The following is a 44783-nucleotide window of genomic DNA, read 5'->3' as shown; positions in this document are numbered from 1 at the left end:
AATTTCTACAACACTGTTAGACCACATTCATCTTTAACCAAGAAAGATGAGATTACAGGAAAAACTTTAACTTTTACTCCTTATGAGTGGTTGGAGTTTTATTTTAAACAAAGTGTAAATAACGGGTGAGTTTCTTACACTTTATCAGTGGTAATCCGAGTACCTGCTGGGAAACAAGCTCCATCTTCTGTTACAGCTCGCATAAACTGTTTGGAAATTTCAGAATCTGGATCATCTTTTGCCATCTCAAACATCTGCTCTACGAAATTTTGATCGGCTAAATCAAAATGTATCGGCTCTTCAGCTTCTTTAATTACCTTCTTCATCTGAGCTTCAGGCAAACCCTCTTCATGCTTAATCAACGCATCCTTAATCGCCGTTAGCTCTGCCATTTGTTGAGCCAATGCGTAAGAAAATGCCTCTGGTTTATTCATTAAATCTTTAGACATATGAATCACAATCAGATCTGGTGTATTACCAAATACACTGTCATAGGTAAATAGTTTTTCTGCACCATTGGCTAAGTTACTTGGTAACTCAAGGCTAGATACAGCATCTGCATTCTCTTTACTCACAAGCATTTTATCCTCAATGATTAATAAAATATCTTTTTCAATGTATTGATCCTCAAACCCTGCACGAGTATCTTTGGTTTTGACTTTGATCACTCTTAGATAGTCTTGCATCTCCTTGATTATAAAAATCACCATTTAAAGATTAAAAACACCCAACCTTCTCGCCCTTCTCCGCTTTCACCAACTTCTCTTCCGCCAACGCCTTAGCCGAACGCACAGGCGGTGGGCAGTCTTCGCCATAGTATTGGCGGTCGGCAAAGTAGCTTGAACGTACCATAGGGTTCGCCCAGATATTAAAAAAGCCCAATTTTTTGCCGTATTCGGTATAGCGAGCAAACTCATCAGGATGGACGTATCTGTCCACAGGGGCGTGGTTTTTGCTTGGAGCTAGGTATTGCCCGATGGTGATGATGTCCACGTCATGAGCTTTTAGGTCGTCAAGCAGGGCATAGACTTCTTCTTCGCTCTCGCCAAGCCCCACCATAAAGCCACATTTGGTGGCAACATCGGGACGGCGTGCCTTGTATTCTTTTAGTAGGTTTAGGGAGTGCTGATAGTCCGAGCCGGGGCGAAATGCCTTATATAGGCGTGGCACGGTCTCGATGTTATGGTTAAAGACATCGGGGGCGGTCTCGGCAAGTAGGTCAATGGCGATTTTTTCACGTCCACGAAAATCAGGCACAAGAATTTCAATCAAGCAGTTGGGGCTTAAGGCTTTGGATTCTTGGATAACTTCCACAAAATGCCCTGCACCGCCGTCTTTTAAATCATCTCTGTCTACGCTGGTGATGACGGCATATTTTAGCCCAAGTCCAAGTATCGTCTCGGCGGTGTGGCGTGGCTCGTCCACATCAAGGGGGTTAGGACGACCGTGTGCTACTTCACAAAACGGACAACGACGTGTACAGATGTCGCCCATAATCATAAAGGTTGCCGTGCCATCGCCAAAGCATTGCGGTAGGTTTGGGCAAGCGGCTTCTTCGCAGACGGTGTAGAGCTTTTGTTTACGCAGTGTGCCTTTGATACGCTCCACTTCGGCAGGGCTGGATAATTTGACACGAATCCAGTCGGGCTTTTTGGGGGCTTCAACGGTGGGAATGACCTTAATGGGAATGCGAGCGACTTTATCATAGCCACGCAGTTTTTCGCCTTGGACGGCTTTTTTTGGGGCGGGGCGGGCTTCTGGGGTGAAGGTTTGGACAGTCATATGAGTTCCAATTTTTATAAAAATATGAAAATAAATTGGGATATTTTACCTTATTTCAAGGTAAAAAGCGATGACAAAAATCAAGGTGTTTGGGCGGGGTTATCGCCATAAACCCTTGTCGTTGATAGGGTTTTGTCATTTTTAAAGATGGTTTGGGCGTGGCATGGGCGTGGATTGGCAATGACGGATTGATTTGTTAAAATGGGTGTAAAAATTTGGGTGGGTTAAAGCTGTTTTTAAAAATAATCATTTGTCAAATTATGGTTGTTTTAAAATTATGGCTATTTTAAAATACTTGCAAATTGTAAATCATATTATAAAGGTTAACACATCCTAATTTAATTATTTAAAAGTAAAATAAAAAAGTAAGTTCATGGATTTATTTAATAGACTTCCTGCAAAACTAGGCTTTCCGTTCGCCCCGAGCTTGTTGAGGGGTGGCGGAAAACCGTTATGGTTCGACAAGCTCACCACGAACGGTTTTCCTTATTTTTGGGTTTTGCAGGAAGTCTAATGATATTTTTGACAATCAATCGCCAAATCAATTACCCATAGACCAATTAATAAAAAACGGTCAATTTATGAATACCGACTTTACCACTTATCTGCACGATGACGGCAAAGGTGTGGTTATTGTGGTACCATTTGGTAGATTGTATTATTCGCCATGTTACTTTGATAAAAAATTCTGTGATGACTATTTGGTTTATTTATTGGCGGATGGCAATATCAACTGGCAACAAGACACCATTTATATGTATGGTAAAACGCACCCAATTCCCCGCCTGTCGGCATGGTATGGCGATAAGGATTGCCCTTATGCGTATTCGGGTATTAGCCTTATGCCAAATACTTGGACGGACGAGCTACTTGCCATCAATCAGGCGTTATTTGATGTTTGTAAAAGGCGATTTAATAGCGTGCTGTTAAATCATTATCGCACGGGCGATGATTATATTAGCTGGCATGCCGATGATGAATCAGAGCTTGGGGCAAATCCTTTGATAGCGTCGGTAAGTTTTGGGCAGACCAGACGATTTTTATTAAGGCTTAAAGACAATCATGCGGTAAAACTAGAATTGCCTTTATATCATGGCAGTCTGCTTGTCATGGCAGGGCAGATTCAGCGCCAATGGCAACACAGCATACCCAAGCAAAAGCGAGTGCAGGGCAGTCGGGTGAATCTGACGTTTAGAAACATCAAAATACGCCAATAGCCCAATACTCCACGTGTCGCCTAAGCCCAAATCACACCCAATGCCAAACCCTGACAAATGGGTGGTATTTTTTAAAAAAATGTTGGCTATGGCAAATATTTTTTTGAAAATATGTCATTTTTCGGTTATCATACAAAGAGTAAATTTGGGCAAGATTGCCTTTAAAATCAACGTCTAGGCACTTGATAATTATTGTAATAATGAAAATCATTGTCAAGCACTTATGACCTACTATCATGGAGAATTGCTATGTCGCAAATGCTAACCGAATACAGAGCCCACGTTGCCGAGCGTGAAGCACTAGGCGTACCCCCACAGCCATTGACCGACGCACAGACAGCAGATCTGGTGGAACTTTTAAAAAACCCACCAGCAGGCGAAGAAGACTACTTGGTGGACTTGCTTGAAAACCGTGTACCAGCAGGGGTTGACCAAGCTGCCTATGTCAAAGCTGCCTTTTTAAACGCCATTGTCAAAGGCGAAGCCACTTCACCACTAATCGCCAAAGAGCGTGCGGTATATCTGCTAGGTACGATGCTTGGTGGTTATAACGTTGCGCCATTGGTTGACCTGCTAGACAATGCTGAGCTTGGCGGATTGGCTGCTGAAGCACTTAAGAAGACTCTGCTAGTATTCGATGCGTTCCATGACGTAGAAGAAAAAGCCAAAGCAGGCAACGCCAACGCCAAAGCGGTATTGCAGTCTTGGGCGGAAGGCGAGTGGTTCACAACTCGCCCAGAAGTACCCACCGAGATGACCATTACTGTATTTAAGGTAACAGGCGAGACCAACACAGACGACCTATCGCCTGCCCAAGATGCGTGGAGCCGTCCTGACATTCCACTACACGCCAACGCCATGCTAAAAAATGAGCGTGATGGCATTCGCCCAGAAAAAAATGGCGAAGTTGGTCCACTAAGCCAAATCAAAGAATTGATTGCTAAGGGCAATCCTGTTGCCTATGTGGGCGACGTTGTGGGTACAGGTTCTAGCCGTAAATCAGCGACCAACTCTGTGCTATGGTTCTTTGGCGATGACATTCCACACATTCCAAACAAGCGTGATGGTGGTGTGTGCCTAGGCGGTAAAATCGCACCGATTTTCTTTAACACCATGGAAGACGCTGGGGCGTTGCCTGTTGAGATTGACGTTGCCGACATGAACATGGGCGATGAAGTTACTCTAAAAATCGACCACGCCACCGCAACTGTTACTGCATTCAAAGACGGCAATCAAATTGCCGAATCCAAACTAAAAACCCCTGTGCTACTAGACGAAGTGCGTGCTGGCGGCCGTATTAACCTAATCATCGGTCGTAACCTAACAGGTAAGGCTCGTGAGTCGTTAGGTCTTGAACCATCCACCTTGTTCCGCACCCCAGAGCAACCTGCCGACACGGGCAAAGGCTTCACGCTAGCTCAAAAAATGGTCGGTCGTGCATGTGGTCTGCCAGAAGGTCAAGGCATTCGCCCCGGCACCTACTGCGAACCTAAGATGACAACCGTGGGCAGTCAGGACACCACAGGTCCGATGACTCGTGATGAACTAAAAGACTTGGCGTGCTTAGGGTTTAGCTCTGATCTTGTCATGCAGTCGTTCTGCCATACTGCTGCGTATCCTAAGCCAATTGACGTGGTAACTCATCATACGCTACCTGATTTCATCATGAACCGTGGCGGTGTATCTCTACGCCCAGGCGACGGTGTAATTCATTCATGGCTAAACCGCATGCTACTACCTGATACTGTGGGTACTGGTGGTGACTCGCACACTCGCTTCCCGATTGGTATTTCATTCCCAGCAGGGTCGGGTCTGGTGGCGTTCGCTGCTGCAACGGGTGTGATGCCACTGGATATGCCTGAGTCGGTGCTTGTCAAGTTCAAAGGCAAAATGCAACCTGGTATCACTTTGCGTGATTTGGTACACGCCATTCCTTACTATGCAATCCAAGCAGGCGACTTGACTGTTGAGAAGAAAGGTAAGAAAAATATCTTCTCTGGTCGTATCTTAGAGATTGACTTGACCGAAATGGAAAACGACCTAACTGTTGAGCAAGCGTTTGAATTGTCTGATGCGTCTGCTGAACGCTCGGCAGCAGGTTGTGCGATTACCGTATCAGAAGAGAAAGTGGCTGAATACCTACGCTCTAACATCGTCATGCTAAAATGGATGATTGCCGAAGGTTATGGTGATGCTCGTACACTTGCTCGCCGTGCCGAGAACATGCAAAAATGGCTAGACAACCCAAGTCTGCTAAAAGCCGATGCCGATGCCGAATACACCAAAGTGTATGAGATTGACCTTGCCGACATCAAAGAGCCAATCCTATGCTGTCCAAACGACCCTGATGATGCCAAATTGCTATCAGAAGTGGCGGGCGATAAGATTGATGAAGTATTCATCGGTTCGTGCATGACCAACATCGGGCATTTCCGTGCCGCTGGCAAACTCCTTGCCGAAGTGCCAGCAGGTAGCTTGACCACTCGTTTGTGGATTGCACCACCGACCAAAATGGACGAACGTCAGCTTATGGACGAAGGGTATTACAACACCTATGCCCAAGCAGGTGCACGTACCGAGATGCCAGGTTGCTCGCTGTGCATGGGCAACCAAGCTCGTATCGCTCCTAACTCTACAGCGGTATCCACCTCTACTCGTAACTTCCCGAACCGTCTAGGTCAAGGAGCGAACGTGTACCTAGCTTCTGCCGAGCTTGCATCAGTAGCGTCTGTACTTGGTAAACTGCCAAGCGTAGAAGAGTACATGGCGTATGCAGGTAAGCTTGAGTCTATGGAGGCCGAAGTGTACAACTACCTAAACTTCGACCAAATGGCTGAGTACACCGAAAAATCAGACAAAATCAGCGTGGCACAACTTGCCTAATCTGGTTTGACTTGATTAAAAAGACACCGTCAAGCGATTGGCGGTGTTTTATTTTTGGTCATTTTTTATCAAAAAACACACTTCTAATCCGCAAAAATGCCACGACCACCAAGACAAGCCCCACCACGACCGCCACGCCTTTACTAATGGGGGCGATAAACTCCGCCACTTGTTCATAGTTCGCCCCAAGTACATAGCCAGCATACGCCAACAGGGTCGTCCAAATGGCAGAGCCTAATGTCGTCAGCACCAAAAATGGCAACATCGGCATGTGGTTCATACCCGCAGGGATAGAGATGAGCGAGCGAATGGCAGGTATCATTCGCCCAAAAAATACCACCGCCTTTCCGTGTTTGTTAAACCAATGGGTCGCATTGGTGATGTCGGACGGCTTAATCAGCAGGTATTTGCCGTATTTTTCGGTCAGAGCGTACAGGCGTTTCTCATCAAACACCGTCCCCAGATAGTACAGTGGCAATGCCCCAAGCACCGACCCTGCTGTCCCTGCAATGATGACGGCAATGATGTTCATGTTACCCATGGCTGACCAAAATCCCGCCATAGGCATGATAAGCTCGCTCGGTATGGGCGGAAAGACGTTTTCCAAAAACATCATCAGCGTAACCCCTGCCAGTCCAAGCCTATCCATAATCGCCAAAATCCACGCACTCATGCTGTCCATGAACACCCCCAATCTTTAAAAAAGGTCTTATCATAACAGAAAAAATACTTTGTTGGCAAAGGTAAATTTGATATAATGAACAACCAACCTTTTATTTATGATGAGAGCCTTATGACCACATTTACCGAACAAAAAAATGCCGTAACCCACATTGACGGTGCCTTACATGACAATGCCAATCTGCGTATTGGGATTGCTGTGGGGCGGTTTAATGGTTTTTTGGTTGAAAGTTTGGTAGAAGGGGCGTTAGATGCTCTGCTACGTCATGGCGTGCTTGGCGAGAACATCACCGTGGTGCGTGTGCCGGGGGCGTTTGAGCTACCCTTGACCGCCAAACGCATGGCGGTAACGGGCAACTATGACGCCATTGTCGTGCTTGGGGCGATTATCCGTGGGGCGACACCGCATTTTGACATCGTGGCAAGCGAGTCCGCCAAAGGCTTATCGCACGTGGCGCTACATCACGACATTCCTGTGATTAATGGCATTTTGACCACCGAAAACATCGAGCAAACCATTGAGCGAGCTGGCACCAAGGCAGGTAACAAAGGCTATGAAGCAGGCATGACCGCCATTGAAATGGTGAGCGTGTTAAAAGCTCTGTAATCTTTAATAAATTTGGCGTTGTTTTTTTATTAAACTTATTTTAATTTTAAATTAAAAATGTAGGGGCGAATTGCAATTTGCCCTAAGATGGTTTATTAAAAATAAACACTGTCCATTTCCCATTTTCCCATTAAAAGATGATTTTAATGCAGTATTATTTTAAGGCTAAATATGACCATACCCAACCCCCAAAACGACCAATTTGACATCAATGAAACTGGCTATAAAACCAGCTATACCGCCATTCGCAAGGCTCGCCGTTTTGCCGTGCAAGGTCTTTATGAATGGCTGATGACGGATTATCGTTTTGCCAATGAAAGCCGTGATTTATTAGGCGGTAATGAGCCACACACCATTGTCGCTCGTACACGAGCTGATAACGCCATGCACACCGTGCATTTGGGCTATTATCACGAACTCATGCGTGAGATTCCGATGAAGGCAGGCGAGCTGATTGTGGACATCGCTCGCTATCTTGACCGCAGTTTTGAAAAGTTAGACACCATTGAAAAGGCGATTTTGCTGATTGGGGCGTACGAGCTAAAACACAGCTTGCATATCCCTTATAAAGTGGTGCTTGATGAAGCCATGCAATTAAACACCCATTTTGGGGCAACTGATGCTCATAAATTTATCAATGCCATTTTGGACAGATATGCCAAGCAGACACGAGAACTTGAATATCAAGCCAATAAAGCTGAGAAAAAAGCCAAAAAAGAAAGTGAGTAATTAAAAGGGCGGATAATTCTGCCCTTTTTTAAAATCATCAAATAAATAACCATGTCCGAATTTTCCCTAATCTACACCCATTTTAAACACGCCACTACACGCCATCCAAGTACCGTTTTGGGCATTGGCGACGATTGTGCGATAAGCCACATTCCGCCAAATAGCCAGCTTGTCAGCTGTGTGGATACGCTGGTGGCAGGACGGCATTTTGTCCATGAGACCGACTCGCACGCCATTGCCTATAAGGCGGTGGCGGTCAATCTGTCCGACCTTGCCAGCATGGGGGCGACACCTTACGCCATTTTGGTGGGGTTATCCTTGCCAAAAGCTATGGCGAATGATGGTTTTTGCAAGGCATTTGCACACGGTTTGGCGGATGCTTGCACGCCCTTTGGTGTGGAGCTGATTGGGGGTGATACCACAGGCTCGCCTGTTTTGACGATTTCGGTTACGGCTTTGGGTTTTGTTCCGTCAAATCAGGCAATCACACGGCAAGGGGCATGCGTGGGCGATGTGGTGTGCGTAAGTGGCACGGTGGGGCTTGCAAGCCTTGCCTTGCATGGGATTTTGGACGATTTGAACGGAGACGGACATGCCAACCGACCGCCAGACAGTCTGCCCCACGACTTACGCCAAGCCATGCAATACCCTGCCCCACAGGTGGCACTTGGTGGGCGACTCATCGGCTTTGCTAGTAGTATGATTGATATCTCGGACGGCTTGGGGCAGGATTTGGGGCATATTTTGAGGGCAAGTGGCGTGGGGGTGGTGATTGACCTTGATGCCATACCAAGCCATGCTCTGCTTGATGCCTTGCCCCACGCCCAAAAATGGCAACATCAAATCAATGGGGGCGATGATTATCAGTTGTGCTTTACCATGCCTTCTGCTAAACTTGATTTATTTAAAATCCAAAATCCTGATATGCCGATTTATCCGATTGGGCAAATTGTGGCGGATAAAGGGTTGGTGTTTTTACACAATAAAAAAGAAGTGGATTTATTGGTAAAAGGGTGGGAGCATTTTTGATAAATGCTTACCTATCAAAAGGCGTTAATCATGAATAAATTTATTTTGGCAATCTTATTATCTCTTAACCTGTTTAATATAAACGCTATCGCCCAAAACCCCCAAATGGCGATGACAGATGCTCAAAAAAGTGCTTATGTTGACTTTCAGACCAATGCTGATATTATTCGTTTAAATCATTTGGTTTATTGGGGTAAATTGATTGATGAATATCGTCAAAAAATGGGATATTATCCTTTTGCTAATCAATCAAAACACCCCATTTATGTGGAGATTGCCACGCCATTACAGCAAAGTTTCTTTAACGGTAATAAACCGCCTGCACCTGCAACAATAAAATCCATGAAAGATTTCGTACAAGAGTTGGAAAAAGGCTTGGGGCGAACCATTGATGAATATTATGACCCACAATATGCCCCAGACGGCAAACCAAATTTTTATATTTATATGATAGACGGACAAGACTATCATTTGGCGGTACATACTTTTTCGCCGTTTTCTTTTGCTTGTCATATTGATGTTAATTATCATAAGGTGGAAATTTCTAATATCAAAAATCGCACGCTTAATATCACAACTTTGCAAGAATTATTAAACAACAGTGCCTTTAAAGAAGCAATGAATAAGCCGATTGATAAGATTGGATTTTTTAATCAGCGAGAACAAAAAAATTTGCACAGCACCAAAGAGTAACTTAAATGCAAAACCACAAACCCGACATTCGTAAATCAAACCCTTGTCCGCCCTGTCCGCCTACCGCCACGCCCTTTGAAAAATGCGTATATTGGCTAGGGATTGGCTTGGGTTCTGGTCTGCCCAAAAAAGCTGCTGGCACTTGGGGGACGGTGGGTGGGCTTATTATCGCCTTGCCCATGCTTTTATTGGGGTTTTGGGGGTTTTTGGCGATTACCATTATTGGCTGTCTGATTGGCAGTTATGTTTGTGGTAAGACATCAGATTTGATGAATACTCACGATGACCCGCATATTGTTTTTGATGAATGGGTGGGAATGTGGATTGCGTTATTACCGATTGTATTTTTAATGGATTATAAAGCATTGGATGCATTTACCCCCATGAATATTCTACTTTATATCATCATGCCTTTTATCTTATTTCGCTTTTTTGATATTATTAAGCCCTTTCCGATTAAATGGGTGGATAAAAATGTCTCTGGCGGGTTTGGGATATTGATTGATGATATATTGGCAGGGATAATGTCGGCGACGGTGTTTTCGATTGTGATTTTATAAATTACCATCAAAATCAATTTGAATATATTATTGATAAATAATAGTTCAAGCGGTTGTATAAATTTATCTAATTTTATATTTTTCCAAATTCCATGTTATAATAATTTTACCTAATTTTAGTAAGGATTTACCATGTTAAACATCATCATTCTAGCAGGTGGCAAAGGCACTCGTATGAAGTCGGTTAAGCCAAAAGTATTACAAACCTTAGCGGGCAAACCACTACTTCGCCATGTATTAGATACTTGCCGTGCATTAAATGCTGATAATACCATTTTGATTTATGGTTATAACGGTCAAATGGTCAAAGATGAGATTACCGACAGCGATTTGATATGGGCGGAGCAAGCCGAACAGCTCGGTACAGGTCATGCGGTGCAAATGGCATTGCCCCATTTGCCAAAAGACGGCAAAAGCCTGATTTTGTATGGCGATGTGCCATTGACAAGATTGGATACCTTGCAAAATCTTATTGAACAAAACACGCATGGCATTAGCATGCTGACGATGAGTGTGGACAATCCTTTTGGGCTTGGGCGAATTGTCCGCCAAGATGATAAAGTCATCGCCATTGTCGAACAAAAAGACGCCACCGATGCCCAAAGACAAATTAAAGAAATTAATAGCGGTATTTATTGCGTGGATAATGCTCTATTGCATAAATATTTGCCAAAGCTCGACAATAACAACGCCCAAGGCGAATATTATCTGACCGATATTATCAAAATGGCGGTGGCGGATAATATTGAGATAAAAACGATTAGCCCAACGTTTGAATTTGAAATAGATGGCGTGAATGACCGTATTCAACTTGCCAATTTAGAACGCACTTATCAAGCTCATCTGATTCACGAGTTACAATTAAATGGCGTACAATTTGCCGACCCGTCTCGTGTGGATATTCGTGGTATATTAAAATGCGGTAGTGATGTGTTTATTGATATTAACACCGTATTTATGGGCGATGTGGTATTGGGCGATAATGTACAAATTGATGCAGGCAATGTCATCTCTAATTGCACAATTGGCAATAATGCCCACATCAAGCCAAATTGTGTGCTTGATGATAGCACCATTGGGGCGGATGTTGCCATCGGTCCTTTTGCCCATATTCGCCCAAAAGCGGATATTAAAGATAAAGTCAAAATTGGCAATTTTGTAGAAATCAAAAAATCTACCTTAAACCAAGGGGCGAAAGTTAGCCATTTAAGCTATATTGGCGATGCTGATGTGGGGCGTGATGTCAATGTGGGGGCAGGGGTAATTACCTGTAATTATGACGGTGTGAATAAATTTAAAACCTACATTGGCGATAATGCCTTTGTGGGCAGTAACAGCTCGCTTGTCGCCCCTGTCAAGATTGGGGCAAACGCCACGATTGGAGCGGGGTCGGTGATTACCAAAGATACGCCTGATGATAAATTGACGGTTGCTCGTAATAGACAGACGACCATTGACGGTTGGAAGCGTCCTGTTAAAAAAGGCTAAGTTTTAATCAAATATCGCATTCATTTATTTAGGGCGTGCCTACCCTTTATAACACAATTTAAAATTTAAAAATATTGTGAAAATGAAATCATGTTTTTGTATGAAAAATGGCTATCCGACCACTTAATTTAAAAATTAGGTTAAAATTCTTAAAAATTTACCCAATTAATTGCCCGGATTGTTTTTCTACATCAAAATCCTTGTTAATATTTCAACATCAACTGCGAACTTTTCCTTAAAAAACGGGCGATTTTTACCACATTTCATTGCAAATATTAACTTGCCACACTCTATAAAAACACGACCGAACAGCCGTGTTTTTATAGAGTGGATAAGGGCTATTGTCCTTCGGGAATGTTCTCGCCATCACCCTCAGGAATAACTTCATCACCTGAGCTTTCTGCCATCTCTGAGTCACCATCACCTAAAATCTCATTGGCAAGAGCTTCTTCGGCTTCTTCTCGGGCAATCTCCTCCATGGCTTCGGCTTCATTCTCATCGGTGATGTCGATGATCCTTTGCTCGGTTTTTTTGCTCTTGGCAAGATTACCATCATCAACCCATTTGGTGGGTTCGTCTTTGAGTTGATATTTCATATAATCCACCCAAACAGGCATAGCAAGCGTGCCACCATAGGCTTTTGCACCCAGTGAAGCGGGCTCGTCATAGCCAATCCACACCACAGCCACATGGCTGCGTTGCAAGCCGGCAAACCAAACATCTTTGGCTTGGTTGGTGGTGCCTGTTTTACCACCTAAGTCAGAGCGGAAATTACCCTTACGACCTGTACCGCCTGTCATCACACCTTTTAGCATACTTGCCATGTAGCGAGACGTGCGTACTGATAAGATGCGTGGTGCTTGCTCGGCTATACCAAATTGAATGGCTTGTTTGGGTTTTAGGCGGTCAAAGATGGGTGCGGCATCTAGCGTAGGATTCTCTTTGCGGTAGGCGACTTGTTGGGCGTCAAGTGCTTTATGAGCGTTGTGAATGCGTGCTACCAAGGCTTTGGCGTGGTCTATCTTTTTAGGTGGTTCTTGGTCTTTTTTGGTATTTTTCTCTTTATCCAAGGCATCATCAGTGGTTTGCTCTGATGTTTCTTCGTCTGCTGGTGTATGCCCAAAGCTGTCTAATAATTGGGTATTGACTTTACTAAGCTCTTTATTAAAGCAAACGGCACAAGCTTGTAAAGGATTGGCTTGGAAGATGGTTTGGTTGTCAAAGTTATAGATACGTTCAATAAAATAAGGCTGGATGCGGTGACCGCCATTGGCGAAAGTGGCATAGGCGGTTGCCATCTGTAAAGGAGTGGCATTAGTTGCCCCCAGTGCTAAGGTGAGAGACTGGGGCAGGCGGTCTTTTTCCAAACCAAACTGTGAGAGCATTTCTCGGGCGGGTTCAACACCTGCCTTTTGCATCATGCGAATCGACGGTAGGTTTAGTGAACGTGCCAAGGCGCTGGAAATGGAAACTGCACCACCACCACCACCACCTGCATTCTTGGGTTGCCAATTACCAATCCTGATGGGAGCATTTGAGATGACATCGCCAGGGCTTAGTTTGCTGTTTTCAAAAGTGGCGGCATAGATCAAGGGTTTGATGATAGAACCAGGCTGGCGATAGCCTTGGGTGGCACGGTTAAACTTGCTTTGGTTGAAATGAAAACCACCAGCGACAGCTTCTAATGCCCCATTTTGGGGGTTTATGGCGACAAGTGCCCCTTGGGTGCGTGGGGGCTGGGTTACGTACCAGCTATTACCTTGCTTGGTCACACGAATGATGTTACCCACTTCAATGGCAGGTTTTAGCTCTTTTCTGTTGCCAGCGACAAGGTTGGTGCCAAAGCCTCGTCTTTTACCCCCGACTTTGCTGTCAGCATAGCGCATGTTCATAAAGACACGCACTGTCTCGCCTGATTGGAGTTCGGCACGGATTTGACCATTCTTGACTTCGACCACTTTGGCAGGCAGCATGTCACGAAACCGCTCGCCGTCTCTAAAAGTAAAAGGTTTAAAATATGCCAAATCCCCCGTTAGAGCTTCAACACCACGATAAACACCATTGGTATAAGCGTTATGACTGTAAGTGCCGTTTAGCACGGCTTGCCTTGCTTTTAATTGGTCAGCACTGTCAATGGTCAGCTGTACTCGCCAGCCACTGTCCATGACTTGTGCCCCATAACGCTCGACCAGTGCCGAACGTGCCATTTCAGCGATATAAGACAAGTTTAGATCAAGCTGTTCTTGGTACATGTTAAGCCCGATGTCAGCGGATGACGCTTCATCGTGCTCGGCTTGGGTGATGTAGCCTTTGGCAAGCATCCGTTCAATAATCCAGTTGCGTCGTTCTAAGGCGCGTTTGGGATTGATGACTGGGTTAAAGTCGGACGGGGCTTTGGGTAGACCTGCCAACATTGCCATCTCTGCGATGGTAAGATTATTTAATGACTTACTATAATAACGTTTGGCGGCGGCACGGATACCATAAGCTCCTTGACCTAAGTAGATCTTATTGACATATAATGTCATGATTTCTTTTTTGGACAGCTCGTTTTCGATTTTACGGGCAATGAACAGCTCGTTTAGCTTACGCTCAAAAGTTTGCTCGGGGCTTAGAAAGTAGTTTTTGGCAACTTGTTGGGTAATGCTTGAACCGCCCGTTTGTCCATCTGTGGTTGAAATCATCTCAGTGATGGCGCGCCCAAGCCCTTTGACGCTAATGCCAGTATGTTCAAAAAAGGTATCATCCTCTGCCGCCAAAAACGCTTGAATCATGGTCTCGGGGATGTCTTCATAAGCCACAGGCAGTGAATACCTGTTGCCATACTGCCCGATGAGCTTATGGTCTGCGGTATAGATTTGCAAAGGCATCTCTAAGGGCATTTTTTTTAATTCTTTGATGTTTGGCAAACTGGGTTCAAGATACATTGCCATGCCATAAAACCCAATTGGAAAAGTTAGCACTAAGATTAAAATTAGAGCAAAAATTGCCAAAATTAGGTTTTTTAGATAAGAAATCAGACGAACGGCAGAATTTTTTTGAGACATAGCGTTTCTAGGTGGTTAAAATTGTTGTCAAAATGTTGTATCATATTCTCTGTGTAAAGAATGCGTTACAAAGCATGTTAATTTTGAAAAATTCATGTTAAAATTACAGCTAAGTATAGCAGATTTCCAACAAAACTGGTAAATAAAACTGTGAAGTTGGCATTTATTGGTGTAAAGCAGTAACGCACTGTACTTTCAAAAGCCATTATTATAACCGAAACGATGCTGTTTTTTTCGGTTGGCGTTAAAAAATATAAGGATAAAGTCTGTGGGACTATCTTTTTCTTCTAAGGGTCGGCATCTTCTCGGCTTAGATGTCAGTACTACTTCCGTTAAACTTGTTGAGCTAACAAAACAACAAGGAAGGCTTCATTTGAAGTCTTATGGCGTTGAGCCGCTTGAGCCGGGTTGGGTTGTTGACAAAAATATTGTCAATGGTGAAGAAGTGGGCGAGGCCATCGCTCGTTTGGTGCGTCGTTCTGGTGCTGGTGCTAAAGACGCAGCAACGGCAGTATCAGGCTCGGCGGTGATTACCAAGATTATTGACATGGAAACAAACATGTCTGATTCTGACCGCGAGGCCCAAATCAAGCTAGATGCTGAGCAGTATATCCCATATCCATTGGCGGAAGTCAATATGGATTTTGAGGTGTTAGGACCATCAACGACTGACCCGAACTTGGTGCGAGTTCTGCTTGCTGCTTCTCGTTCTGAGAACGTGGATCAGCGTGTCGAGACTCTCTTGATGGGTGGTTTGACAGCCAAAGTGATGGATATTGAGTCTCATGCCATTGAGCGTGCATTTAGTTTGATGGTGGATAATCTGCCTAATGACCCACAGGTGGTAGCACTCATTGATTTGGGGCATAAGCAGTCTACGCTGTATATCGCCAAAGATGGTGAATTTATCTATAACCGTGAGCAAGGTTTTGGTGGGGCTCAGTTAACCGAAGAGATTCAGTCGCGTTACAGTATTCCTTATCATGATGCTACCATCGGTAAGCATGAACATACACTGCCTGCTGATTATCATGAGAGTGTGCTCACACCTTTTATGGAAAATATCGTCCAACAAATCAGCCGTTCATTGCAATTTTATTTCTCATCTAGCGAATACAACAATGTTGACCATATTGTCTTGTGTGGTGGCACTTCTGCGCTGCCAGGACTGGCTCAAATGGTGCAACAACGTGTCGGGGGTATGGTATCAGTAGCAAATCCTTTTGAGGGTATGTCTATTGACTCACGCATTGATGCCGTTACGCTCCAAAAAGATGCACCAAGCCTGATGGCGGCGTGTGGATTGGCTTTAAGGGGGTTTGACTGATGGCACGCATTAACTTATTACCATGGCGTAAAGAACAGCGTGAGCGTAGAAATAAAGAGTTTAATCTCTTGGCAGGAGCGACAGCTGGACTTGCTATTTTGGCGACGATTTTGGTGTTGTCTATTTTAAATCGAGAATTGACCAACCAACAAAATGCCAATAAACACATTGAAGACGCCAACGCTCAGCTTGATGTTGCCCTAAAATCGATTGAAGAGCTAGAGGTTAAACGCGAGCAGATGCTGTCTCAGATGAAAGTTATTCAAGATTTGCAAGGTCGTCGTTCGGTGCCTGTGCGTGTATGGGATAACATCGCTCGAGCCATCCCAAGAGATACCATGTATCTAAACAATATCAAGCGTGAAGGCGATGTAATTACATTTACAGGCTTTGCTGCTAACCCCAATGTTGTGGCAAATTTGGTACGCAACTTAAATGCTAGTGAATGGTTGGATGGCTCAGCGGTGGTAAGCATTAAGACTAAACTAGAGGCCTATCAAAGTACGCCCTCTCAACAATTAGCCGATGCAGGTACTCGTTCTGTGTATCCTGAAGATGGTTATGTAGAATTTGTGGCAACCACCAAGATTCAATATCAAGAAGACAAAGAAGAAGCCACTGATTCAACCGGTGAGGACGTTGTATTACCACCCGTTACTGTAGACAGTCAAAGTGTGGGTGCTCAAACAATGCCTGAGGTTTCAGCGATTGGTGTTGATAACGCTCCAGCTCAAGCATCTTCAACTACAAGCGAGGCAATCCCAGCATCTGAACCCACCAATAATACTACATCGGATACAGAAGCGACTGATACTCCTAATACCCAAAATACGCAACCTACACCTACAGATGGTAGCACCCAAGTAGGAGGTCAACCATGAAATCACCTTTCAAAAAATCTAAACCAACCACCGATACAGCTGCTACTCCAGAGGAGAGCGGTAAGAAAAAAATTAAACTTGGCAAGCCAAATTTATCAAAGCCAAAAGGCTCGGGTGGCTTGGGCAAGCCCAAAACAAAAGCCAAAGGTAAAAAGGCGGGTTCTAAGCCTAAAAAACCTGCTTTTGATTCCAAAAAGTTTATGGCAGAGGTAAACTCCTTAAATGGTCAAAACTATGGCTCCGCCCCGCTCCCAGTTAAGATTTTCATCTTAGCGATGATGCTAGCGATTATTTTGGTTTTGGCTTGGCTTTTGTTAATCTCTAAAAAACTTGATGAAATTAAACAGGCTGAAAGTCAACAAGTTAGTTTGCTTGAAAGTTATAAAGAAAAAGAGTCCAAAGCCCGCCATCTGCAAGCCTATGAAGCACAAGTGGCACAAATGGAGACTGATTTTGCGGACCTATTGGCACAGCTACCTACCGATACTCGTGTGCCTGAATTGGTAGATGGTATCAACATGGTGGGTAGTGGTAGTGGTGTGCGTTTTCAGGACATTTCTGTGCAACCTGAGGTGGAGCAAGAGTTCTTTATTGAGCAACCCATTCAAATTATTGGTTTGGGGGATTATCATCAGTTTGGTTCGTTTGTGAGTGGCATTGCTGCTTTGCCAAGAATCATTACCATGCACGACTTTGAGATTAAGAATCCTCAGCCTTCGCTTGATAGAATGCCCGAATTACAACTGGTGTTGCAAACCAAAACTTATCGTGCAAAGGGGGATGTGGATCTAAATGCATCTGCCGAAGAAGTGAAGTCAACTGAAGGAGAGGGCAAGTGATTAATTTTTCTCTAAAAACCAATGTCGGTTTGGCGATACTTCTGTCTTTATTGGTGGGTTGCACCGATCGTGTTAGCCTTGCTGAATCAGAAATGCAAAAAATTCGCAGTCAAGGACCTCAAGCTATTGAGCCGCCACCAGAACCCCTTAAGATTGAAGACTTTGTTTATGCTGCTCAAGGTGAGTCCGACCCTTTTGTGCCAAAAAGCCTACGCGAACGTCAGCAAGTCAGGGAGCAGACGCCTTCTGTAAAACCAGATGAGAATCGAGTGAAAGAGCCACTTGAAGAATTTGAGTTGTTGCAACTAACATATCGTGGTAAAGTGGTTGCACCTAATGGTCAGGAATATGGATTGGTACAAACGCCTGATATGATGGTGCATGATGTTCAGGTTGGTAACTACCTAGGTAAAAACCATGGGCGTATTGTTGAGATTACTTCAACTCAAATCAATTTGATTGAGATTGTCAAAGATACTGATGAGCAATACGTTGAAAAAACCACTCCGTTGGTGTCACCAAATTAACAGAGCTAACTAGATTTATTCTGAGGATGAAATAATGAATTTTTTAAACAAAAAGTCTGCCTTTGCTTATTCTGCGTTGGCAATCAGTTTTATGGCGGTTGAAGCACATGCTTTAGCTATTCAAGGTCTATCAGCCAACCAAATCAGTGCTGATACTACGCAAATTAAAGTTGCTTTTGATGGTCAGCCTGTAACCCCTGTGGCTTATCAACAGGCAGGCGGTAAGCAATTGGCACTTGATTTTAACCAAGTAAGTAGTGGTGGATTGCCAAGAAGTATGCCCATCAACCGTGGCGTGGTTAATGAAGTGACTGCACTAAATAACGGCTCTATGACCCGCTTAATGATTAACTTAAAGGATAGTGCAAGCTACACCAGCACGGTACAAGGTAATCAGCTACTTATTAATATAAAACAGGGCGGTTCATCGACCACCCAATCTGTAGCAAATGAACCCGCCCCTGCGGTTGTTGCCACGCCAGCCCAACCAGAGGCACAGCCGATGACTGTAAAAGTAAACCCATTGTTAGCACCTACCTCGGGTTCTTTGGCAAGTAGTTATGACGGCGTCTCAACAGTCGATTACTCAGGTAATGCTAATGGTGGTAATGTTACCGTAAACCTAACCAATGAGTCCATTCCTGTAGATGTACAACGCCAAGGTAATAAACTGGTGATTCGCACCACTGGCACTACCATTCCACGTCATTTATTAAAACGTATTAATGGTAGTGGTTTGGTTGCGGATATTGATGCAAAAAATCAAGGTCAAAATGGTGTTATTACGGTTAACATGACAGGTGATTTTGAGTACCAAGCCTATCAATCAGGTGCAACACTTAACATCTCAGTATTGCCACCAAAAATACTCCGTGAACCGACCATTGAAGAGAAGGTTTATACTGGTGAACCGTTATCAATGGAATTTCAGGATGTATCAGTGCGTACTGTACTTGATGTATTGGGTCAATTCACCGAAAATAATATCGTTGCTGCTGATAATGTGCAGGGTAATATTACATTAAGACTTATTAATGTCCCATGGGATCAAGCATTGGATATTATCCTAAAAAGTAAAAATCTAGGTCAGCGCAAAAATGGTAACGTGATTTTGGTAGCACCTGCTGAAGAGTTGGCAGCACGCGAAATTAAAGAGTTGGAAGATGCTAAAAAGGTAGATGAATTAGAACCTATTCGTCAAGAGCATATCCGTCTTAACTATGCCAAGGCGGAAGACATTCATGGCCTATTAGATAGAGTTGGTGGTTCAAGTGGCTCTAATAATAGCCGTAACTCACTACTTAGCCCACGTGGTAATGCTACCTTTGATGGTCGTACCAACACCATCATCATCAATGATACGGCACGAAGCATTGCAAATGTACGTCAATTAATTGAAACTATTGACATTCCTGTTAAACAGGTAATGATTGAGGCTCGCATTGTTAATGCATCAGACTCTTTTTCTAAGCAGTTGGGTGTAAGATGGGGTTTTAATAGAAAGGGTAATGAATTTGACATTCGCGGAATGAATGGATTGTCTTCTTCAAACACCGAATCGCGTTTTGGTAACTTTGCTGTTGATTTAGGTATTGCAGCTACAAGTGGTATATCGCTAGGACTGTTGAATATTGATAATTATGCACTGGGCTTGGAATTGTCAGCAATGCAGGCTGATAATAAAGGAGAGATTATCTCTTCGCCAAAGGTCTTAACATCTGATAAACAACCAGCCAGAATCTCATCTGGGGTGGATATTCCTTATCAAGAGGCATCAGCCAGTGGTGCAACAACAGTCAGCTTTAAAGAAGCGGCTTTAGTGCTATCTGCCACACCAAACATCACCCCAGAGGGTAAGATAGGTCTAGATTTAGAAATTACCAACTCTGCGGACTCCGGCAGTAGGGTGTTGGGCGTACCAATTCTTAGCACTGATGAGATAAAAACCAATGTTATCTTAGAAGATGGTCAGACTGTGGTGCTGGGCGGTGTCTTTAAGAACACCATTGGTAACAACCAAAGTAAAGTACCTTTCTTAGGTGATTTACCAGGGGTGGGTCGTTTGTTTAGAAATAATGTTAGGCTTAACAGCAAAGAAGAGCTCCTTATCTTTGTCACACCACGCATCGTCAACGACGGCGTTAGTCGCTACTAATTTTACAGTTCAAACAAAAAGCAGGCTAATGGTCTGCTTTTTGTTTTGTATTCACAAAAAAGCACTAGCCATAATTGACCAAAACTTGTATCATAGGACATTTATTTTTAGTGATGTTATTATGAGTATAGAAGAATCGGCGGTGATTGAAGAGGTGTTTGTCCAAAAACCCATTCATCACTATGCCCATTTATTGCCGTCTATTTTTTTGGTGGGACCGATGGGGGCGGGCAAGACAACCGTTGGTAAACTGCTTGCCAAACATTTAAAACGTCCTTTTTTGGATGCAGATTGGCACATCAGTGAAAAAGCAGGGGCGGACATCCCGTGGATTTTTCAAAAAGAGGGTGAGTCAGGCTTTCGTGAGCGTGAGAGCCGTGCCATGGATGAGCTGTCTGCCATGTCAAGCATTGTACTGGCTACAGGTGGCGGCGTGGTTGAGCGTGAATGCAATCGAGAATATCTAAAACGTGGATTGGTTATTTTTTTGGATGCGAGCGTGGACACCCAAATCCATCGCACCAAAAAAGACAAAAATCGTCCCCTACTCCAAACAGATAACCCCAAAGCGGTATTAGAAACGCTTTATCAAAGACGGTTACCGTTATATCAAGAGGTGGCAGACATTACTGTCGCCACAGGAAGGGCTTACCCCAAGCAAATGATGGCAGAGATACTTGATGTTCTTATCGCTTATGCCAAAAATATTGAGAATCAGCAAACATCTTAATTTTTAAACCATTAAAATATTTACAGCAAATTTCAAAGTAGCATCATGACACACATTACCAATACACTCACTGTCCAAACCCAGAGTCACGATTATCCCATTTTTATTGGTGCCAGCACCGCAGTTCAGATAGATTTGGCAAGTCCTATTTTGCCATTCATCAAAGGCAAGCAGGTGCTTATCGTTACTAATACGACCATTGCCCCTTTGTATTTGACCGATTTAACTAAACATTTGGTAGCACAGGGCTTGATGGTGGAGAGCTGTGTCTTGCCTGATGGTGAGCAGTATAAAAACCAAGAGTATATCAATACCATTTATGATGTACTCATGAAAAACCACTTTGCTCGGGATTGTACGCTCATCGCCTTAGGTGGTGGGGTGATTGGCGATATGACCGGCTTTGCGGCGGCAAGCTTTATGCGTGGGGTAAATTTCATTCAAGTGCCGACCACGCTACTGGCACAAGTGGACTCGTCAGTGGGTGGCAAGACAGGCATTAACCACCCCCTTGGCAAGAACATGATTGGGGCATTTTGGCAACCTGTGTGCGTGTTGGCGGACATGACGACATTTGATACATTGCCCAAAAGAGAATTTGCGGCAGGACTGGCGGAAGTGGTAAAATATGCACTCATTTTTGATAAGACTTTTTTGGATTGGCTTGAAGTCAATGCTGCAAAAATCACCGCCAGAGATGGTGCGATACTAAGCGAGTTGGTGTATCGCTGCTGTGACTATAAAGCCAAAATCGTTGCCAGCGATGAACGTGAGTCGGGTGTGCGTGCTTTGCTAAACTTCGGGCATACCTTTGGACATGTCATTGAGACGCACATGGGCTATGGCAATTGGCTTCATGGCGAGGCAGTAGCGGTGGGTATGGTGCAAGCGATGATGATGTCACAAAAACTCGGGCTGATTGGTGAAGACGAAGTTGCTCGTGTTGTTGATTTATTGCAAATCTTTGATTTGCCCGTCAAACCACCCTATATAGAACCATCGGTGGCACTGGATTTGATGGGACATGACAAAAAAGTGCAAAACGGCAGTATTCGATTGGTGTTATTAAAAGAGCTTGGCAAGGCGTTTGTTACCAAAGATTTTGATATGGCAATGTTAACAGAAGTGCTCAACGCCAACCATTGATTTTTTTGGCTCTGGTTCAAAAAGTATGCTACAAGGAAAACCGTTCGTGGCGAGCTTGGGAAACCTAACGGCTTTCCTATCCATAGGCAGGCTCAGGGTGAACGGAAAATCTAGTTTGGCATACTTTTTAGACCACTACCTAAAAATATTGTATTAATTAAAGGCAAGACCATGACTCAAAGTGTAGCGATGATTAATAAAAAATCCAGAAGACAGGCGATGATATGGCTTATCATGGCAGGCGTCATGCTGATGCTGTGGTTCTTAATGTCGCTTTCTCACGCCACACCAGAGATTGCCAAAGAACGTCAAAAAACCAAAGCGGTGGCAGAAGACTTTGCCTTGCCAGTAACCATTGACAATCTTAGTGAGCTCTCCAAAGAAGTGCCGCCCATTGACTTTGCGACGGTGGTACGAGACCTGCGTAACTATCCTGCCGAGTTTAAGGGTAAAAAATTTTTTGAAGACAATCACAAACGCTGGACAGTGCAAGTCATGGATGTGGCACAAAATGAGATTATCACCGAATATCTCAAAGGACGCAGAGACCGTGATAAGTTTGCTTATTTTCGCTATCATAATGCCAATAACGAACAGCGTTATATCCTAACCTATGGCATCATGGGTAGTACCCAGGAGGCATTGGGTGCGATAAAGACGGTGGATTTTGGACTGCCCAAAAGTGTCACACCTATGCCTGAGGAAATGAAGCGTTATGTTGGTATGATAGATAATTACGAACGTTCAGCGGAAGTGGTGATTGATTCTTCGGAATCATCACCTCGTGCAGTTCGTTTAAAACCAACCAAAAAAGAAATCCCTGCCGAGGCACCTAAGCCAAAAGAGGAAGTAAAAGAGACGCCCAAAAAAGCAGTGGCAGAAGACGTGATTGCCGACTTAAATGAGCAGGAGAGTGAGCCGACCAAACAACTCAAAGCTCCGCCTACCATCAAACCCAAAGAGACGGCAGAAAAACCAAAAGCTGATACCAAGAGTAGTAATAAAGCAGAAAGTCAGGTCGAGCCAAAACCTAAAACAAGACCCGAGCCAATCCCTGAATCCAAAAATGAACCAAAGTCTGAACCTAAAAGTGAAAAGCCTGCACCCACCAAGGGGGCGAATGTGGCGGACTTAGAGCCTGCCCCACCCATGACCATGCCGTGATGATTGATAGTATTTGAATGGTCGGTCACGTATTAAATTAAATAACTTCAACAGGAAGTGCCATGAAAAACTTAAATGCCCAAGCGGTGCTAAAACAGTTAAAAGCAGGTAATTTGCGTTATGTTGAAAAAATCAAAAATGCCAAAGAACATCATCAGCCTCCGCCGATACTGGTGGAAGAGCAGTTGCCATCAGCCATTATTTTGGGGTGTTCGGACGCTCGTGTGCCTGTGGAGCTCATCTTTGACCAAAAATTGGGCGAGCTGTTTGTCATCCGAGTGGCGGGCAATGTCGTTGCCCCATCGCAGATTGGTTCGGTAGAGTTCGCTGCCGAGAAATTCGGTACCGAACTTGTGGTTGTGCTAGGGCATAGCCACTGTGGGGCGGTAACGGCATGTGTCGAGACACTCATCAATCCTGAGCAGTATTATTCGCCCAATTTGCAATCCATCGTTGATAGAATTCGCCCCAGCGTGTACAACCTACATGAGATACTCACCGCAGGCGATGGTGAGATAGACATGGACGAGTTCATTGACCGTGCCGTGCGCGCCAATGTGCGACTGTCGGTAAGCCAATTAAAATCAGGCTCACGCAGTTTAGAAGATATGGTTAATAGTGGGAGACTGACCATTGTCGGAGCGGAATATGACGTGGCAACTGGCAAAGTGAATTTTTTTGAATAAGTTTATTATTGCAAAAGTTTTTTAAAAGTATGTTAAACCAAAAAGAGGAGTCGTTATGACGACCATTACCCAACCCGCCCAAGCCTTGACTGCCAATGGCGTTAAAGACATTCCGACAGCGTCCGAAGGTTTTACCTTTAACCACACCATGCTACGCATCAAAGACCCTGTTAAGTCGCTAGAATTTTATACAGGCGTACTTGGTATGACTTTGTTACGCCATAGTCAATTCCCTGATGCCAAATTTGACTTGTATTTTTTGGCAAAGCTGACTGCTGATGAGCGTGATAATTTGCCTGCCACAGAGAACCTGACCGCTTATGTTTCGCGCCAACGTGGGATTTTGGAGCTGACACACAACTATGGCACCGAAAATGACGCTGATTTTAGCTATCATGACGGCAACAGCGACCCCAGAGGCTTTGGGCATATCTGCTTTGCCGTGCCTGATTTGGCAAAAGCAGTGGCGTGGTTTGATCAAAATAATGTCGTGTTCCAAAAACGCCCCGAAGACGGTAGCATGAAAGACATCGCCTTTATCAAAGACCCAGATGGCTACTGGGTTGAGATTATTGAGCTAAAAGGTTAAAAACAAAAAAACACGCTTTTGGGCGTGTTTTTCATTTTATCAATGATGAATGGCGTGCCTGGCGGGAATTGAACCCACGACCTTTGGCTTCGGAGGCCAATACTCTATCCAACTGAGCTACAGGCACATTAAGGGCGATATTTTAGCAGATTTTTGCCAAAATTACCATGTTTTTGTAAAAATACCAAAAAATCTTGCTAATTCTTTACAAATTACATAAAAAACGTGGCATTTTATCCCTATTTTCCCTTATAATAGTAGGGTAAATTTCCCAAACCCAGAATAACAAGATTATTCAAGGCTAAACGAGATAAGACAATGAAAAAAATTGTAACTTTATCTTTTGCCACATTGTTGGCAATTTCTGGCGTGATGACCAGCCAAGCAAGTGAAGCACCTGCCAATGTAGAAGCAACGACCGAGACTCAGGCAGAGACCGCGATTGCAGAAGCATCCAAAGCAGAAGCCAAAAAAGAAGCCATCCCTGAGGACAGTGCTCAGGTCAAAAAGCTCATCGCCATGTACCCACAACTGGTGGCACGTATCGCCCCTGTGGGTAAAGTGTGCTTTGATGGCGAAGAGTGCGACATTAACATCACTGTGCTAGCCCCCGCGGTAGAAGGTGTGGCTCGCCCTGGTGACCAGCTTTATAATGCCATCTGTGCGACCTGTCATGATGCGGGCTTGGTGGGAGCGCCAAAAACAGGTACAGCCGATTGGGCTCCACGTATCGCCAAAGGTAAGGCAACTTTGTACGACCACGCCATCAATGGTTTTAACGCCATGCCTGCTCGTGGCGGTGCAGACATCTCTGATGATGAAGTAAAAAACGCGGTTGATTATATCATTTCCCAATCGCAATAATTCATTAAATGGTTCAAATGGCTTAGGCGGATAACTGCTTAGGCTGTTTGGCGTTTTTTGTCTTTTATATTTTGGATTAAAAGGTAAATCATGGCAAGAGTTTTCGCCATTGGCGACATTCACGGCAGTAAGGTTGCCCTAGCCACGCTGATAGACGGCATACAGCCAATCTTCGATGACACACTTATCTTTTTGGGTGATTATGTCAATCGTGGCGATGACAGCAAAGGCGTGCTGGATATATTGATGAATTTTCTGACATTTGTCAAACGGTCTTTATCATGGGTAATCACGAGCTGATTATGCTGGCAGGGTTAAAATACAAAGATGACTTTGAATTTTGGCTGAAAGTCGGTGGCGATAAAACCTTGCAATCTTTTAATCTAATGCCCATGCGGTCAGAGTGTTTGCATTTGCCATTTAATTATGTGGGTTTTTTAAATAAAACCGTGGATTATCATGAAACAGACGATTTTATCTTTTGTCATGCGTCCATTTATCCATATTTGCCAATGGATAAACAAAATGATTATGCCCTACGCTGGCGTAAATTAGAAAACAACCATGTCGGTCATGTCTCAGGCAAAACCGTGATTTGTGGGCATACCGAACAGCGAGACGGACAGGTGTTATTTCAAAACGGCATTATCTGCATTGATACATGGGCGTATGGGGACGGTTGTCTTACGGCGATAGAAATAAATGGCAAAAAGCTCTATCAGGCGGATAATGACGGCGATTTCTATATTACAGACGTAAGCAATTTCTTTTAATTAACTTGTATTGATTTAAATAAATTAACTTATTTAAAAAGTGAATTTGTCTTTTTGTTATTTACCCTAATTTAGTTATCATGCTTTTTAAAATGCAGATGTGTAGGGGCAATTTATTCGCCTAAAAATCAAAATTTTATCACAGAGCAAATTGCAATTTGCTCCTACAACTCTACCCAAAATATCGTTAATTCACACTATCAAATAAATTTTTAAAAACTAAATCATGACCATACCAGCCTTAAAAATAACCAACCTTAAAAAAACCTATCCCAATGGCACTGCCGCCCTAAAAGGCGTGGATTTGACCGTGCCACAAGGCGAATTTTTTGCCCTGCTTGGAGCAAATGGAGCGGGTAAATCCACGATGATTGGTATCATCAGCTCATTATTTCCCCAAACAGACGGCACGGTGGAGATTTTTGGTGTGGATTTGCACAAAAATCCAAGCCTTGCCAAATCCCATCTGGGCGTTGTTCCCCAAGAATTTAATTTCAACCAATTTGAAAAATGCTTGGATATATTGATTATTCAAGCAGGCTATTACGGCATAAAAAAGAAAGACGCTCTGCCACGAGCCGAATTTTTATTAAAAGAATTGGGACTTTGGGATAAGAAAGATACAAAGGCTCGTTCGCTCTCTGGTGGTATGAAACGCCGTCTGATGATTGCCCGTGCTTTAATGCATCGCCCTAGGCTTTTGATATTAGACGAGCCGACCGCAGGGGTGGATATTGAATTACGCCGTTCTATGTGGGATTTTATGGAGCGTATCAATAAAGATGAAGGCACAACTATTATTTTGACGACCCATTATTTAGAAGAAGCCGAGCAGTTGTGTAAATATATCGCCATATTAAATCATGGCGAAATTTTAATTAACACCGACATGAAATCATTGCTGACGCAGTTATCCTTAGAAACCTTTGTTTTTGATTTAAAAGACGAATTAAAAAATACCCCAACTCTTAATAATATCAGCCATATAAATTTGGCAGATAACAAAACCTTAGAAATCACACTCAATAAAACCCAACATTTAAATGACGTATTTACCCAATTAAACAACCTAAATATCCAAATTATCAGCATGAGAAATAAAGCCAACCGCCTAGAAGAATTATTTATGGGTGTGGTAGATAGCCATTTTCATAAAGGCAAAATGAAAGACGAGAATAAATTAAATAATGGGGAAAATCATGAATAATCAATTAACCGCCTTTAACACCCTATTATTTAAAGAAATTAAACGCATTGTTCGTATTTGGCCCCAAACCTTATTACCGCCTGTTATTACCATGACGCTGTATTTTGTGATATTTGGGCAAATGATTGGCTCTCGTGTCGGAGAAATGGGTGGGGTGAGCTATATGCAGTTTATCGTGCCGGGTTTGATTATGATGTCGGTCATTACCAACAGCTATTCTAATGTCGTTTCATCATTTTTTAGCACCAAATTTCATGGCAGTATTGATGAAATGCTGGTCTCGCCCATATCCAAGCACGCCATATTATTGGGTTATGTGGGTGGTGGCGTATTTCGTGGGCTTGCCATTGCGTTAATTGTCAGCATTGTGGCGTTATTTTTTACTCAATTAAGCATTAGTAGTTTGCCAATCATGCTGATTACCATTATTGGCACGTCCGTATTATTTTCATTGGGCGGATTTATCAATGCGGTATTTGCTCGCTCGTTTGATGATATTTCTATTGTGCCAAGTTTTATTTTAACGCCTTTGACTTATTTGGGTGGGGTATTTTATTCGTTGGAAAATTTATCACCATTTTGGCAAAATTTATCCCTACTAAATCCCATTGTTTATATGGTCAATGCTTTTCGCTATGGCATATTGGGGCATTCTGATGTGAATGTCGGTTATTCGTTATTGGCGATTTTGATATTTTGTGCGGTGTTTTATGGCGTGGCATATAAAATATTAAAAGACGGTAAAAGAATTCGGCTTTCTTAATTTAATATTAAATTCAAATTTAACGATGTAGGGGTGAACTGCAATTCGCCCAATAAAATCAAAAGGCAAACACAAATGAGTATTCACGGCGTATTGGGCGAAAGCACCACTTATTCAAAAACCTATGACCCCACCATTTTATATCCCATTTCTCGGCAAATCGGACGAGATGAGATTTTAAAAGACGTGGGATTTGATTTTAATGATTACCATGATGAATTAAAAAATGGCGTGGATATTTGGCAAGCCTTTGAATTGTCATGGCTAAATCCGATTGGCATTTCACAAGTGGCAATGGCTCGTTTTACCATTCCTGCCAATTCGCCAAATATCGTAGAATCCAAATCCTTAAAACTCTATCTTAATAGTCTAAACTTTACTAAATTTAGCAGTATTGATGAATTAAAAACCACTTTGCAAAAAGATTTATCTATCTGTGTGGGTGCTGATGTGGGCGTGGAGATTATCGGATTAGATAGCGATGAATTAACCATTGCAAAACCAATCGGCATTTGTATTGATGATGTCTTAAATCATTTATCTGATGAGATTATTTTAAGCGATGATATTGATAGCAAATTTTTAAAAAATGCCAAAAAAGGCGAACTGGCAACTTATCAATTTTATAGCAATCTTTTGCGTTCAAATTGCCCTGTTACCAATCAGCCTGACTGGGGGGTGGTGCAAATTGAGATGACGAGCGAATACGATTTGGATTTTGGCGAGTTTTTAAAATACATCTTGTCATTTAGACAGCACAATGGCTTTCATGAGCAATGCGTAGAGCGAATATTTGCCGACATGATGACGTATTTTAAGCCAGTCTCTTTAAAGGTGCTGGCGAATTATACCAGACGTGGTGGAATTGACATTAACCCTGTGCGGGTATTTAATACGGATAAAGGGCAAATTAAACGGCTAATTCGTCAATAGCATAAATACAAATAAACCCTGCAATCACAGGGTTTACTCATGTAATCAAGCAATCCCACGAGCCTTTAACAAAGCATCGTTTTTGGGTTTGCGACCCATAAACCGCTCAAACAATCTCATCGGCTCATCAGCACCGCCTTGAGACAAAATGGCATTGATAAAATCCTGCCCTGTTTGTTGGTTAAACAGCCCTTCATTCTCAAAGCGAGTAAAGGCATCGCTTGCCAACACTTCCGACCACAGATAGCTATAATACCCTGCCGAATAACCGCCTGAAAAAATATGGTTAAAGCTGTGAGCCATACGCACCCAGTCAGGTTCGCCCAGTACCGAGACGTTTTGGCGAATATCATCACGCAGGCGAGAAAGTGTTTTTTTGTCGCCTTGTTTATGTTCAACGTGCAAACGAAAATCAAATAGGGCGTACTCTAACTGGCGGACGATAGAAGTTGCCGATAGGTAGTTTTTGGCGGTTTGCATTTTTTGAACCATGTCCATGGCAATAGGTTCGCCTGTCTCATAATGAGCCGAGATAAGGGCAAGCACGTCTTTATCCCATGTCCAGTTTTCTAGCATTTGGCTTGGGAACTCTACCGCATCTCTTGGCACACGAGTACCCGACAGGGCAAGCACGTCTACCTGCGTGAGCATATGATGTAAGCCATGCCCGAACTCATGAAACAGCGTTTCTACTTCGCTATGTAGTAGTAAGGCGGGTTTGTCGCCGGTTGCTCCGCCAAAGTTGCACACGAGCATGGAGACAGGTTTTTGGGTGTCGCCAGTGGATTTTTTAAAATGCCCAATCGCTGTGCTATGCCACGCACCGCCACGCTTGTTTTCACGAGCAAATAAATCCAGATAAAATGATGCGATGTGTTTGCCGTCTTGATACAGCTCAAAAAAGCGAGTGTCGGGGTGGGGTAAGGATACGCCTGTTTTTTCACGCACGTCCACGCCAAACAGACGGCGAGTTACTTCAAACATGCCGTTTAACACTTTATCCACAGGGAAATACACCCGTAAGGCTTCTTTGTCAATGTCATAGAGTGCTTGCTTTTGCTTTTCGGACAAATAGGCAAAATCCCACGGCTCAATCTTATCATCTTGACCTAGCACGCCAATATCACGTCCGTATTTTTGCAAATCCTGCATTTGTTTTTTGGCGGTGGGGCGAGTTTTGGCAAGCAAATCTTTTAAAAAGCCCAATACTTCATCGGTGTCTTTTGCCATGCGTTTGGCAAGCACGTATTGGGCGTAGTTTTTGTAGCCGAGTAGCTGGGCAAGCTCCAACCGCAAATCAATGAGTTCGTTGATAATAGGGGTGTTGTCCCATTTGCCGGCATTTTGACCTTTGTCGGACGCACGAGTGCGATAGGCTTCGTACATTTGTTTGCGTAGCTCTCTGTCATCGGCGTAGGTGGTGATTGCCAGATAGCTTGGCACGTCCAGCCCAAAACGGTAGCCTGTTTTGTCTTTGGATTTGGCGGATTGCTCTGCTTTTTGTAGGGCGATGTCGCTAAGCCCTGACAGCTTGGCTTTGTCATCAATAACAAGCTCCCAGCCCATGTCGGCATCTAGTACGTTGTTGCTAAATTGGGTGGATAGTTCGGATAAACGAGCGACCACTTGGGTATAACGTTCGGCTTTGTCGCCTGTTAATGCCACGCCCGAGAGTTTAAAATCCAGCAAGGCATCGTTTATCGCTTTTTGTTGGGCTTGGGTGTAGGTTTTAAACGCATCGCTTTTGGCAAGTTTTTTAAAGCCTTCATATAAAGGGCGATACATGCCAAACCACGACTCATAGTCGCTTGTACTTTTGGTGATGTCCTGATATACCGCTCGCAGGGCATCTGAGTTTTTGACCGAATGCAAGTGAGCGACCACGCCCCACACACGGTCTAGTTTATTTTGGGCGTCTTCTATCGGGGTGTAGAAGTTATCCCATGTGATACTTTTTTGGGCGCAGACACGCTTGACCACGTCTTTGTTGTGTTTTAATAAAAAGTCAATGGCAGGCGTGATGTGCGAAATCTCAACCGCCCCAAAGCTCGGCAAGCCGTCAAAATGCAGTAGGGGGTTGTCTTGTAAAGTGGTGGGCAAATCTAGGGGTAGGGGGTGTGCCATGCCAAACTTGGGTAGGCTTAGGGCAAACAAGCTACCGATTCCTAATTGTAAAAATTGACGGCGTTCCATGATGTCTCCTGATAAAAAACTTTATCTTACGCAAAGTGATTTAAAAAATCAAGAGCTGTTATGGATGAACATGAATGAAAAAAAGACAAACCGCATGGTCTGCCTTTTTAAAAGTTAAAGCAAGTATTAGAATTTTGCAAGCACTTCATCAAGCCCCAACAGCTCTTTATCATCACACCCACGCTTGGCGTATTCGTATTTGCCCTCTGCCAAGTTACGCTCGGACACCACGATACGATGAGGGATACCGATAAGCTCCAAATCAGCAAATTTCACGCCCGCTCGCTCGTCTCTGTCGTCTAATAGGACGTTTACGCCTTTGGCTTTTAGGGTGCTATACAGCTCGTCCGCTTTGGCTTCTGCTGAGCCGTCTTTGGATTTCATGGGGACGACCGCCACATAGAAAGGGGCGATATTATCGACAGGGTCTGGCGTGTCCACCCACAAACAGCCCTTATCATCATGGTTTTGTTCTAGGCTTGCTGAGATGATACGGCTAACCCCAATGCCATAACAGCCCATCATCAGCGTAACAGGCTTGCCTTCTTTACCTAGCACTGTACAATTTAGGGCGTGCGAATATTTATCGCCCAATTGAAAGATGTGTCCGACTTCAATGCCACGCTTGATTTGTAGTACGCCTTTACCGTCTGGGCTTGGGTCGCCGTCTACCACGTTGCGAATGTCGGCAACATCTGCATAGACCGCATCACGCTCCCAGTTCATGCCTTTTGTGTGCTTATCGGCGATGTTCGCCCCACTCACAAAATCCGCCATGACGGATGCACTTCTGTCAGCGATGACAGGTATGTCATATTTTGCCAAGTCCACACTGATATAGCCCTTAACGAGACCAGCTTCTTTCATCTCATCTTCGCTTGCCATTTCTAACGGTGCTTTGATTTGGGGCAACTTCTCGGCTTTTAGCTCGTTTAGGGTGTGGTCGCCACGCAAGACAAGGGCGACAAGTTTTGGCATATCAGGCGTATATTCCGAGTACGAGCCTTTGACGATGAGCGTTTTTACCGTGCGTGTCAAGTCCATGCCCAAATGCTCCGCCACTTCTTCACAGGTTGGCATATTTGGCGTATCCACGTCCGTGCGTGGCTCACTTGGGGGCTGGCGTGTGTCGTGGCAGACCGCTTCAGCAAGCTCCACGTTCGCCGAGTAGTCGGATTCACTGCTAAATGCAATGTCGTCTTCTCCACTGTCGGCTAATACATGAAATTCATGACTGGCAAATCCGCCAATAGACCCCGTGTCCGCTTGCACCGCTCTAAAATCAAGCCCCAAACGGGTAAAGATACGACTGTACGCTTCATAAAAGTCTTGATAAGTCTTGGCAAGGCTGTCTTTGTCGATATGAAAAGAATACGCATCTTTCATGGTGAATTCACGAGCTCTCATCACCCCAAAACGTGGGCGAATCTCATCACGGAATTTGGTTTGGATTTGATAATACGTGGCAGGGAGCTGTTTGTAGCTTTTTAGCTCACTCCGAGCGATGTCGGTGATGACTTCTTCGTGCGTAGGCCCTAGTACAAAATCACGGCTATGACGGTCTTTAAAGCGAAGCAATTCCGCCCCATAGTCTTCCCAACGTCCCGACTCTTGCCATAGTTCGGCAGGTTGGGTGACAGGCATGAGCAACTCTTGGGCATCGATACGCTCCATTTCTTCACGGACGATTTTTTCCACTCGTTTTAGCACACGTAAGCCCGTTGGCATCCACACATACAAGCCTGAGGCAAGTTTGCGAATCAGACCTGCTTTTATCATAAGCTGGGCGGAGATGATGTCGGCATCGCTTGGGGTGTTGCGAAGGGTGGCTAGGGTAAATTGACTGGCTTTCATAAGATTCTCGGCAAGTTTGATTTTAAATTTGGTAAAAACGTATTATATTAAAGTAAACTTTGGTAACAGTGCAAGTAATTTTTTTGATAAATGCTAAAATTGTCCCTATTATGGTATTAAATGAGTTGTTTTACGTCAATTTGCATTTTCAAAAGGAGAGTTATGACCACATCCACCCCACCTACTACCCCCAAAGTAAAAAAAGCCAATAAATTCACCTTATTTTGTATCGTGTCAGTCATGGCGATGATTGTGTTTTTGGCGGTTTTTTGGACGTTAAAATTGACCGAAGAGCCTGCCGTATCCGCCATTAGCCGAGACGGTGTTGTCACCGAAATCCAAAAAATGGCTCGCCTAAATACCGTTGCCTTTGGCGTGGACACGGTCATTACCGCCCAAAAAGAAGGCAATTGGTACAAGCTATGGCAGGACGAGCAAAAGGGGCTGTTTGTTGCTCGTGGGCGGGTTTTGGCAGGCGTGGATTTGGGTAAAATCACGGCGGACAACGTGCAAGTTACCTTTGATCCCCAGACCGACCCAAAAGTTGCCCCGCACGCCAACATCACGGTAACGCTCCCGCCATCGCAGGTGTTTGAGGTGTTCCTTGATGACATACAGGTCTATGACTGGAAAACAGGGCTGTTTGGCGTGGTGGATAATGACCCTGAGATTTTAAATCAAGCCCAAATCTCCGCCAAAGCCGAAGTGCTAAAAAAAGCGTGTCAAGGCGACATCATGACCCTCGCCACCGATAACGCCACCGAACAAATCAAGGGTTTATTTGTCTTGACAGGGGCGACTGTGGTGGTCAATGGCGATGTGGGGGCGTGTAGGGTGTGAATTTGCCCAAATAATACACAAAACATGCTTAATTTATATCCACAATATTTTTATGGATATAAAAATATTGCTCAATGGTAAAATATTTTTACTGTTTGGTATAGCCGTAGACCAAATTATGTTATAAAATAGAATCAGCAAATTAATAACCTAAATTTGCTGATTTATCTTTAATTGTTTATTTAAAATGAATGTTTTGGTGTGGTCTCATGCCAAAATAACCGCTGAATGTGCCCAATTTTGTAAACTATTGATTAAAATTAAGTTTTATCAATATTTGTTAATAACAAGTTGGTATTTGATAAATTTTTATGAATTATCAATAATTACTTTTATTGGCATCATGAAGCGATTTCATTTTGGATGAAAATAAAGCACTCATTCTAACTGCCATACCAAATTTTTTAACACGATATTGGATAATGGTATTTTATTAAATTTTAAAATTTTCTGACCGAATTTTTAAAAGTTATTTAAAATCAACAATTATCACTGATGGTCGTATTAATTAAATGTGATATTGGGATAAAAGAAAAACATAAATCAAACATTGATTTATGGTGTATCGGGTTGCTTATAAAATTAAGCAGATATTTTCTTTATCAAAAAATATCAGGATAATGGCGTTAGACAATTTAGACCAATAATCTCCAAGCAATTGCTTTGGTTGAGAGTAAATCATGACGAGTACTGATAGCAAAAAAGCCATGCGTATTGCCATGGTTGGTGTTAGCCCTGCTGACCAAATTACTTTTAAAGGATATCTGCGTGTCCTATTGCGTTTGGACGTAGATTTGGATTGGGTGTCCGCTCAGATGGGTGAGGTTGATTTGTATGTCATTAATGAAGATTTTAAAAATTCTACCAGCGTGCAAAAACTAATAGAATTGCACCCACGCACACCCATCTTATACGTCAGTCGCAACCTGACAGGTGATGGTGGTATCGCTGGCGACTCACTGGTATTGCCCCTAAAACAAATCAATGCCTTAAATGACTGGCTTCATGAAAAAGTGGATGTATTAAAGGGTCTGCCTTATCAAAAATCAAGCACGTCTGGTGAGCCTGACAAAACAAGCACCCAAACCAATCAGGAGAATCAAACCAGCCAGTCAGCCCAAACTGCTCACACAGCGCAATCGCCACAGTCTACCACATCAAAGTTAGATGACGTGATAGACTTGATTAAGACGTTGCACGCTCGTCCTAAGTCCTTATTTGAGCTGATTCAAGATGGAGAGGTGTTGGCTGTTATTGATGGAGCGCGCCAGCTGGTATGGCTAAAAAGTGCCAAAGTGGCAGACGTGACGACATGGCGACTGCGTGTGTATGGCGGTGTGGCAGGCGAGCCTAAGCAAGCCCTCGACATGAATCAGTGGCTGTATCAGATGGCATGGGCGAATGCTGAGAAGTTATTACCACTCATCGATGGCAATGCCCGCTATCAGCTTCGTTCATGGGCAAAGCCTGATAATAATGCCGACAGACGCATTATCTTGCGGACAATGGTTGCCTTAGAAGATACAGCACGCACGGTAGATGAGATTATGGCACGCACGGGACTGGGTCGTCCTATCGTTCAAAAAGTGATTGTCTCGCTACTGCTTTCTCAGCATTTGATGGATGATAACTACCAAAACGTGAATGCGACCATCATGCAGACATCGACCGTGGTACCAGTGACAGTCACAGCGTCTGCACCTGTGAGCGAGCCTGAACCAAAACCTGAACCAAAAACCGCCGAACAACAAGAGAAAATCGGTTTCTTGTCACGTCTGCGTCGCAAACTGGGGCTGTGATGACACGTCCTAATTGCAATGTTTTTATTTTTATCATACAATAAATTTATCATTATTTACATTCTCATGTTATTTATATTTAATATATTGATAGTAGTCCAAAAAGTATGCTGAACTAGGTTTTCCGTTCGCCCTGAGCCTGCCTGCGGGTAGGAAAATCGTTAGGCTTCCCAAGCTCACCACGAACGGTTTCCTTTGTAGCATACTTTTTGAACCAAAGCCAATATATTTAATATAGTTATTTAGGTAGCACTTATGCAACGTCTTAAAATTGTATTTAGTGGCCCTATGGGTGCAGGTAAGACCCAGGCCATCTCTAGTCTCTCTGACATTCCTGTGGTCTCAACCGAGGTCATGAATACCGACCTTGATACCAACGCCAAGCTTTTGACCACAGTCGGCATGGATTATGGCGAGCTGACCATTGATGGTGGGGCAAGTATTGGTCTTTATGGCACCCCAGGGCAGGAGCGTTTTAACTTCATTTGGCCCATCCTATCCCAAGGTGCTTTGGGCGTGGTGATTTTGATTGACCATTCGGCAGCTGATCCTGTGGCAGATTTGGCACATTATTTAAAGACTTTTGATGGCATTTATGATGGTCGTATCGTGCTGGGTGTCAGTCAAGTAGACAAAATGCCCGAGCGTGAATTCTCCATTTATCGTGATTATCTAGCGAGCATTGGGCGTAACTTACCACTATTCCCTGTGGACATGCGTAAACGTGAAGATGTCTTGTTACTCGTTGAGAGTATCATCGCTAGCCTAGAACAGTCTGAGTAAATCACTTGACAACACTGACATACAAATAAACATCTTGGAGTAAAATAATGAGTCTTAGCCCTTTTAAATTGGATTCTAATCGTGTCAAGCCTGCTGAGCAATTTGTGACACTTTCAAAAGAAGTGCTTCATGAGTTGGTGCATTCTACCACAGGCGTAGATGGTGTATTACTGGCATCGACCGATGGTTTTGAAGTATCATCTATCTTTCAAAAAAACTATGATGGCAATAAACTCTCAGCAGTCGGTTCATCCATCTTGGCACTGGTACAAGCCTTAACTGCTGAGGCTCAGCTGACTGGGTGTCGTTCGGTGATTTTGGATGCTGAAAATGGCAAAATTATGATTAGTGCCGTGCCAAATGTCAATCAGCCCATGATTTTGATTGTGGTCACCAAACAGCAGGTTCTACTCGGGCAAATCATGCACGCCATGAATAAAGCCACCACTCGTTTGGTGGAGCTTGACGGTCAGCATCACGGCAAATAAGTACATGAATCATCACTCAACAGCCCGATATCGGGCTGTTTTTGTTTTTATAAATAAGATGATGACTGTAATGACTTTTATTATTGATTGATACATAAAAAATGTATGAATTGTTAATTAGTGTTAGAATAATTTGGTTTTTTGGTATAAAATACACAATTTTAGTCGGTAATTAATCGGACAGTTGTTAGTCTAATTGTAATTGGTACAGATATATACCAAATAAATATAAATGCACTTTAAAAATAATTATTTTAACAATTGTTTTTAATGCGACAAAATAATTTTTTAATTAAACATATTAGGGCGTGTTGAACTTTTGTATTTGCAATGAAAAACAAGATTTAGCCATTTTTCATGCAAAAACATTGTTTTATTTCTAAAATATTTCTATATTGTAAATAGTGTTATAAAGGTTCAACACGCCCTAAATATTCATGTATTAATGACGGGTTGATTTTTTTGATGTATGACAAGTGAAGGCGAGTTATGGGCGGTTTATTAGATTCACGATATAAAAGCCTGCTATTATCTTTGGCAGTCTTTTTGGCATTGGTGGCGGGCATTTTGGGGTTTAACTATCATGCTAACCAACAAGTTAACAAAATCTCTAACTTCTTTGATATATTCGGTTATCTAAGTGATGAGTATTATAATGTCAACTTATTAACCCAGCGATTGCAAGTTGCGACTAAAGAAGAGCGACCTGAGGCGATAGTGGCACTAAGAAAAAGTGTGGATGCGGTTGATGAGTACATGCGTCTTTATGAGACAGGTGGCGAGTATCAAGTCGAAGACAGAACGGTGCCTGTCGAGGCACTCACGCATCCTGAGGATGTCCAAGCATTTAACGAGTTAAAAGCATGGTGGATGGATTATAAACAACGCCTAAATCCTGTGCTAGATGGTCAAGCGGACGTCAATCCTGTGGCAAGACATATTTTTGATGAGTTTGACGAAAAAGTTTATGGTCCAGTTTCAGTGGTTTGGGACAATCAGACTGTTAGAGGTCTAGAATGGACGGCTCTTGCCAGAAACGTGATGATGGCAGGCTTTGTGCTGGCAGGTCTGTATTTTATTTGGTTTGTGTTTTATTTTTTGAAAAAACTGACCGCATCTGACCGTAACCTACAAATTGCCCGTCGTCAAACGACCAACATCTTAGATACAGTGCAAGAAGGTCTGTTTTTGATTGACAAAGATTTTGTCATCTCGGATGCTCACTCTAAGAATCTAGAAGTCATCTTGGGGCGTAAGGACATTGCAGGCATTACCTTGACCGAGCTGTTGCAAGGCATGGTAGGGCGTGATGATATTGAAGCAACCAAGTTGTTTGTTGAACAGCTTTATAATCCTTGGGTGGTATCAGAGTTGATTGGGGATTTGAACCCACTACGACAAATCAAAGTAAACGTCATGAACGAGCAGGGAGATACGGTGGTCAAATACCTGTCGTTTAGCTTCTTGCGTGTTCAAGAGAGCGAAAACGACGAAGTTGAAGAAATCTTTGTGAGCGTTGTTGATGTGACCGACTCGGTATTACTTGAAAAAACTTTGGAGAGTGAAAAGGCACAGCATGACCGTCAGATTGAGATGATTGGACACATTCTAAACGTCGATATCAACGTACTAAATCAATTCATCAATAACACTTATGAGCGTGTGAGTGAGATGAATGAGATTCTAAGAGTCGAAGGTCAGCTACATAACAAAGCCCAAGCCCTATTTAGAAAAATGCACAGTCTAAAAGGCGAAGCATCTGCCATTAAGATGGGTAGCTTTGTGCGTCTTGCCGAGCAAGGCGAAGAGAATCTGGTGCTAATTCGCAATCAAAGCACGGTCTCAGGTCAGGACTTTTTGGGTTTTACGATTATTCTAAATGACATTTTGGATTTGAACCAATTTGTAGAAAAACTCTTGCAACGCATTAGCCGTGTGGCAAAAGAAATAGACAAAGATGATGTCGGGCAAAGCGTACAAAGTGTGATGACGCAGACAGATGACAAATCTGCCACTGTCGCCCCAAGTAGTCATTCGCTAGATTGGCAAAGCTACTTTGGTGATTATGCTCAGCAAATCGCCGAACGTCAAGGCAAAAAAGTTAAGGTAAACTTAACAGGTTTTGAAGATATTCAGATGACTGATAAGCTCAAAAAGTTCTGCCAAGATGTCGGCATTCAGCTACTTAAAAATGCCATCGCTCATGGCATTGAGATACCTGATGTGCGTGTGCAGGCAGGTAAAAGCGAAGTAGGTCAAATCAAGCTAATGCTTTTAAAATATGGCAGTCAGCTACGCATGAGTATCATCGATGATGGGGCAGGCGTGGATTTGCAAAAACTACGTCAAAAAGCCACTGAGATGAATCTTATGACTGCTGAACAAGCATCAAGCTTGCCCGACAGTCGTCTATACGCTATCATGTTCCGCTCAGGTGTCTCAACTGCCAATGGTGTCGATGAAGACAGTGGGCGTGGTGTGGGCATGGACATCGTGCGTGAGTGGGTCAAAGAAGTTAATGGTAAAATCAATGTCGAGAGTCAGCCAGGGCTAAATACAAAGATTGTCATCAACTTTGATGCACAGTAATATAAATAAAAACAGACCTGAGTGGGGCGTGCCTGCCTTTGATAATATTTTATTAAAATTTAATGAGAATTTTATAATTCAAATCAATTTTTGCATGAAAATTGGCTAAATCTTGTGGCTCGAAGTCAAAAGCTTGTTTGATAGAATGACCATCAAACTTCACTTTTTCCTTGAAAAACGTGCGATTTTTCTCATTTTTCATTGCAAATACCAAAGGCGGACACGCCCCAGGTCTGTTTGTGATTTTTAGATTTTGGAGCAAAGAATGGCTTATCGTCTGATGATTGTTGATGATTCTAATATTATTCGTAACCGCATTGAGCGTTGTTTTGAGGGTAGTAGTATTGAGATTGTGGCGACCGCCAATAATGGCGTGGATGCCGTATTAAAATTTGATGAATTTCGTCCTGATTTTATTACCATGGACTTGACCATGCCACAGATGGATGGACTTGAATGCATCAAGCGTATCGTGGGCAAAGGAACGGGTGTGAGTATTTTGGTTGTCTCGGCACTCTCTGACCGTATGACGGCATTACAAGCCCTGCAAGTCGGGGCAAGGGGCTTTATTTATAAGCCGTTTAATGACGAGGAGCTGATTGCAGGCATGCAACGCTTGATTGAACTTAGTGCCAAAGCTAAGAAATAAGTAAAAAGAAATAAGTAGCCAGTTGTGAGTATTGGGGTCATTGTCGTTATCGTTGCTGTGCTGTTTGTGCTTGGCAACATCATGGGCTTAAAGCCAAAGATGAGCGAAGTGCGAGTGGGTGACATGCGAATGTTTGCCCGCAAGATAGACTTGCACCCCAAACTGGTTGCCATGCCCGATTGGTTAAAACAGCACAAAGAGAGCGGGCAGGACAAGCAGACAAATAATCACGGCATGATAGCCCAGTACACCGTCATTGATGACAGCTGGCAGTTGCCCGCCAAACGCCTGCTGTGGATGGGGGGCGACTGGCAAAACGAAGATGGCGTGCCTGTCAGTGTGGGCATACCCCCCGAGCCACTACTGTCCTATATCCAAGGACTGACCACCAAAGCCAACAGCGTAACCATTTACTGGTACGATGAAAAATACGCCAAAAGTTTTGCCATCAAAGACGAGCAAGCGATGTCAATCATGGAGCAGGATTTATTGGCACTCAAAACCTTTTTACAAAGCGTGCAAAACATCAATACCCCAAAGTCGTCCCGCTAAGCGACCACTTGTGTATAAAATTGTTAAAATATTTTACCAGACTATTGACAAAATGCCAAAGTCCCCTTATAAAGTGAACATTTTAACATTATAAGACAAATAGGCAACCCATGGCACTTCCCAAAAAACCCAGCACACGCACCAAAAATACCGTCAAAGCCACAAAAACCCCCACCAAAAAAACAACCAAAACCGCCAAGGATGACATGGCAGACACCCCCGTGTCGGGCAAAGGCAAAGCCCTAGTCATCGTGGAATCCCCCGCCAAAGCCAAAACCATTAACAAATATCTAGGCTCGGGCTATATCGTGCGGTCTAGTGTGGGTCATGTGCGTGATTTGCCTGTGTCGGGGACGGGCAAAGCCGAAAAAGCGGACGAGTCGGGACTGTCTCGTGAACAAAAGGCGTATAACGCTCTGGTTCGCCGTATGGGGGTCAATCCTGAGAACGACTGGCAGGCGGTCTATGAGATTTTGCCCAACAAAACCAAAGTCATCAAAGAGCTAAAAGCCCTTGCCAAAGAGGCGGACACCATTTATTTGGCAACGGACTTGGACCGTGAAGGAGAGGCGATTGCATGGCATTTAAAGGAAGTCATTGGCGGCAGCGACAGTAAATACAGCCGTGTGGTGTTTAACGAGATTACCAAATCCGCCATTACCGAGGCCTTCAAGCACCCCAGTAGCCTAAATTATGACCGTGTGAACGCCCAGCAAGCTCGCCGTTTTCTTGACCGTGTGGTCGGTTTTATGGTGTCGCCCCTACTGTGGGCGAAGGTCGCTCGTGGCTTGTCGGCAGGGCGTGTGCAGTCGGTTGCCACTCGCCTTGTCGTGGAAAAAGAGCGTGAGATTCGTGCCTTTACGCCCACTGAATATTGGCAGATTCATGCCGATACAGTGAGTAGTTCAAAAGAAAATATTTATCTAGAAGCCGTCCGCCAAAATGGCAAAGAGTTAAGCCTTGCCAATGAACAAGAAGCGGTGGCGGTGGTTGATATTTTAAACAACAACCCCTTTATCGTGTCTGACCGTGAGCAAAAGCCCACCCAGTCCAAGCCGTCTGCTCCTTTTATCACGTCCACCCTACAGCAGTCGGCAAGCACACGCCTTGGCTTTAATGTCAAAAAAACGATGATGCTCGCCCAACGTCTGTACGAAGCAGGCTACATCACTTATATGCGTACCGACAGCACATTTTTGAGTGCGGACGCTTTATCAAGTGTACGAGCGTACATTGAGACCAATTACGGCAGTCAATATTTGCCAAAATCGCCCAACGTCTATGGCAACAAACAAAACGCCCAAGAAGCCCACGAAGCCATTCGTCCGTCTGATGTGGCGGTGTTGTCGGCTCATCTAAAAGACATGGAGCGAGATGCCCAAAGGCTTTATGAGCTGATTTGGCGACAGTTTGTGGCGTGTCAAATGCCCCCTGCCCAGTACCTATCCATGACCTTGACCGTGTCGTCTGGCAATGTGGAATTAAAGGCAAAAGGGCGTGTCATGACCTTTGATGGCTACACCAAAGCCCAGCCCCCTGCCAAAAGCGATGACGTGCTACTGCCTGATGTCAAAGTGGGCGAGAGTTTGATGGTAAAGGAGATTATCCCAAGCCAGCATTTTACCAAACCGCCAGCCCGTTATACCGAAGCCAGCCTTGTCAAAGAGCTTGAAAAGCGTGGTATCGGACGACCGTCCACCTATGCGTCTATCATCTCCACCATTCAAGAGCGTGGCTATGTCCGCACCGAAAACAAACGCCTATTTGCCGAAAAAATGGGCGACATTGTAACCGACCGCTTGACAGGCAGTTTTCCTGACCTTATGGACTACACTTTTACCGCCAATTTGGAGGATAAACTTGACCATGTGGCAGAAGGGGATGTGGATTATAAGGCGGTGCTTGATGAGTTTTACGGTGATTTTAAGGGTAAATTAGAAACCGCCAAAGCCAAAGACGGCATGAAACCCAACGACCCCACGGACGTGCCTGACGTGCATTGCGATTTGTGCGGTCGCCCCATGCAAATCCGTACAGGTGGTACGGGCGTGTTTTTGGGCTGTACAGGCTATAACTTACCGCCAAAAGAGCGGTGCAAGGGAACAAAAAATCTCATGGCGGTGGAAGCCTTCGCCAATCAGACGGCAGACGATGAGTCGGATGAGATTTTGTCGTTATTAGAAAAAAAGCGTTGCCCAAAATGCCACACAGCAATGGACGGCTATATCGTGGACGGTGGCTTGAAATTGCACGTTTGTGGTAATAACCCTGATTGCGATGGGTATTTGCTAGAAAAAGGCGTGTTTGAAACCCACAAAGGTAATGACGCACCGACCATTGACTGCGACAAATGCGATGGGCAAATGGAGCTAAAAACAGGGCGGTTTGGGGCGTATTTTGCTTGCCAAAAATGCGACAACACCCGCAAAGTCCAAAAAGACGGACAACCTGCACCGCCACGCATGACGGCGATCCCCATGCCACATTTGCGTTCAGTGCGATTTGATGACCATTATATCTTGCGTGAAGGGGCAGCAGGGCTGTTTTTGGCGGCATCCAAATTCCCCAAAATCCGTGAAACTCGTCCGCCCAAAGTGGCAGAATTACAAACCATACAAGGCGAGCTTGACCCCAAATTCCACTATCTACTGTCCGCCCCCACAACCGACAATGACGGCAACCCGACCATATTACGTTGGTCTCGCAAAAATGCCGAGCAATATGTCGGCTCAGAAAAGGACGGTAAGGCGACCAAGTTTGCGTTGGTGTGGAGAGATGGGGCTTGGGTGAGTGAGTGATATGAAAAAGTTGGCGGTACTCATTGATGCAGATAATACATCTCATAAGACCATAGGGCTTGTGCTACAAGAGATTGCCAAATATGGCGTGCCAATCGTCAAGCGTGTCTATGGCGATTGGAGTAGCGAGATTAATGAAAACGGCAAGCCAACCAATCGCCTACACGTTTGGCGTGATGTTTCGCTATCGCATGCCATTACGCCCATTCAGCAGTTTGCCTACACCAAAGGCAAAGATGCCACGGACATGATGCTTATCATCAATGCCATGGATTTGCTGTATGGCAATCAATTAGATGGCTTTTGTATTATATCAAGCGACAGCGATTTTACTCCGCTTGCCAGTCGTATTCGTGAAAGTGGCTTGATGGTTTATGGATTTGGCAAAATCCAAACACCAAGTGCTTTTATCAATGCGTGCGACAAATTTATTTATATAGAAAATCTAACTCAAAGCTATGTGGAAAATGATACCAATGAAATACTTGATAATAAGGAAAACTCATCACTACTGATGGAAAAAAATAAAACAGCAGACAACGCAAATACACCGCCAAAAGACAGCACTAAACAATCGTCTAGTGATATTAATCAAAAACCAACAACCATGCCTAATCAACAAGTTGAGGTAGACGAGCCAACCCTACAACTTATCTATAAATCTATTAGACATCCTGCAAAACTACCCAATCCACCCAAACACGAGCTTTACCCTAAGTTCAAATCTTGCCAATGATTTACGATAGGTGGTTGAGAACATTTTAAAGGCCTTAAACTTGGCAAAGATATGTTCTACTCTCACCCGTGTTTTAGACAATAATGCGTTATAATCTTTGGCTTCTTGTACAAGTGGATATTTCTTAGTTTGTTTTAGTGGCGTAAAGGCTTGCTTGTATAAATGCTGTATGCCTTGATAACCACTGTCTGCTAGGATAAAC

At 43.8% G+C, this 44783-nt stretch carries 40 protein-coding genes and 1 tRNA gene; 33 read left to right on the top strand and 8 right to left on the bottom strand.

Annotation, left to right across the window (positions count from 1 at the left end; genetic code table 11):
• Positions 1-134 precede the first annotated feature (134 nt).
• A complete protein-coding gene (locus K941_RS0107905; protein WP_147287582.1) occupies positions 135-686 on the bottom strand; it encodes a glycosyltransferase family protein in 552 nt (183 codons plus the stop codon).
• A 31-nt stretch (positions 687-717) separates the two neighbouring features.
• Positions 718-1782, bottom strand: a complete 1065-nt coding sequence (gene lipA, locus K941_RS0107900) for a lipoyl synthase (protein WP_029103194.1) — start codon at positions 1780-1782, stop codon at positions 718-720.
• Between the two features lie 581 nt (positions 1783-2363).
• On the opposite strand from lipA, the gene K941_RS15195 reads away from it, so the two are divergent.
• Both K941_RS15195 and K941_RS0107880 read left to right on the top strand, forming a co-directional pair.
• Positions 2364-2999, top strand: a complete 636-nt coding sequence (locus tag K941_RS15195) for an alpha-ketoglutarate-dependent dioxygenase AlkB family protein (RefSeq protein WP_084137715.1) — start codon at positions 2364-2366, stop codon at positions 2997-2999.
• 258 nt (positions 3000-3257) lie between these two features.
• Entirely contained in the window at positions 3258-5882 is a 2625-nt protein-coding gene (locus K941_RS0107880; RefSeq protein ID WP_029103193.1) for a bifunctional aconitate hydratase 2/2-methylisocitrate dehydratase, read from the top strand.
• 58 nt (positions 5883-5940) lie between these two features.
• On the opposite strand, the gene K941_RS0107875 is transcribed toward K941_RS0107880, so the two are convergent.
• Complete coding sequence (locus tag K941_RS0107875) at positions 5941-6564, bottom strand: DedA family protein (RefSeq protein ID WP_029103192.1); 624 nt, start codon at positions 6562-6564, stop codon at positions 5941-5943.
• Between the two features lie 111 nt (positions 6565-6675).
• Between K941_RS0107875 and ribH the strand changes: the two genes are divergently transcribed.
• The 6 genes from ribH to glmU all read left to right on the top strand — a co-directional run bounded on the left by ribH (position 6676) and on the right by glmU (position 11669).
• Positions 6676-7170: a 6,7-dimethyl-8-ribityllumazine synthase gene (gene ribH, locus K941_RS0107870; RefSeq protein ID WP_029103191.1), complete on the top strand. Its 495-nt coding sequence runs from the start codon at positions 6676-6678 to the stop codon at positions 7168-7170.
• 171 nt (positions 7171-7341) lie between these two features.
• Positions 7342-7899, top strand: a complete 558-nt coding sequence (gene nusB / locus K941_RS0107865; protein WP_029103190.1) for a transcription antitermination factor NusB — start codon at positions 7342-7344, stop codon at positions 7897-7899.
• A 51-nt stretch (positions 7900-7950) separates the two neighbouring features.
• Entirely contained in the window at positions 7951-8928 is a 978-nt protein-coding gene (thiL, locus tag K941_RS0107860; RefSeq protein ID WP_029103189.1) for a thiamine-phosphate kinase, read from the top strand.
• Positions 8929-8958: 30 nt separating this feature from the next.
• The gene (locus K941_RS0107855; RefSeq protein ID WP_029103188.1) at positions 8959-9621 is read left to right on the top strand and encodes a hypothetical protein; all 663 of its coding nucleotides are present in this window, start codon (positions 8959-8961) and stop codon (positions 9619-9621) included.
• Between the two features lie 5 nt (positions 9622-9626).
• On the top strand, positions 9627-10181 hold the full coding sequence (locus tag K941_RS0107850; RefSeq protein ID WP_029103187.1) for a phosphatidylglycerophosphatase A family protein: 555 nt from the start codon (positions 9627-9629) through the stop codon (positions 10179-10181).
• Between the two features lie 132 nt (positions 10182-10313).
• Entirely contained in the window at positions 10314-11669 is a 1356-nt protein-coding gene (gene glmU / locus K941_RS0107845) for a bifunctional UDP-N-acetylglucosamine diphosphorylase/glucosamine-1-phosphate N-acetyltransferase GlmU (RefSeq protein ID WP_036387861.1), read from the top strand.
• A gap of 338 nt (positions 11670-12007) precedes the next feature.
• On the opposite strand, the gene K941_RS15190 is transcribed toward glmU, so the two are convergent.
• Positions 12008-14716, bottom strand: coding sequence for a penicillin-binding protein 1A (locus tag K941_RS15190; RefSeq protein ID WP_084137714.1), 2709 nt, complete (start codon positions 14714-14716; stop codon positions 12008-12010).
• Positions 14717-14984: 268 nt separating this feature from the next.
• Between K941_RS15190 and K941_RS0107835 the strand changes: the two genes are divergently transcribed.
• From K941_RS0107835 to gloA, 10 genes are all read left to right on the top strand, one after another.
• The gene (locus K941_RS0107835; protein WP_029103185.1) at positions 14985-16043 is read left to right on the top strand and encodes a pilus assembly protein PilM; all 1059 of its coding nucleotides are present in this window, start codon (positions 14985-14987) and stop codon (positions 16041-16043) included.
• Positions 16043-16924: a PilN domain-containing protein gene (locus K941_RS15185; protein WP_084137713.1), complete on the top strand. Its 882-nt coding sequence runs from the start codon at positions 16043-16045 to the stop codon at positions 16922-16924. Before K941_RS0107835 ends, K941_RS15185 begins: the two co-directional genes overlap by 1 nt.
• The gene (locus K941_RS0107825) at positions 16921-17763 is read left to right on the top strand and encodes a type IV pilus inner membrane component PilO (RefSeq protein WP_084137712.1); all 843 of its coding nucleotides are present in this window, start codon (positions 16921-16923) and stop codon (positions 17761-17763) included. Before K941_RS15185 ends, K941_RS0107825 begins: the two co-directional genes overlap by 4 nt.
• On the top strand, positions 17760-18290 hold the full coding sequence (locus tag K941_RS0107820) for a pilus assembly protein PilP (RefSeq protein WP_228130386.1): 531 nt from the start codon (positions 17760-17762) through the stop codon (positions 18288-18290). Before K941_RS0107825 ends, K941_RS0107820 begins: the two co-directional genes overlap by 4 nt.
• 34 nt (positions 18291-18324) lie before the next feature.
• Positions 18325-20445, top strand: coding sequence for a type IV pilus secretin PilQ (locus K941_RS0107815; protein ID WP_029103182.1), 2121 nt, complete (start codon positions 18325-18327; stop codon positions 20443-20445).
• A 121-nt stretch (positions 20446-20566) separates the two neighbouring features.
• Entirely contained in the window at positions 20567-21175 is a 609-nt protein-coding gene (locus K941_RS0107810; RefSeq protein ID WP_029103181.1) for a shikimate kinase, read from the top strand.
• A 45-nt stretch (positions 21176-21220) separates the two neighbouring features.
• Positions 21221-22321, top strand: coding sequence for a 3-dehydroquinate synthase (gene aroB, locus K941_RS0107805; protein ID WP_029103180.1), 1101 nt, complete (start codon positions 21221-21223; stop codon positions 22319-22321).
• A gap of 171 nt (positions 22322-22492) precedes the next feature.
• Positions 22493-23485 (top strand): hypothetical protein, encoded by a 993-nt coding sequence (locus K941_RS15180; protein WP_051225954.1) that lies wholly within the window; start codon positions 22493-22495, stop codon positions 23483-23485.
• A gap of 62 nt (positions 23486-23547) precedes the next feature.
• On the top strand, positions 23548-24171 hold the full coding sequence (locus tag K941_RS0107795; protein ID WP_029103179.1) for a carbonic anhydrase: 624 nt from the start codon (positions 23548-23550) through the stop codon (positions 24169-24171).
• A 55-nt stretch (positions 24172-24226) separates the two neighbouring features.
• Positions 24227-24760, top strand: a complete 534-nt coding sequence (gloA, locus tag K941_RS0107790; protein WP_029103178.1) for a lactoylglutathione lyase — start codon at positions 24227-24229, stop codon at positions 24758-24760.
• A 50-nt stretch (positions 24761-24810) separates the two neighbouring features.
• Here gloA and K941_RS0107785 read toward each other — a convergent pair.
• Positions 24811-24887 (bottom strand) — tRNA-Arg (locus tag K941_RS0107785).
• Between the two features lie 191 nt (positions 24888-25078).
• Here K941_RS0107785 and K941_RS0107780 point away from each other — a divergent pair.
• From K941_RS0107780 to queF, 6 genes are all read left to right on the top strand, one after another.
• Positions 25079-25624 carry a c-type cytochrome gene (locus tag K941_RS0107780; RefSeq protein ID WP_029103177.1) on the top strand — a complete coding sequence of 182 codons (546 nt, stop codon included), beginning with the start codon at positions 25079-25081 and terminating at the stop codon, positions 25622-25624.
• Between the two features lie 90 nt (positions 25625-25714).
• Complete coding sequence (locus tag K941_RS16410; protein ID WP_051225953.1) at positions 25715-25924, top strand: metallophosphoesterase; 210 nt, start codon at positions 25715-25717, stop codon at positions 25922-25924.
• On the top strand, positions 25906-26397 hold the full coding sequence (locus K941_RS15175; protein ID WP_051225952.1) for a metallophosphoesterase family protein: 492 nt from the start codon (positions 25906-25908) through the stop codon (positions 26395-26397). The genes K941_RS16410 and K941_RS15175 overlap by 19 nt, the downstream gene beginning before the upstream one ends.
• A 226-nt stretch (positions 26398-26623) precedes the next feature.
• Positions 26624-27604 carry an ABC transporter ATP-binding protein gene (locus tag K941_RS0107770; protein WP_029103176.1) on the top strand — a complete coding sequence of 327 codons (981 nt, stop codon included), beginning with the start codon at positions 26624-26626 and terminating at the stop codon, positions 27602-27604.
• A complete protein-coding gene (locus tag K941_RS0107765; protein ID WP_029103175.1) occupies positions 27597-28367 on the top strand; it encodes an ABC transporter permease in 771 nt (256 codons plus the stop codon). The genes K941_RS0107770 and K941_RS0107765 overlap by 8 nt, the downstream gene beginning before the upstream one ends.
• A 75-nt stretch (positions 28368-28442) precedes the next feature.
• A complete protein-coding gene (gene queF, locus K941_RS0107760) occupies positions 28443-29300 on the top strand; it encodes an NADPH-dependent 7-cyano-7-deazaguanine reductase QueF (RefSeq protein ID WP_029103174.1) in 858 nt (285 codons plus the stop codon).
• A gap of 45 nt (positions 29301-29345) precedes the next feature.
• Here queF and K941_RS0107755 read toward each other — a convergent pair whose 3' ends face one another.
• Together K941_RS0107755 and K941_RS0107745 are read right to left on the bottom strand one after the other, a co-directional pair.
• Positions 29346-31493: a M3 family metallopeptidase gene (locus K941_RS0107755; protein WP_084137711.1), complete on the bottom strand. Its 2148-nt coding sequence runs from the start codon at positions 31491-31493 to the stop codon at positions 29346-29348.
• A 126-nt stretch (positions 31494-31619) separates the two neighbouring features.
• Positions 31620-33347: a proline--tRNA ligase gene (locus K941_RS0107745; RefSeq protein ID WP_029103172.1), complete on the bottom strand. Its 1728-nt coding sequence runs from the start codon at positions 33345-33347 to the stop codon at positions 31620-31622.
• 162 nt (positions 33348-33509) lie between these two features.
• Here K941_RS0107745 and K941_RS15170 point away from each other — a divergent pair, with 162 nt between their 5' ends.
• The 9 genes from K941_RS15170 to K941_RS15160 all read left to right on the top strand — a co-directional run bounded on the left by K941_RS15170 (position 33510) and on the right by K941_RS15160 (position 44581).
• Positions 33510-34187 carry a DUF4230 domain-containing protein gene (locus K941_RS15170; RefSeq protein WP_036387857.1) on the top strand — a complete coding sequence of 226 codons (678 nt, stop codon included), beginning with the start codon at positions 33510-33512 and terminating at the stop codon, positions 34185-34187.
• A 680-nt stretch (positions 34188-34867) separates the two neighbouring features.
• Positions 34868-35986 (top strand): hypothetical protein, encoded by a 1119-nt coding sequence (locus K941_RS0107730; RefSeq protein ID WP_147287581.1) that lies wholly within the window; start codon positions 34868-34870, stop codon positions 35984-35986.
• A 255-nt stretch (positions 35987-36241) separates the two neighbouring features.
• Entirely contained in the window at positions 36242-36769 is a 528-nt protein-coding gene (locus K941_RS0107725; RefSeq protein ID WP_029103170.1) for a GTP-binding protein, read from the top strand.
• A gap of 47 nt (positions 36770-36816) precedes the next feature.
• The gene (locus tag K941_RS0107720; RefSeq protein ID WP_051225951.1) at positions 36817-37257 is read left to right on the top strand and encodes a roadblock/LC7 domain-containing protein; all 441 of its coding nucleotides are present in this window, start codon (positions 36817-36819) and stop codon (positions 37255-37257) included.
• Between the two features lie 489 nt (positions 37258-37746).
• On the top strand, positions 37747-39846 hold the full coding sequence (locus K941_RS15165; protein ID WP_029103168.1) for an ATP-binding protein: 2100 nt from the start codon (positions 37747-37749) through the stop codon (positions 39844-39846).
• 265 nt (positions 39847-40111) lie between these two features.
• A complete protein-coding gene (locus K941_RS0107705) occupies positions 40112-40495 on the top strand; it encodes a response regulator (RefSeq protein WP_029103167.1) in 384 nt (127 codons plus the stop codon).
• A 24-nt stretch (positions 40496-40519) separates the two neighbouring features.
• Positions 40520-41047, top strand: a complete 528-nt coding sequence (locus tag K941_RS0107700) for a hypothetical protein (protein ID WP_029103166.1) — start codon at positions 40520-40522, stop codon at positions 41045-41047.
• A gap of 206 nt (positions 41048-41253) precedes the next feature.
• On the top strand, positions 41254-43845 hold the full coding sequence (gene topA, locus K941_RS0107695) for a type I DNA topoisomerase (protein WP_029103165.1): 2592 nt from the start codon (positions 41254-41256) through the stop codon (positions 43843-43845).
• 1 nt (position 43846) lies between these two features.
• Positions 43847-44581: an NYN domain-containing protein gene (locus K941_RS15160; protein WP_051225950.1), complete on the top strand. Its 735-nt coding sequence runs from the start codon at positions 43847-43849 to the stop codon at positions 44579-44581.
• Here the strand turns inward: K941_RS15160 and K941_RS16835 are convergent.
• Positions 44528-44783: transposase family protein (locus tag K941_RS16835; protein WP_029103164.1), on the bottom strand; the 256-nt coding region annotated here is incomplete at its 5' end. The genes K941_RS15160 and K941_RS16835 overlap by 54 nt on opposite strands.

Origin of the sequence: Moraxella caprae DSM 19149, from assembly GCF_000426885.1 — a bacterium.
Lineage (GTDB): Bacteria > Pseudomonadota > Gammaproteobacteria > Pseudomonadales > Moraxellaceae > Moraxella > Moraxella caprae.
Note: the sequence above shows the minus strand (reverse complement) of the source record. Positions and strands in the feature narration are given on the sequence as shown.

Excerpts from the sequence above, each read along its gene's own strand:
- K941_RS15160 (WP_051225950.1), top strand. The coding sequence starts at position 43,847 with ATGAAAAAGTTGGCGGTACTCATTGATGCAGATAATACATCTCATAAG.
- K941_RS0107810 (WP_029103181.1), top strand. The coding sequence starts at position 20,567 with ATGAGTATAGAAGAATCGGCGGTGATTGAAGAGGTGTTTGTCCAAAAA.
- K941_RS0107880 (WP_029103193.1), top strand. The coding sequence starts at position 3,258 with ATGCTAACCGAATACAGAGCCCACGTTGCCGAGCGTGAAGCACTAGGC.
- K941_RS0107795 (WP_029103179.1), top strand. The coding sequence starts at position 23,548 with ATGAAAAACTTAAATGCCCAAGCGGTGCTAAAACAGTTAAAAGCAGGT.
- queF (WP_029103174.1), top strand. The coding sequence starts at position 28,443 with ATGAGTATTCACGGCGTATTGGGCGAAAGCACCACTTATTCAAAAACC.
- lipA (WP_029103194.1), bottom strand. The coding sequence starts at position 1,782 with ATGACTGTCCAAACCTTCACCCCAGAAGCCCGCCCCGCCCCAAAAAAA.
- K941_RS0107765 (WP_029103175.1), top strand. The coding sequence starts at position 27,597 with ATGAATAATCAATTAACCGCCTTTAACACCCTATTATTTAAAGAAATT.
- K941_RS0107875 (WP_029103192.1), bottom strand. The coding sequence starts at position 6,564 with ATGGACAGCATGAGTGCGTGGATTTTGGCGATTATGGATAGGCTTGGA.
- glmU (WP_036387861.1), top strand. The coding sequence starts at position 10,314 with ATGTTAAACATCATCATTCTAGCAGGTGGCAAAGGCACTCGTATGAAG.
- K941_RS15190 (WP_084137714.1), bottom strand. The coding sequence starts at position 14,716 with ATGTCTCAAAAAAATTCTGCCGTTCGTCTGATTTCTTATCTAAAAAAC.
- K941_RS0107755 (WP_084137711.1), bottom strand. The coding sequence starts at position 31,493 with ATGGAACGCCGTCAATTTTTACAATTAGGAATCGGTAGCTTGTTTGCC.
- aroB (WP_029103180.1), top strand. The coding sequence starts at position 21,221 with ATGACACACATTACCAATACACTCACTGTCCAAACCCAGAGTCACGAT.
- K941_RS0107725 (WP_029103170.1), top strand. The coding sequence starts at position 36,242 with ATGCAACGTCTTAAAATTGTATTTAGTGGCCCTATGGGTGCAGGTAAG.
- K941_RS15170 (WP_036387857.1), top strand. The coding sequence starts at position 33,510 with ATGACCACATCCACCCCACCTACTACCCCCAAAGTAAAAAAAGCCAAT.
- thiL (WP_029103189.1), top strand. The coding sequence starts at position 7,951 with ATGTCCGAATTTTCCCTAATCTACACCCATTTTAAACACGCCACTACA.
- K941_RS0107720 (WP_051225951.1), top strand. The coding sequence starts at position 36,817 with ATGAGTCTTAGCCCTTTTAAATTGGATTCTAATCGTGTCAAGCCTGCT.
- K941_RS0107780 (WP_029103177.1), top strand. The coding sequence starts at position 25,079 with ATGAAAAAAATTGTAACTTTATCTTTTGCCACATTGTTGGCAATTTCT.
- K941_RS15185 (WP_084137713.1), top strand. The coding sequence starts at position 16,043 with ATGGCACGCATTAACTTATTACCATGGCGTAAAGAACAGCGTGAGCGT.
- K941_RS15180 (WP_051225954.1), top strand. The coding sequence starts at position 22,493 with ATGACTCAAAGTGTAGCGATGATTAATAAAAAATCCAGAAGACAGGCG.
- K941_RS0107850 (WP_029103187.1), top strand. The coding sequence starts at position 9,627 with ATGCAAAACCACAAACCCGACATTCGTAAATCAAACCCTTGTCCGCCC.
- K941_RS0107745 (WP_029103172.1), bottom strand. The coding sequence starts at position 33,347 with ATGAAAGCCAGTCAATTTACCCTAGCCACCCTTCGCAACACCCCAAGC.
- ribH (WP_029103191.1), top strand. The coding sequence starts at position 6,676 with ATGACCACATTTACCGAACAAAAAAATGCCGTAACCCACATTGACGGT.
- K941_RS0107770 (WP_029103176.1), top strand. The coding sequence starts at position 26,624 with ATGACCATACCAGCCTTAAAAATAACCAACCTTAAAAAAACCTATCCC.
- K941_RS0107705 (WP_029103167.1), top strand. The coding sequence starts at position 40,112 with ATGGCTTATCGTCTGATGATTGTTGATGATTCTAATATTATTCGTAAC.
- nusB (WP_029103190.1), top strand. The coding sequence starts at position 7,342 with ATGACCATACCCAACCCCCAAAACGACCAATTTGACATCAATGAAACT.
- K941_RS0107905 (WP_147287582.1), bottom strand. The coding sequence starts at position 686 with ATGCAAGACTATCTAAGAGTGATCAAAGTCAAAACCAAAGATACTCGT.
- gloA (WP_029103178.1), top strand. The coding sequence starts at position 24,227 with ATGACGACCATTACCCAACCCGCCCAAGCCTTGACTGCCAATGGCGTT.
- K941_RS0107855 (WP_029103188.1), top strand. The coding sequence starts at position 8,959 with ATGAATAAATTTATTTTGGCAATCTTATTATCTCTTAACCTGTTTAAT.
- K941_RS0107825 (WP_084137712.1), top strand. The coding sequence starts at position 16,921 with ATGAAATCACCTTTCAAAAAATCTAAACCAACCACCGATACAGCTGCT.
- K941_RS16410 (WP_051225953.1), top strand. The coding sequence starts at position 25,715 with ATGGCAAGAGTTTTCGCCATTGGCGACATTCACGGCAGTAAGGTTGCC.
- K941_RS0107730 (WP_147287581.1), top strand. The coding sequence starts at position 34,868 with ATGACGAGTACTGATAGCAAAAAAGCCATGCGTATTGCCATGGTTGGT.
- topA (WP_029103165.1), top strand. The coding sequence starts at position 41,254 with ATGGCAGACACCCCCGTGTCGGGCAAAGGCAAAGCCCTAGTCATCGTG.
- K941_RS15175 (WP_051225952.1), top strand. The coding sequence starts at position 25,906 with ATGGGTAATCACGAGCTGATTATGCTGGCAGGGTTAAAATACAAAGAT.
- K941_RS15165 (WP_029103168.1), top strand. The coding sequence starts at position 37,747 with ATGGGCGGTTTATTAGATTCACGATATAAAAGCCTGCTATTATCTTTG.
- K941_RS15195 (WP_084137715.1), top strand. The coding sequence starts at position 2,364 with ATGAATACCGACTTTACCACTTATCTGCACGATGACGGCAAAGGTGTG.
- K941_RS0107815 (WP_029103182.1), top strand. The coding sequence starts at position 18,325 with ATGAATTTTTTAAACAAAAAGTCTGCCTTTGCTTATTCTGCGTTGGCA.